The 57,671-nt window shown below is 47.5% G+C and carries 50 protein-coding genes, 1 tRNA gene and 1 pseudogene (2 of these 52 cut by a window edge); 14 read left to right on the top strand and 38 right to left on the bottom strand.

From position 1 onward, the window contains the following. Both C504_RS0100535 and C504_RS16920 read right to left on the bottom strand, forming a co-directional pair. Window positions 1-371, bottom strand: partial view of a DUF6456 domain-containing protein gene (locus tag C504_RS0100535; protein ID WP_018687337.1) — the 5' end (the start) only. 448 nt of this gene lie to the left of the window's left edge; the window shows 371 of its 819 coding nt (coding positions 1-371); the start codon lies at window positions 369-371; its stop codon lies beyond the left edge, outside the window. Beyond that, on the bottom strand, window positions 358-828 hold the full coding sequence (locus C504_RS16920) for a helix-turn-helix domain-containing protein (protein ID WP_018687336.1): 471 nt from the start codon (window positions 826-828) through the stop codon (window positions 358-360). The genes C504_RS0100535 and C504_RS16920 overlap by 14 nt, the downstream gene beginning before the upstream one ends. A gap of 196 nt (window positions 829-1,024) precedes the next feature. Between C504_RS16920 and C504_RS0100525 the strand changes: the two genes are divergently transcribed. Beyond that, window positions 1,025-1,222 (top strand): hypothetical protein, encoded by a 198-nt coding sequence (locus C504_RS0100525; RefSeq protein WP_018687335.1) that lies wholly within the window; start codon window positions 1,025-1,027, stop codon window positions 1,220-1,222. 52 nt (window positions 1,223-1,274) lie between these two features. Here C504_RS0100525 and C504_RS0100520 read toward each other — a convergent pair whose 3' ends face one another. Beyond that, on the bottom strand, window positions 1,275-1,694 hold the full coding sequence (locus C504_RS0100520) for a Ros/MucR family transcriptional regulator (RefSeq protein ID WP_018687334.1): 420 nt from the start codon (window positions 1,692-1,694) through the stop codon (window positions 1,275-1,277). A 316-nt stretch (window positions 1,695-2,010) separates the two neighbouring features. Between C504_RS0100520 and C504_RS0100515 the strand changes: the two genes are divergently transcribed. Further along, on the top strand, window positions 2,011-2,229 hold the full coding sequence (locus C504_RS0100515; protein ID WP_018687333.1) for a DUF6500 family protein: 219 nt from the start codon (window positions 2,011-2,013) through the stop codon (window positions 2,227-2,229). A gap of 13 nt (window positions 2,230-2,242) precedes the next feature. Here C504_RS0100515 and mnhG read toward each other — a convergent pair whose 3' ends face one another. From mnhG to C504_RS0100480, 7 genes and pseudogenes are all read right to left on the bottom strand, one after another. Continuing rightward, window positions 2,243-2,572: a monovalent cation/H(+) antiporter subunit G gene (gene mnhG, locus C504_RS0100510; protein WP_018687332.1), complete on the bottom strand. Its 330-nt coding sequence runs from the start codon at window positions 2,570-2,572 to the stop codon at window positions 2,243-2,245. A 164-nt stretch (window positions 2,573-2,736) separates the two neighbouring features. After that, window positions 2,737-3,054 (bottom strand): annotated as a pseudogene (locus C504_RS18890) (cation:proton antiporter); the annotation flags it as partial. After that, window positions 3,054-3,527, bottom strand: coding sequence for a Na+/H+ antiporter subunit E (locus C504_RS0100500; protein ID WP_018687330.1), 474 nt, complete (start codon window positions 3,525-3,527; stop codon window positions 3,054-3,056). The pseudogene C504_RS18890 and the gene C504_RS0100500, both read right to left, overlap by 1 nt. Next, window positions 3,524-5,101, bottom strand: coding sequence for a Na+/H+ antiporter subunit D (locus C504_RS0100495; RefSeq protein WP_018687329.1), 1,578 nt, complete (start codon window positions 5,099-5,101; stop codon window positions 3,524-3,526). Before C504_RS0100495 ends, C504_RS0100500 begins: the two co-directional genes overlap by 4 nt. Window positions 5,102-5,113: 12 nt before the next feature. Then, window positions 5,114-5,491, bottom strand: coding sequence for a Na+/H+ antiporter subunit C (locus C504_RS0100490; RefSeq protein ID WP_018687328.1), 378 nt, complete (start codon window positions 5,489-5,491; stop codon window positions 5,114-5,116). After that, window positions 5,491-5,910 (bottom strand): Na+/H+ antiporter subunit B, encoded by a 420-nt coding sequence (locus C504_RS0100485; protein ID WP_018687327.1) that lies wholly within the window; start codon window positions 5,908-5,910, stop codon window positions 5,491-5,493. The genes C504_RS0100490 and C504_RS0100485 overlap by 1 nt, the downstream gene beginning before the upstream one ends. Further along, entirely contained in the window at window positions 5,910-8,258 is a 2,349-nt protein-coding gene (locus tag C504_RS0100480) for a putative monovalent cation/H+ antiporter subunit A (RefSeq protein ID WP_018687326.1), read from the bottom strand. Before C504_RS0100480 ends, C504_RS0100485 begins: the two co-directional genes overlap by 1 nt. Before the next feature lie 207 nt (window positions 8,259-8,465). Between C504_RS0100480 and msrB the strand changes: the two genes are divergently transcribed. The 3 genes from msrB to C504_RS0100460 all read left to right on the top strand — a co-directional run bounded on the left by msrB (window position 8,466) and on the right by C504_RS0100460 (window position 11,749). Beyond that, complete coding sequence (gene msrB / locus C504_RS0100470; protein ID WP_018687324.1) at window positions 8,466-8,882, top strand: peptide-methionine (R)-S-oxide reductase MsrB; 417 nt, start codon at window positions 8,466-8,468, stop codon at window positions 8,880-8,882. 29 nt (window positions 8,883-8,911) lie between these two features. Further along, window positions 8,912-11,029 carry a S9 family peptidase gene (locus C504_RS0100465; RefSeq protein ID WP_018687323.1) on the top strand — a complete coding sequence of 706 codons (2,118 nt, stop codon included), beginning with the start codon at window positions 8,912-8,914 and terminating at the stop codon, window positions 11,027-11,029. Window positions 11,030-11,164: 135 nt separating this feature from the next. After that, window positions 11,165-11,749, top strand: a complete 585-nt coding sequence (locus C504_RS0100460; RefSeq protein ID WP_018687322.1) for a YceI family protein — start codon at window positions 11,165-11,167, stop codon at window positions 11,747-11,749. Between the two features lie 94 nt (window positions 11,750-11,843). Here the strand turns inward: C504_RS0100460 and C504_RS0100455 are convergent, their stop codons facing one another. From C504_RS0100455 to C504_RS0100435, 5 genes are all read right to left on the bottom strand, one after another. Then, a complete protein-coding gene (locus tag C504_RS0100455) occupies window positions 11,844-13,085 on the bottom strand; it encodes a cytochrome b/b6 domain-containing protein (protein WP_018687321.1) in 1,242 nt (413 codons plus the stop codon). A 105-nt stretch (window positions 13,086-13,190) separates the two neighbouring features. Further along, window positions 13,191-14,102, bottom strand: coding sequence for a cytochrome c (locus C504_RS0100450; protein WP_018687320.1), 912 nt, complete (start codon window positions 14,100-14,102; stop codon window positions 13,191-13,193). Between the two features lie 14 nt (window positions 14,103-14,116). Next, window positions 14,117-14,560, bottom strand: a complete 444-nt coding sequence (locus tag C504_RS0100445; protein ID WP_018687319.1) for a c-type cytochrome — start codon at window positions 14,558-14,560, stop codon at window positions 14,117-14,119. A gap of 138 nt (window positions 14,561-14,698) precedes the next feature. Beyond that, the gene (locus tag C504_RS0100440) at window positions 14,699-15,301 is read right to left on the bottom strand and encodes a superoxide dismutase (protein WP_026317092.1); all 603 of its coding nucleotides are present in this window, start codon (window positions 15,299-15,301) and stop codon (window positions 14,699-14,701) included. A 122-nt stretch (window positions 15,302-15,423) separates the two neighbouring features. Then, window positions 15,424-16,290 carry a branched-chain amino acid aminotransferase gene (locus tag C504_RS0100435; protein WP_018687317.1) on the bottom strand — a complete coding sequence of 289 codons (867 nt, stop codon included), beginning with the start codon at window positions 16,288-16,290 and terminating at the stop codon, window positions 15,424-15,426. A gap of 176 nt (window positions 16,291-16,466) precedes the next feature. Between C504_RS0100435 and C504_RS0100430 the strand changes: the two genes are divergently transcribed. Next, window positions 16,467-17,123, top strand: coding sequence for a haloacid dehalogenase type II (locus tag C504_RS0100430; protein ID WP_018687316.1), 657 nt, complete (start codon window positions 16,467-16,469; stop codon window positions 17,121-17,123). Window positions 17,124-17,289: 166 nt separating this feature from the next. Beyond that, window positions 17,290-18,021 carry a L,D-transpeptidase gene (locus C504_RS0100425; protein WP_018687315.1) on the top strand — a complete coding sequence of 244 codons (732 nt, stop codon included), beginning with the start codon at window positions 17,290-17,292 and terminating at the stop codon, window positions 18,019-18,021. Between the two features lie 65 nt (window positions 18,022-18,086). Here C504_RS0100425 and C504_RS0100420 read toward each other — a convergent pair whose 3' ends face one another. Then, entirely contained in the window at window positions 18,087-19,712 is a 1,626-nt protein-coding gene (locus tag C504_RS0100420; RefSeq protein ID WP_018687314.1) for a helicase HerA-like C-terminal domain-containing protein, read from the bottom strand. A 169-nt stretch (window positions 19,713-19,881) separates the two neighbouring features. Between C504_RS0100420 and C504_RS0100415 the strand changes: the two genes are divergently transcribed. Continuing rightward, a complete protein-coding gene (locus C504_RS0100415; RefSeq protein ID WP_018687313.1) occupies window positions 19,882-20,244 on the top strand; it encodes a hypothetical protein in 363 nt (120 codons plus the stop codon). Window positions 20,245-20,324: 80 nt separating this feature from the next. Then, window positions 20,325-21,668 carry a TIGR03808 family TAT-translocated repetitive protein gene (locus C504_RS16910; RefSeq protein WP_018687312.1) on the top strand — a complete coding sequence of 448 codons (1,344 nt, stop codon included), beginning with the start codon at window positions 20,325-20,327 and terminating at the stop codon, window positions 21,666-21,668. An 8-nt stretch (window positions 21,669-21,676) separates the two neighbouring features. Here C504_RS16910 and C504_RS0100405 read toward each other — a convergent pair whose 3' ends face one another. Further along, complete coding sequence (locus tag C504_RS0100405) at window positions 21,677-22,687, bottom strand: asparaginase (protein WP_018687311.1); 1,011 nt, start codon at window positions 22,685-22,687, stop codon at window positions 21,677-21,679. A 77-nt stretch (window positions 22,688-22,764) separates the two neighbouring features. Here C504_RS0100405 and C504_RS0100400 point away from each other — a divergent pair, with 77 nt between their 5' ends. Next, the gene (locus C504_RS0100400; protein ID WP_018687310.1) at window positions 22,765-23,520 is read left to right on the top strand and encodes a DUF3750 domain-containing protein; all 756 of its coding nucleotides are present in this window, start codon (window positions 22,765-22,767) and stop codon (window positions 23,518-23,520) included. On the opposite strand, the gene C504_RS0100395 is transcribed toward C504_RS0100400, so the two are convergent. The 12 genes from C504_RS0100395 to C504_RS0100330 all read right to left on the bottom strand — a co-directional run bounded on the left by C504_RS0100395 (window position 23,517) and on the right by C504_RS0100330 (window position 39,911). After that, complete coding sequence (locus C504_RS0100395) at window positions 23,517-25,031, bottom strand: phosphomannomutase/phosphoglucomutase (RefSeq protein WP_018687309.1); 1,515 nt, start codon at window positions 25,029-25,031, stop codon at window positions 23,517-23,519. The genes C504_RS0100400 and C504_RS0100395 overlap by 4 nt on opposite strands. A 107-nt stretch (window positions 25,032-25,138) precedes the next feature. Beyond that, a complete protein-coding gene (gene dxs, locus C504_RS0100390) occupies window positions 25,139-27,058 on the bottom strand; it encodes a 1-deoxy-D-xylulose-5-phosphate synthase (protein WP_026317091.1) in 1,920 nt (639 codons plus the stop codon). Between the two features lie 188 nt (window positions 27,059-27,246). Beyond that, window positions 27,247-28,599 carry an NAD(P)H-dependent oxidoreductase gene (locus tag C504_RS0100385; protein ID WP_018687307.1) on the bottom strand — a complete coding sequence of 451 codons (1,353 nt, stop codon included), beginning with the start codon at window positions 28,597-28,599 and terminating at the stop codon, window positions 27,247-27,249. A 90-nt stretch (window positions 28,600-28,689) separates the two neighbouring features. After that, complete coding sequence (gene galE / locus C504_RS0100380; RefSeq protein ID WP_018687306.1) at window positions 28,690-29,706, bottom strand: UDP-glucose 4-epimerase GalE; 1,017 nt, start codon at window positions 29,704-29,706, stop codon at window positions 28,690-28,692. Next, entirely contained in the window at window positions 29,699-31,618 is a 1,920-nt protein-coding gene (gene cysN / locus C504_RS0100375; RefSeq protein ID WP_018687305.1) for a sulfate adenylyltransferase subunit CysN, read from the bottom strand. The genes galE and cysN overlap by 8 nt, the downstream gene beginning before the upstream one ends. Then, window positions 31,618-32,520: a sulfate adenylyltransferase subunit CysD gene (gene cysD / locus C504_RS0100370; protein ID WP_018687304.1), complete on the bottom strand. Its 903-nt coding sequence runs from the start codon at window positions 32,518-32,520 to the stop codon at window positions 31,618-31,620. The genes cysN and cysD overlap by 1 nt, the downstream gene beginning before the upstream one ends. A 38-nt stretch (window positions 32,521-32,558) precedes the next feature. After that, window positions 32,559-33,332, bottom strand: a complete 774-nt coding sequence (gene cysQ / locus C504_RS0100365; protein WP_026317090.1) for a 3'(2'),5'-bisphosphate nucleotidase CysQ — start codon at window positions 33,330-33,332, stop codon at window positions 32,559-32,561. 197 nt (window positions 33,333-33,529) lie between these two features. Beyond that, window positions 33,530-33,604: transfer RNA gene (locus C504_RS0100360), tRNA-Gln, on the bottom strand. 491 nt (window positions 33,605-34,095) lie between these two features. Continuing rightward, window positions 34,096-35,184, bottom strand: coding sequence for a DUF2793 domain-containing protein (locus tag C504_RS18205; protein ID WP_281167580.1), 1,089 nt, complete (start codon window positions 35,182-35,184; stop codon window positions 34,096-34,098). A gap of 249 nt (window positions 35,185-35,433) precedes the next feature. After that, window positions 35,434-37,734: a xanthine dehydrogenase molybdopterin binding subunit gene (xdhB, locus tag C504_RS0100340; RefSeq protein ID WP_018687299.1), complete on the bottom strand. Its 2,301-nt coding sequence runs from the start codon at window positions 37,732-37,734 to the stop codon at window positions 35,434-35,436. Beyond that, window positions 37,731-39,140: a xanthine dehydrogenase small subunit gene (xdhA, locus tag C504_RS0100335; RefSeq protein WP_018687298.1), complete on the bottom strand. Its 1,410-nt coding sequence runs from the start codon at window positions 39,138-39,140 to the stop codon at window positions 37,731-37,733. The genes xdhB and xdhA overlap by 4 nt, the downstream gene beginning before the upstream one ends. A 192-nt stretch (window positions 39,141-39,332) precedes the next feature. Beyond that, a complete protein-coding gene (locus C504_RS0100330; protein ID WP_026317089.1) occupies window positions 39,333-39,911 on the bottom strand; it encodes a biotin transporter BioY in 579 nt (192 codons plus the stop codon). Between the two features lie 120 nt (window positions 39,912-40,031). On the opposite strand from C504_RS0100330, the gene C504_RS0100325 reads away from it, so the two are divergent. Next, window positions 40,032-40,955, top strand: coding sequence for an MBL fold metallo-hydrolase (locus C504_RS0100325; RefSeq protein WP_156815810.1), 924 nt, complete (start codon window positions 40,032-40,034; stop codon window positions 40,953-40,955). On the opposite strand, the gene C504_RS0100320 is transcribed toward C504_RS0100325, so the two are convergent. The 6 genes from C504_RS0100320 to C504_RS0100295 form a co-directional block, all read right to left on the bottom strand. Next, on the bottom strand, window positions 40,952-41,713 hold the full coding sequence (locus C504_RS0100320; RefSeq protein ID WP_018687295.1) for a DUF1499 domain-containing protein: 762 nt from the start codon (window positions 41,711-41,713) through the stop codon (window positions 40,952-40,954). The genes C504_RS0100325 and C504_RS0100320 overlap by 4 nt on opposite strands. Window positions 41,714-41,848: 135 nt before the next feature. Continuing rightward, window positions 41,849-44,503 (bottom strand): pyruvate, phosphate dikinase, encoded by a 2,655-nt coding sequence (gene ppdK / locus C504_RS0100315; RefSeq protein ID WP_026317088.1) that lies wholly within the window; start codon window positions 44,501-44,503, stop codon window positions 41,849-41,851. A gap of 80 nt (window positions 44,504-44,583) precedes the next feature. Continuing rightward, on the bottom strand, window positions 44,584-48,045 hold the full coding sequence (locus C504_RS0100310; protein WP_018687293.1) for a chromosome segregation SMC family protein: 3,462 nt from the start codon (window positions 48,043-48,045) through the stop codon (window positions 44,584-44,586). 48 nt (window positions 48,046-48,093) lie between these two features. After that, complete coding sequence (locus tag C504_RS0100305; protein WP_018687292.1) at window positions 48,094-48,759, bottom strand: DsbA family protein; 666 nt, start codon at window positions 48,757-48,759, stop codon at window positions 48,094-48,096. 124 nt (window positions 48,760-48,883) lie between these two features. Further along, window positions 48,884-49,228, bottom strand: a complete 345-nt coding sequence (locus tag C504_RS18655; RefSeq protein WP_018687291.1) for a hypothetical protein — start codon at window positions 49,226-49,228, stop codon at window positions 48,884-48,886. 36 nt (window positions 49,229-49,264) lie between these two features. Further along, window positions 49,265-49,693, bottom strand: coding sequence for a secondary thiamine-phosphate synthase enzyme YjbQ (locus C504_RS0100295; RefSeq protein ID WP_018687290.1), 429 nt, complete (start codon window positions 49,691-49,693; stop codon window positions 49,265-49,267). Window positions 49,694-49,756: 63 nt separating this feature from the next. Between C504_RS0100295 and ung the strand changes: the two genes are divergently transcribed. After that, window positions 49,757-50,431 carry a uracil-DNA glycosylase gene (ung, locus tag C504_RS0100290; RefSeq protein ID WP_018687289.1) on the top strand — a complete coding sequence of 225 codons (675 nt, stop codon included), beginning with the start codon at window positions 49,757-49,759 and terminating at the stop codon, window positions 50,429-50,431. Window positions 50,432-50,476: 45 nt separating this feature from the next. Here ung and rpoD read toward each other — a convergent pair whose 3' ends face one another. The 3 genes from rpoD to C504_RS0100275 form a co-directional block, all read right to left on the bottom strand. Further along, window positions 50,477-52,525, bottom strand: a complete 2,049-nt coding sequence (gene rpoD / locus C504_RS0100285) for an RNA polymerase sigma factor RpoD (protein ID WP_018687288.1) — start codon at window positions 52,523-52,525, stop codon at window positions 50,477-50,479. Between the two features lie 301 nt (window positions 52,526-52,826). Next, window positions 52,827-54,773: a DNA primase gene (gene dnaG, locus C504_RS0100280; RefSeq protein WP_018687287.1), complete on the bottom strand. Its 1,947-nt coding sequence runs from the start codon at window positions 54,771-54,773 to the stop codon at window positions 52,827-52,829. Between the two features lie 167 nt (window positions 54,774-54,940). Beyond that, on the bottom strand, window positions 54,941-55,390 hold the full coding sequence (locus tag C504_RS0100275) for a GatB/YqeY domain-containing protein (RefSeq protein ID WP_018687286.1): 450 nt from the start codon (window positions 55,388-55,390) through the stop codon (window positions 54,941-54,943). 274 nt (window positions 55,391-55,664) lie between these two features. Between C504_RS0100275 and carA the strand changes: the two genes are divergently transcribed. Continuing rightward, a complete protein-coding gene (gene carA, locus C504_RS0100270; RefSeq protein ID WP_018687285.1) occupies window positions 55,665-56,888 on the top strand; it encodes a glutamine-hydrolyzing carbamoyl-phosphate synthase small subunit in 1,224 nt (407 codons plus the stop codon). A gap of 68 nt (window positions 56,889-56,956) precedes the next feature. After that, window positions 56,957-57,671, top strand: partial view of a mechanosensitive ion channel family protein gene (locus C504_RS0100265; protein WP_018687284.1) — the 5' portion only. 590 nt of this gene lie beyond the right edge of the window; 715 of the gene's 1,305 nt are visible here — the first part of the coding sequence; the start codon lies at window positions 56,957-56,959; its stop codon lies beyond the right edge, outside the window.

The following is a 57,671-nucleotide window of genomic DNA, read 5'->3' as shown; positions in this document are numbered from 1 at the left end:
AGACCAGAAAGCGGCGATTCTTTTATATTGCGTTTTACAGATTGGATACAGTCGCCCACCGTAATATGATCTGTCTCAATCACTCTATGCTGTGCAGCATGATCATTCTCATCATTACGAATGACATGTTTACGCCCAAGCTCAGTAATCGATATTTTTTGGACATCTGCGGTAAACGCAACTGAGACCAACTCATTTGCGATCCAGTTAGTCAGAATGATTTTATCGCATTTTACACGCCGCACGCCTTCAAAATGTAAGAAACAATAAGCGCCATCAGCACTTGGCTCTAATATCGCCTGATGCTTGGCTACCATCATGAGCAAACGTAAACTGCGTCTATGATTGAGGCATTGCTTATTTGTAATCATTACCACCAACCTTTGCTGATAAAGCGTGCTTGAAAGCTGCGCCAACGACCGCTTCCACACGCGTAATGATTAGATCAAATTCCTCATCATCGCGAAGGTCCTCAATAAGGTGACAAGCATGGGTAACCGTACTTTTGTCACGCGCAAACCCGTCGGCAATCAAGCGAATATTCAGGCAAAGTGTGACACGCGCAATATACATGCCTATTTGCCTCACGCGGGCAACGTCTTTTCTGTCACGCTGCGGTGAACGCAATTGCCGCCCTGAAACATTGAAAAGCGCGGCCATTATATCAATGAGACCGTCACAAATCTCCATATGTAAGTCTGCACTTACAGTGGCGGCACAATCGCACAAAGGGGTATATATCTGATCTTCAGCACGCTGTTTAGAAGCTGCTGATGGCAAAAAATCATTCAGATAATTATTTCGTTTTATTGCTTTGGTCTTAAGCATTCAGTCCTCCGTAGTGAGGACTATATTCCTACATTAATTTCATCCCTATTTAATAGGTATTTATTCCCTCACGCGCAAAAATACTGATTTTCTTTATAAAATTAAAGAAAACCTGCTTGGCAAGGATGAACTTATCCAACCATCAAGAACATTGAATAGCTTTTAGATCGCCACATACTCTAAAAGAGAACTGTCAATGATCTTTTACAAGCACGAGCGAAGCTCATTTTTCATGATCAAGCTGTTTCTTGATATTTCACCCAAGCAACTTGATGCAGCCCTGCCACATCAAATCCGCGATTGGATTAAAACAATCGAAATCAAGCTGAATTTAGAGCGCAATCGTGGTCTGTCACGACATTATCGTTACGACCTAAACAAGCACCTTGCTTAAGCATCAGCAAAGCATTTGTTACGTGCAAAACTAAAATAATATAACTTGTATATTATTTGCTTTTACGCCCTAGCCCCATTTCCTGTGCAAGCTTTGATCTACGTTTCGCATAAGATGGTGCAACCATCGGATAATCAGAAGGCAAATCCCACTTTTCACGGTAGTCTTGCGGCGTTAGCCCATGATGGCTCATAAGATGGCGTTTGAGCGATTTGAACTGCATACCGTCCTCAAGACAAGTAATGCAATCATCAAGAACAGATTTTTTTGGGTTCACAGCAGGCTTAGGTTTCTCAACTTCACTGGCTTGGACGTTTCCAACAGTACTGTTAAGTGCTCCGTGGACATTGCTAATCAGGCTAGGCAGTTCATCAGCCGTGACGCTGTTGTTTCCTACATATGCCGATACCACCTGAGCCGTTAACTCTGCGAGATATTCGTTAAATTCAGTATTTTTTTCGTTCGAATCCATGAACCACCTATTATTGTTATTGTGGTGAGTGTTTTTGTAAAAATACAAAAACTAACCTGCACGCGTATTGAAATTTAAAAAATGAATCGCCTTAAGTTAAGTTAGTATCTAAAATAATAGTATGAACAATAAATTTATTCAATGCATATGCATACATAAAAAATTTATACACATGCAGCATACTTGATTTTCCCTTATAGCAGGATTCAGTATTCTAGCTTTCGATAATTTTCGGTAATTTTCGTTTGTGAATAAAAACGAACCTGCTGACAGCTTTAGACAGCTTATGAACAGATTAGAGGCTCTTGAGGATATTATGCGCGCATCACTAAAACAAAAAATAATTACTGTTTGTGATTTGAAAATTGCGCAAAAAGGAGAACAAGTTGGCCTCTCCTTTTATGCATTTTTTGCCAATAAAAACAACAATCCGGAACTTCTAATGGAAGCGGCGCAGTGGTGGATATCAACCCACCAGTTAGATCACTTTGAAAAAGCGACAAAAATAAAAAAACTTATTGAAACTGAGACCTGAAATTCAAAACAGGTCAGTCTTTCAATTCATCTATAACTGATATGTCTGTTAGCCTATAACCAACAGCATAGGATGCTTTAGCCAATAGATGCGCGGAAATCGGTGCGGTTAGCAAGAAAAACACAACGCCAGCAAGAGCGCGTGTAAAGGTTGAAGTGTCCCCCACATGTGCGGCTAATGCCAAAAGCAACAATCCAGACCCAAGCGTTCCTGCCTTTGAAGCAGCATGCATGCGCGTATAAATATCAGGCAAGCGCCATAAGCCAACGGCTGCTAGAAAAGCAAAAATTGAGCCTGTGATAATCATTACGCCCGCAATTATGTCCGACAAGCCATCAATCATGATTTTGTCTCCGGTTTGGCTGGTGCTTTTCGTGATCGCGCCTTGTTGGTTTTTGTCGTTCTTTGTGCAGTAGTTTTCTTGGCTGCGGACTTTTTCTTAGGTGTTGTTACCTCGCCTGCGGCCTTAGCTTCTGAAACTCCCTGCACTGCTGCGCTTTTTCCGTGTTTTTGGTTGTCTTCATTGCGCTGTCTTTCGCGCCCCTCTTCTGTTTGGCCGCGCGCCAAGATGAAACGTGCAAATGCAACCGTTGCCAAGAAGCCGACTAACCCAAGCGCAATAGCGATATCTACATATAAAGTGTAACCGGTTTTAAGACCGATAACAGCAATGAAACCAATGGCTGCTGCAACCAGCATGTCGAGCGCTAAAATGCGATCGGGCAATGTTGGCCCCATTATCACTTTGAACACGGTGAGTAGAAAGGCTGCGCTCAGTAAAATGAGTGCAAACTGAACAGAGAAATTTAGAAATTCGGATGACATTATCGAAACGCCTCCAGTATTTTGCGCTCGAAACCTTCCGCTATATCTTTGCGAATTTGATCAATGTCTGAGCAATCAAGTGCGTGAATATAAAGCGTCGAGCGATCTTCCGATACATCAACGGACAACGTTCCCGGTGTCAGCGTAATGAGGTTTGCAAGCAGAGTGATTTCATGATCGCGGTCAACCTGCAACTTATAGGCAAAGATGCCAGGCTTTAAGTTCATGTTTGGCTTAACCACCAAAATGGCGACACGTACAGCCGACATCACCAACTCATAAAGAAACAGCATAAGCAGCGATAGAATGCGTCCCAGCTTTGAAAAATATCCGACAGAGCCTACCTGTTCGCGAATGAGCGACAATGCAACAGCAGAAAGCACAAAGCCGAAGATCATATTCCCTAAGCCGAATGAATCAGTCAGCGTCATCCAAGCTATTGCGAGCAATAGGTTTACAACATAGAGGTTCATAGTCCGCTTCCTCCTTGTTTCTCGCCAAACACCGCATCGATGTAAGTTTGAGGATGCGTTAGCTCAAATGCTACCCGATCGCTCACTTGTATAAATGGCTCTGGATAAACGCCAGCAATCACAGTCAATGCCGTTAATCCCAAAGCTGCGTAAAGCTTAATCCGGCCTTCGCGCGAGATTGGTCCTATTTCTACCAATCCTTCAGGCCGACTGCGCCAGAAGGCAAATAGGAACATGCGAACCACCGCTATAGTTGTCAAAAATCCTGACACAATAATCGCGGCGGCAAGCCACCATGCACCAACATCAATGGAACCTTTTACGAGAAGAATTTTAGGCCATAAGCCTGAAAATGGTGGTAGTCCAGAAACAGAAAAAGCAAGAATAAGACAAAGCCCGCCAAGCCAAGGTGAAGCCTGATAAAGGCCCCCTGCTTTGTTGAGGTCAAATGTTCCCATTAAGCGCCCAATAATGCCTGCCAGCAAATAAAGCGCCGTCATAACAATCATCGAGTGGGCGGCATAAAATACAGAGCCAGAAATGCCAATTTCGCTACCAAGTCCCAAGCCAGCCAACATCAGGCCAATACCTGAAATAACCAGATAACCAAGAACACGGCGAATATCTGTTTGAGCTATCGCGCCCAATGCACCTATCAACATTGTCAGCGCCGCAATGACAGCAATGACACCGCCAAGCTCATCGCGGTCAGCGGGAAACAAGGTCAAGAATATGCGCAGCAATGCATAGACACCAACCTTCGTTAGCAAACCAGCAAAGACAGCTGATACGGCAATGCGCGGCGTATGATATGAAGCAGGTAGCCAAGCATTAAGCGGGAAAGCTGCCGCTTTCATGCCGAATGCAAAGAGAAACATAATTGCGATTGTAAAATGCGGCCCAGTATCCTGCAAAGCAGGCGCTTTGCGCGCGATGTCGGCCATGTTCAACGTTCCAAACACGCCATACATATAGGCCACGCCGATTAGGAACAGTGTCGTCGCAATCAAATTCAAGAACGCGTATTTGATCGCGCCATCCAATTGTCTGCGTTCAGAACCCAAAACGAGCAAACCGAAGGATGAGATAAGCAACACTTCAAACCAGACGTAGAGATTGAAAATATCGCCGGTTAAAAACGCTGTTGTCACGCCTGCCAACATCAGCAGCAAGAATGGATAGAAACCATAACGCCGTGATGTGCTATCAACGTCGCTTAGCGCGTAAATACCACCGGCTAATCCGACAATACCGGCCACAAGTGCAAATGTGGCACCAAGCATATCAGCCGCAAAAGTTATGCCAAATGGTGGCAACCAACGCCCCATCGTCATCACGACAGTACCGTTTTGCCAAACATTTATAAAAAGCCCGATATCTGCAATCAGCATCAATAGCAGGCCGAAAAGTGCGATACGCGTTTGCACGATCACGTTTTTGCGCTGCATTAAACACAGCGCACCAAACAAAAAGCCCAAGATCAGCGGAGCCGCAACCAGCCAATCGGCCAGAGCCGGTTCGGTAAGCAGCATAGCACTTTCAAGATTTACATCAGTATTATTCGCAGAAGCCATTACATGTTCTTCCTAATAGCCAAGCGGAGGCGATGCTTCGCCTTTTGGTTCAGCATCACGCATTTCAGCCGTGTCATCTGTGCCAAGCTCTTGATAGGTGCGGAAAACCAGCACGAGCAAAAAAGCAAAGAATGAAAAGGCAATTACGATAGCCGTCAGTACGAGTGCCTGCGGCAATGGATTGGCAATACCCTCAAGCGGTACACTTGCATTATTACCAATAATTGGTGGGATTTCCCGTGTAATTCGTCCCCCTGTGAAAATGGTCAAATTCACACCATTGCCAAGCATGGCCACCCCTAACAACACACGAATAATATGGCGTGAGAGTATCAGGTAGATCGATACGAGAAAAAACACGCCTGTCAGAATAACAATCGCAACTTCCATTAGTCACGCTCCCTTTCTTCCAAGGCTAGTGCTGTAGAGGTAATTGACCCAAGCACGACAAGGTACACGCCAATATCGAAGACAAGTGTTGTCGATAGCTTCAACTCAACACCAAAAATTTCAGGATAAATCCAAAGTCCGGTCAAAAACGGCACATTGACAAAAAGCGAAATAATGCCTGCAATCGCTGCCATAAAAAGACCAAACCCAGCAATCGCCATGGGATGAAACCTGATTGCACGACGCACCGGCGAAACACCGCAAGCAATACCATAAATCGCCAATGCAGACGCAGCGATCAAGCCGCCAATGAACCCGCCGCCTGGTTCGTTATGACCACGCAGTAGAACGAATACCGAATAAATAAGCATCAAGCTTGTGAAGTAAGGAGCAACGGTGCGGAAAATGAGCGTACGCATCAGATAATCTCCTCCGTATTTTCTGACCTTGGTAGGTCAGGGTTCGTTTTCCTTGGCATAATTCGAATGAGCGCAAGAATGGCCAAGCCCGACACCATGACAACAGCAATCTCTCCGAACGTATCCACGCCGCGGAAGTCAACGAGTATGACATTCACGATATTTTTGCCGTGGGCGATGGTGTAAGAATAAGCATTGAAGAATTCGGTTAAAGTAGGGTCAAATTCTGTTTGAACCACGCCAAGCAAAATGAGCGTCAGCGCTGTAGCAACACCCAGAGAAATCAAACCGTCCTGTACAATTTGATAGTTTGATCGATGGTCCTGCGGCAATAGGCGCAGCCGCGTCATAACCAGAGCAAGAATGACAACAGATAATGTCTCCACCATAAATTGTGTGAAGGCCAAATCTGGCGCGCCCATCAGCATAAAGAGCAAAGCCACACCGAAGCCTTGAATACCCAGCGACACGATCGCAGTCAGGCGGTTCTTCGCGATAATGACGGAGAACAGACCGATCACGCAAATGAGTATCACGGCCCATTCATAGACGAACAGTCTTGGAAACTCTGGGATTTGCGGCCACTCATCAGCCTTATAAAGCCCGCCAAACAGGCTTACGAGCAAAGCAACAAACACGATGGTGACATAAGTCTCCATTGAGCCTGTCTGTATTTTGCGCGTTAAAGCTGCTGCGCCTTTGACCAAACTTTGCATGAACTGGTCAAAGCCAATATCTGGCCCCCAGCCAATGGCCTCAAGAAGATTTGCCATACGGCCGCGAAGCCAAGCCATTGCCCAATACATAGCGACACCGAGCGCAACGGTTACCAGTGATAAGGTGAGTGCCAAACCAAGATGCGGCACAACACTTATTTCAATTTTAAGCGGTGTACCTGCAACGGCAGAGGCCATTGGACTAGAGAAGAATTTGTGAAACGCGCCCGATAACAAACCGCCAACCAAGCCCAGCACAGCAAGGACAAGAGGGCCAGCAAACATCAACAGTGGTGCTTCATGGGCAGCTTTAGGCGTTTCAACCTTAGCGCCCAGAAACGGCTTTAGCGCGACAGCAAAACCAATGACAAGCATCAAAGCGTTGCCGACAATAGCCACCGCTGTAATGAACATCGACCAACCGTCTGCAGCAGCAATGCCGTAGTAAATTTCTTCTTTTGCAAGAAAGCCAACAAATGGCGGCAGTCCGCCCATAGATAAAGCAGCAAGGAGAGCTGCTCCAAATGTTATTGGCATAGCTGCCATCAAGCCGCCAAGCTTTGTCACATCGCGCGTACCAGCTTCATGGTCGACGTTGCCCGCCACCATGAACAGGCAGCCTTTGAACAATGAGTGGGCGATCAGATATAAAACAGCGCCTTCGATTGCTTTGTCAGTGCCAAATCCGGTCAACATCACAAGTAAGCCAAGCGAAGCAACCGTTGTATAAGCAAGCATCAATTTTAGGTCAGTTTGGCGCACCGCCAACCATGTTCCAACAAGCAGCGTAACGCCGCCAAACAATGGCAGAACCGTTTCCCATAAAACAGTGTCTCCCATCACTGGGTTCATGCGCATAAGCAGGAAAACACCAGCTTTTACCATCGTTGCCGAATGAAGATAGGCGGACACTGGTGTTGGCGCTTCCATCGCATTTGGTAGCCAGAAATGAAGCGGGAACTGCGCAGATTTAGTAAATGCACCGCCCAAAATCAGCAAGAATGCGGCGAGATAATAAGGGCTTTCTCGCAGCGTATCGCCCGTGCCTAATAGAAGTGAAATTTCAGAAACACCTGTGATGTTCCAAATGACAATCAATCCAGCCAAGAGAGACAAGCCGCCGAGGCCAGTAACCACCAGCGCCTGCATCGCAGCGCGGCGTGATCGCTCTTTATCATGGTTGAAACCGATAAGCAGGAATGACGTTATGGACGTTAATTCCCAGAACACGAAAAACATCAGAAAACTATCTGAAAGTACCAAGCCCTGCATTGCGCCCATAAACATGAGCATAAATGAAAGAAAGCGCCCCTGCTGCGGATGGCCCTTCATATAACCAGCTGCATACAGAATAATAAGCGTGCCTATACCTGTTATCAAAAGCGCGAATGTGAGCGATAAACCGTCGATAAACCAAGAAAAATTGACATTGAACGAAGGTATCCATTCAACGCCGCCGGTGACGCGTCCACCGCCTGCAATTTCAGGCAAAAACCCCGTATAATGAAAGAACAACAGCGCCGGCACCACTGCGAGAATCCAACCTGCATTGTGGTTGAACATTCGAACGAGCATCGGCGCGAACAAAGCTGCGATAAACGGCGCAAAAAGAGCATAGAACGTAAGTTGCATAAGGTCGCTTCTGTCCTGTTTACGTGCGGTCGAATTTAGTGTCGGCTTGTCGTGTTTTTAAAAGGCGAGATTATGTTGAGCAAGGTGCCGCGAGCAGGAAATGTTTTTTTTACAGACATTTCTGCAATTCTGCGATCATGTTTTTGTGACTAAGCTTGCCGCAGATCAAAGCATTGCCTATTTGAGCACGTAATGAGGAGAATGGAAATGACAATTAATTCAGATCCTAAGGTTCACAAGAGTGAAGAAGAATGGCGCGAGCTTTTAACGCCTGAGCAATTTCACGTCTTACGCAAGCACGGCACAGAACGTTCGGGAAGCTCCTCACTCAATGATGAGCACCGCGAAGGCACATTCATTTGTGCGGCATGTGACAATTTGCTCTTTAAGACAAATGCAAAATTTGAAAGTGGCACCGGTTGGCCAAGCTTCTTTCAACCCTATAGCGCGAATGCCATTACCGAGCATAAGGATCGCTCGTTTTTTATGACTCGCATAGAAGTGCGCTGCGCTAATTGCGATGGCCATTTGGGACATGTCTTTAAAGACGGCCCTCAACCAACAGGCCTTCGTTATTGTATGAATGGCGTCGCCATGAATTTTACGCCAGACGAGAATGACTAATTCTGCAACCTTTAATATCCGGATATCAAATGACAGCTTCAGCCTTTAGCACTGATCTTACACCACCTGTTGCCGAAAAACGTGAGAGCAAAGATACGCGTCACGGCATTGAACGGATCGATGAATATGCATGGCTAAGGGCAGATAACTGGCAAGCCGTTTTCAAAGACACTTCTGTTCTCGACCCAGCAATACGCAGCCATTTGGATGCAGAAAACGAATACGCAAAATCATTGATGAGCGATACGGACGCATTGCAGAAGCAATTATTTGCCGAAATGAAGGGCCGCATCAAAGAAGATGATGAAAGTGTTCCTGCCCCACATGGCAACTTTTTCTACGGATCATCTTTTGTAACGGGCGGCCAACAACCGCGGTTTTACCGTATTGAAGGCAGCGATATTAACGACGAACGGTCCATCATTTTAGACGGCGATAAAGAGGCTGAAGGCAAAGACTATTTCCGCCTCGCAAGCGCTGACCACTCGAACGATCATAGCCATATGATCTGGGGCTATGATGACAAGGGCTCAGAATATTTCACGCTTCGTGTTCGGGATTTGAATACACTTAAAGATATCGACGACCAGTTAGAAGATACAGCTGGCGGCGGTGTTTGGGATGCAAAGCGCGAAGGCATTTTCTATGCGAAAATGGATGAGAACCACCGCCCGAGCAAAGTTTTCTATCACAAAATAGGAACCGCTCAGAGCGACGATATTATGATCTATGAAGAGCAGGATTCAGGTTTCTTCATGGGCGTAGGTGGCACACGTCTTGATGATTATATCATCATTGATATTCACGATCACGAAACCTCGGAAATCCGCCTTTTACCTGCAAACGACCCAGCGGCTACGCCGGTTATCGTTGCACCGCGTCAAGTCGGCGTTGAATATTCTTTAGAAGAAGGCGGCGATGTCTGGCTCATATTGACCAATGCTGACGGCGCAAAAGATTTTAAAATCATGACCGCGCCTGTCGACGCTCCGCAAAAAGAAAATTGGCGCGAGCTTGTTGCGCATACACCGGGCCGCCTTATCCTTTCCGTTGATGCTTATAAGGATCACATTGTCTGGTTAGAACGCGATGAAGGTCTGCCCCGCATTGCGATTATGGATCGCAAATCTGGCGACATTCATCACATTGCATTTGATGAAGAAGCCTATTCTTTGGGCATGTCCGGCTCATATGAATATGACACAGATGTTATCCGCTTTTCATATTCGTCCATGTCTACACCAAGCCAAGTCTTTGATTATAATATGGTCACGCGTGAGCGCACTTTGCTCAAAACTCAAGAAGTTCCATCTGGTCACAACAGCGACGACTATAAAACCGAGCGTTTGATGGTGCCATCACATGATGGAGCATTGGTGCCTGTGTCGCTCGTCATGCGCGCCGATACGAAACTGGATGGCACTGCGCCTTGCTTGCTTTACGGGTATGGTTCCTACGGCATGTCAATGCCAGCTTCATTTAGCACCACTTGTCTTTCACTGGTTGATCGCGGTTTTGTTTATGCCATTGCCCATATTCGCGGCGGAAAAGACAAGGGCTTTGCTTGGTATGAAGATGGCAAACGCCAAGCAAAAACGAATACGTTTAAGGACTTCATCGCCGTTGCCAAATATCTAGCAGAACACAAATACACAGCGGCTGAAAAAATCGTTGCGCATGGCGGCTCGGCTGGCGGCATGTTGATGGGTGCCGTGGCCAATATGGCACCGGAAGCCTTTGGAAGCATTATCGCAGAAGTTCCATTTGTTGATGTTTTGAACACGATGCTCGACGACACATTGCCGCTAACCCCGCCTGAGTGGCCAGAATGGGGCAATCCTGTCACCAATAAAGAAGACTATGAGAATATTGCCAGCTATTCGCCTTATGACAATGTTGGTGCTCGGCCTTACCCACCCATTCTCGCAATCTCCGGCCTAACTGATCCACGGGTTACCTATTGGGAGCCGACAAAATGGGTTGCGCGTTTGCGTGATCATTCAACATCGAACAATCCTGTATTGCTCAAAACCAATATGGGCGCAGGCCATGGCGGCGCGTCTGGTCGTTTTTCAAGACTTGAGGAAGTTGCCTATTCTTACGCTTTTGCAGTCAAAACTGCGATAGGGGTAAACAATCAAGGCTAATTGACACGAAATAGTGAACAGTAAGTCAACGCAAAAGCATTTGCAGAAGCGCTGGTGAAATATAGATTAGATCATCAGCGTATATGCGCGATTGCAATACTTCCCGTCAATTAATCATGTTTAGGAACGAACTATATGAAACGTTTTGCCAAAATTGCAGCAGCACTTGCTGTTGCTACAGCTGCCGCAAGTATTACAACTGCACAAGCAGCAGAATGGACACTCGATTCAAGCCACAGCCAGATTGTATTTTCATATAATCACCTTGGCTTTTCGACAACAACTGGCATGTTCTCAGGCTTTACCGGTGACATTTCGTTCGACCCAGAAAACCCTGAAGCATCATCTGTGTCTGTTGAAATTCCAACAGAATCACTCATCACAGGCTGGCCTGACCGCGACAAGCATTTCTTGACTGCTGACTTTTTTGACAAGGACGCAGCGCCGCTTATCACATTCAAATCGACATCAGTTGAAGTAACAGGTGATAACACTGCCAATATCACGGGTGATCTCACACTCAACAGCGTGACAAAGCCGGTTGTACTTGAGACAACTTTTAACGGTTCAAAAGAACACCCAATGATGAAGAAGCCTTGGGCTGGTTTTGATGCGACAGCAAAAATCGTTCGCTCTGAGTTCGATATGGGCAACTTCGCTCCATTCATCTCTGACGAAGTCGACATCAAAATTTCAGTGGAAGCTATGCCTGCTGAATAAGCACACTTATTGTAATAAAAACCGCGCAACCCTGTATGGCTTGCGCGGTTTTTTATGTCTCAAATCGTTTGAGTTGATTAAGCTGAAAGCCCGATCATTGTTTTTCTGCGGCAAGGTCAATCATAATCTCAACGGGAAAACCGACTGAATCCTCATTTGCATATTTCTGTGCACCAACCTCATAATCCATGCGGTTCAGCTCAGTGCGGGTCTGCATTTTCGCACGATTGCCCTCAATGGTAAGTTCGAAATTCAATGTGAACGGTTTAGCAACACCAGCAATCTCTAACGTGCCTTGTGCCTCATAGCTATTTTCACCAGTGCTTTGAAAATCATCTGATGTAAAACGTGCTTCTGCATATTCATCCGCATTCAAAAAGTCAGCACTTTTTGCCTGATCAGAAACACTGCCTAGTTGAAGACTACCAACAGCAATGCGTGCATCAACAAACGATGTCTCCAGATTATCTGGGTCAAAATTTATTACCGCATCCCAATTTTTAAATTCGCCTTCAACAGGAGACCCAAGCTGTTTGATACTTATTTTCAAAGTGCTTTCAGCAGCAATGACTTTCCAAACTGCATCACCCTTCACATCAGCAGGCGCATTAATGACCTGCGTTCGGCTTGCACTATCAGCGGCCTTATTTTTAGCGCTTACGTTCAAGCCAATTGCGCCAAGGCTAAAACCAACAACAATGATTGCCGCAACAGCTGCCAAGCCTTTTGGCAGATGTTTTGCATCAGAATGAGGGAGTTTAAAATCTTCACTTAATTTGCTCGGAACCATGCGATCAATCGTGACATCTTTATCAATGACCAAATGCTTCAAAGCACCGCCAATATGCGCAATCAAAGTCAATGTTATACCAAGCGCTAAAATCCAGTGCATCGACGCAAAGATTTTCGATAGGTTCTCACTTTGAGGCACGAAAGGTAGTTCTTGTCCAAACGGCCACCAGATAGGCGCAAAACCTGTACTGGATGCATGATAGAGAAGACCTGTCACAGGCATCGCAACAATGGCGATATATAAAACCCAATGTGCTGTTTCGGCTGCAAAAGTTTCTAATTTTCGCTCAGGATGAAGCGGTTTAGGTCGTGGATTAGCGAATGCCCAGACAATTCGCATAATAGCGACAAGCAGTACAATTACACCGATCGTTTTATGCATAGAATACATGAAAACTTTTCGCGCGATTTGGTCGGCGGTTCCATCAGGCAAATATGTCATGATCGTACCGGCAATCAAAAGCCCTAGAATCAATAGTGCCGTAAGCCAATGGAAAATTTGTGCTACTTTACCGTAGCGCTCTTTTGTATTTATCAGTGCCATAAATCATTATCCAAATGTCGTTTGGAATTTTCTTACCCCATGCTGTGCGAACTGCAAGCATAACGGGTGTGAACACGCTGTATAGATAATGAAATAGACGGGTTCTTATGGCTGGATAATTTTCAAATAAGCCGCAATGGCTTCGCGATCACTGGCAGGCACGAACGCATAATTAGCAGCAACATCCGCCATGGAGCTGCCGACGGAATCAAAATCCGGTGTGAATCCTGTTTCAAGCATATATGCGATATCGCTCTCAGACCAGCTTTCTAAATTATCAGGTCCGTTCGTAATGCCTGGGATTCGGCCCTCACCTTCCGGTGACGGCGCTCCTTGCAACCAATTGCTGCGCTGCATACCGCCAGCCAGCGAACGCGGCGTATGGCACTCACCGCAATGGCCAGGCCCCTCCACCAAATAACGTCCACGCAGAAGCTGTTCATCATCGCCAAGCGCTGCATCGCTTATGACGGACTTATCATTCAAATAGAGCTTTTTCCAAAGCCCTAATCCGCGCCGCACATTGAAAGGAAAAGCAATATCAGAGGGTTTGTCAGCTTCTTCAGAGACTGGGAGTTGTTTTAAAAATGCGAACAGATCAGATAAATCTTCGATCGTCATGTGAGCGTAAGACGCATAGGGAAATGCTGGATAATAGTGTCTACCCTCAGGTGACACGCCCTTTTTCATCGCGTTCGAAAAGTCTTCGAAAGACCAGTTACCCAATCCATGCTCACGGCTCGGCGATATATTAGGCACGGCAAAGTCGCCAAATTCTGTTGTCAAAACCAATCCGCCTGAAAGAACTTTCTTAGCATCTCCCGACACTTTGGGCGCTGCATGACAGGAGGCGCAGCCCCCTGCCCAAAAAAGCGTTTCGCCATTGCCCAAGTCGGGCTCATGGCCATCAATTGCAGCAAACATGCTCTCATCAAGTTTTTGAGGCGCAGTCAAAAACCAAAAGACAGCGCCTCCGATGAGGCCGTTAGCAACGAGAGCAAGAAGGAGACGTTTCAAACGAAACTCCAAAGTTAGTTTTTAGAAATGCGGTACGCTTTGTGGCAAACACCGCAGTTTGCGGCCACTTTACCAAATGTCGCTTTAAATGCATCTAAATCAGCTGGTGCTGCAGCAATAGCCTCGGCTGTGTCTGTTTCAAATTTTGCAACAGCTGCTTCAAAACCTGCACGGTCTTCCCAAATTTTAGGACTAGCCGTTGTATCGCCGCCAGTCTCAGAACCTTCTGGAAAATAGCTCACGAAATCTTTGGAAACATCGTTCATTGTCTGAAAAGCAGCAAGTGCGGCGGCTGCATCAAACGGTTTTTCACCTTTAATCATCTCGGATGCGCTTTTCGCAGCGCCGCCAACCATCTTCATGGCCTTTTGACGGTCTGAAATAGGATCTTGCGCATAAGCGACACTAGCTGCAACCAATACAGCTGAAAGTGATAGAAATATTTTCTTTGAAGGCATAGCATCTCTCCTGATATTGCATATCTGTAAAGTATTACGGCTATTAAATGCGTTCACGTCAAGTCACAGAAACTTGATCAAGTATATCTAACAAAAACCCGACTTTAAAGCCGGGTTTTAAATATTTATAGAGATGAATTACTTTGTAGCTTCTTCATACATTTTCTCGACATATTCCCAGTTGATCATATTATCAACGAATGCTTCGAGATATTCTGGACGCGCGTTGCGGTAATCAATGTAATAAGAATGTTCCCAAACATCGACACCCAAAATTGGCATCGCACCATGCACCAAAGGATTTTCTCCGTTTGGTGTTTTTGTGATCTCAAGCTTGCCGTCTTTAACAACAACCCAAGCCCAACCTGAACCGAATTGGCCAACACCAGCGGCAACGAAATCAGAACGGAATTTATCAAAACCACCTAGATCGCTATCGATAGAAGCCTGCAATTTACCAGGCAGCTTGTTACCGCCGCCATCTTTCTTCATCCAATTCCAAAAATGGACGTGGTTGTAATGCTGACCAGCATTATTGAAGAGTGGTGCGTTTGAGCCATAAGACTTTTTTACGATCTCTTCCAAAGATAGATCAGCCATGCCTGCAGCTTCTGCAAGCTCATTGCCTTTTGTCACATAAGCATTGTGGTGCTTATCATGGTGAAACTCGAGTGTTTCTGCTGACATATAAGGTGCGAGTGCATCATATGCATATGGAAGTTCTGGAAGTTTGAAGGCCATTTTTCTGTCCTCTTCATAGTTAAAGCGATCTGACACGACACTGCGCATCTGTTCACAAATTACATAGTTGTTCTACACTGATCCGACAACGGGCCGGAGCTGTTTGAATGAAATTAATTGAGTTAGCTATGCGCCCATTCCCAATAAAGTTCACGGGCTTTTTGCCCAACTGGTCCTGCCTGTATTTCTCGGTCTTCTACCTTGATAATAGGTACAACCTTTGAATGGTTCCCTGTTGAGAAAATTTCGTCCGCCTCCATCACGTCTTGCATCGTGATTGTTTGCTCTTTGGTCTTAAAACCATAGCCCAGCAATAAGTCCATAACACGGTGGCGCGTAATACCTGTCAAAAACGAACCGTTACCGGCTGGCGTCATTACCTGCCCATCTTTGACAAGGAAAATGTTTGATGTTCCGGTTTCACAAATATTGCCGAGCATGTCGCGTGTCAGGCAATTATCAAATCCGCGCTTTTTAGCCTCCATAATCGCCCGCCCGTTATTCGGATACAAGCAACCAGCTTTGGCGTCAGTTGGCATACATTCCATAGTTGGGCGTCTGAAAGGTGACAAAGAAACAGAAAAACCTTTTGATTCAATCATCGGAGATTCAAACATGCAAAGTGCAAAGCGTGTCGATTCTGGATCGGCAGGAACAGACATATATCCGCCATGCTCTGCCCAGTACATCGGACGGATATAAACAGCCGTCTTTCCGTCAAATTTTTTCAAACCATCTTTGGCCAGCGCGATGATTTCATCTGCTTCCATTGTTGGCTTAAGACCGAGTGCAATAGCAGACCGATTTACGCGTGCGCAATGTAGATCAAGGTCGGGCGCGACGCCTTCAAACCAGCGCGCTCCATCAAACACAGTAGAGCCGAGCCATACTGCGTGCGTGCGTGCCCCCATAATCGGCACATTACCTTCGTGCCAATCTCCATCCAAATAAGTCCAAGTCTGGCTTTGCGCCGTCGTATCAACCATCATAGATTGTCTCCTTTTAACGGCAGGCTTCGATTATTTTTGCCGAGAGGTCAATCCTCTTGTGACAAATCCAATGCCTATAAAAAACTTCCCAAGCCATCAGTTTTGACGCAAACCTTAATGCAGGGTATTGGTATTTTGAAAATTATTACCGTCGTTTGCTAGAGAAGATTACAGTCATGAGTTCTGAGGCCTACGTGTTTGATGCCTACGGCACCTTATTTGACGTCCATTCAGCTGTACGCAAACATGCTGATGCATTAGGGCCAGCAGGCGCTCGCATGAGCCAAGTTTGGCGCCAGAAGCAGCTCGAATATTCTTGGGTACGCAGCCTAATGGGCTCTTACAGCGACTTTTGGAAGCTCACAGAAGAATCATTGGATTATGCGCTGGCAGCCAACGATCTCGGCGATAAAAACGGGCATTTACGCGAAATCCTATTGGAAGCCTATTGGACGCTCGACTGCTATCCAGAGGTTCCCAAAGTGCTCAAGCGATTGCGCAAGAATGGCGCGCGTATTGGTATTTTATCCAATGGTTCACCTGAAATGCTGAACGCTGCAATCGAATCATCCGATCTTGGGCATTTAATCGATGATGTTTTTTCTGTTGATGCCGTCAAAAAGTTCAAAACCGCGCCGGATGTGTACCGAATGGTCACCGACAGCTGGGACATAAAGGCAAAAAAAGTGTCGTTTCAGTCATCAAATCGCTGGGATATCGCTGGCGCAACGAAATTCGGGTTCAAAACCGTGTGGATTAACCGCACAGAACAGCCTGACGAATACAAATCTTATGCCCCGAACAAAGTGCTTTCTACTCTTGAAGAGCTATAAACATTCTGAACTCTTATAGTTCAAGATCAAAGCAGTTCATCGCTGCGTTGCCAAAGCGACACAGCTGCGCAACTTCGTACGTCTTCCACTGCTCCTTCTTGCAATTGGTCTTTTCAGCGGACTGAGCTTTTCGTACTTAAATACACCAATCGAATCAGGGTGTATTATGCAAAAACTAAACCGACGCAGTATTCTTAAATTCGGTGCTTTAGCACCGCTTGCCTTAACCGGCGCATGTTCGACAGTCGGGGGCGGTCCTAAAGAAGATGGCGCATCTCTGCCACGCATAAAAAACCCACTACCATTTACAAAAGCACCGGAATTCCCTCCATTTGAAGAAATGTATGCGGCAAAATCCGATGGCGGCTTTTCTATCCCTGCTGTTCCTTACCAGAAAATCAATGAGCGCTATCTGCGCCAAGTCGTGAATGACCCAACAGGTGAAAAGCCAGGGACAATCATTGTTGATACAAGGTCGCACCACTTATTCTTAGTTCTACCGGGCGGTAAAGCTGTACGTTATGGCGTTGGCCTAGGTCGCGCAGGTTTTGAATGGTCTGGACGCGCGGAAGTTAAGCGTAAAGCATCATGGCCTAAATGGCACCCACCAGAAGAAATGATTGAGCGCGAACCTAAACTAGAAAAATATCGCACAACGTATGATCGTAAGACCGACACATATGAAGGCGGTATGGATGGCGGCCCATACAACCCATTGGGTGCACGAGCACTTTACCTTTATCAAGGCAATGTAGACACATTGTACCGCTTGCATGGTTCTCCAGAATGGAACTCAATCGGCAAGTCTGTCTCTTCAGGCTGTGTGCGCCTTATGAATCAGGACGCAATTGACCTACACAGTCGTGCAAATATTGGCGCACAGGTTCTTGTTCGCTGATATTTTGCAAAATCCTATAATAAAAAAGCGCCTTTAAGGCGCTTTTTTGTGTTCGTATTTACCGCTTACAAACCACGTTTGATTGAGCCTAATATACCGCGCACTAAAGCTTTACCAAGCGATGTCGATACACTCCGCACAATTGACTTCACCGCAGCTTCAGCAGGCGTTTGTCGGTTACCGTATTTCGAGCGAGAACGAGATGATGTTTTACGCTTTGTTTTGGTGGTGCGGCGGCGGTCACGGTCATAATCGCGATCATCGTCATCATCATCGTCATCGCCAAATCCAGGCAAGCGCCATTTAGAGCGTGCGCTGCTGTCGCGATCATCATCTTCCTCTTCGCGGCGGCGCTCTTCCTCTTCAAGTTCCGCCTCTTTTTTGGCGCGCGCGGCAAGTTTTTCAAACGCGCTTTCACGGTCTAATGTCTCATCATACTGGCCAAAAATAGGGCTTTGTTTAACATATTCTGCGCGTTCAGTATCGTTTAGCGGGCCAAGCCGCGATGATGGCGGGCGAATGAGCGTCCGTTGCACCATGCCGGGCACACCCTTAGCTTGCAGCGTAGAGACCAGTGCCTCGCCCACACCCAATTGTGTAATTGTCTCAAAGCAATCAAAATCAGGATTTGGCCTAAAGGTATCTGCGGCTGTTTTTACGGCCTTTTGCTCGCGCGGTGTGTAGGCACGCAGCGCATGCTGAATGCGATTACCAAGCTGCGATAGAACTCGGTCAGGCACATCAAGCGGGTTTTGCGTAACAAAGAAGACGCTTACTCCCTTTGAACGGATCAGGCGCACGACCTGTTCAACACGCTCGATCAGAATGTCTGGTGCTTCGGAAAACAACAAATGCGCTTCATCAAAGAAAAACACGAGGCGCGGTTTATCTGGGTCACCAATTTCAGGTAGCTCTTCGAACAATTCCGACAGTAACCAGAGCAAGAACACACCATAAAGGCGTGGGTTCATCATCAATTGATCTGCCGCCAAAACACTAATTGCGCCGCGGCCATCGGGTGTTGTGCGCATAATGTCAGATATTTTTAGAGCTGGCTCACCAAAGAACAACTCCGCGTGCTGCTGCTCAAGAACAAGCAATTTACGCTGAATGGCGCCAATGGACTGTTTATTTACCGACCCGTATTCACCTGAAAGCTCTGATGCGTGTTCTGCCATATGAAGCAGTAGCGAGCGCAGATCCTTCATATCGAGAAGCAAAAGTCCCTCCTCGTCGGCAAGTTTGAAAGCAATATTGATAATGCCTTCTTGAGCATCCGTTAGATCCATCATGCGCGAAAGCAGCAATGGTCCCATTTCAGAGATCGTTGCGCGGATCGGATGACCTTTTTTGCCAAATAAATCCCAAAAGAGCACTGGAAACTCTTGGAACACATAATCTTCAAAACCGATTTTTTCTGCGCGTTCGGTCAAAAATTCTTTGCCAACAGCACTGCCCATCGCAGCCACTCCGGAAAGGTCGCCCTTCACATCGGCGCAAAAGACAGGAACGCCGGCATTTGAAAAACCTTCCGCAAGTATCTGCAAAGTAACCGTTTTACCTGTACCGGTTGCGCCCGTAATCAAGCCATGCCGATTCGCATAAGCCAAAGACATAAATTCTTTTTGTTGAATACTATCATCAGGCTTACGGCTGGTGCCTAGGAAAATGCTGTTTGTCGGTTCGGTCATCTGATCGCTTCCGTTAAAATCTTTATCCCTTGGCTATAATCAGCCCTGACGTTGCAAACAATGCCCAAGTAAAGATTTTGCCTCAAGATAAACTATTCAGTTAGTGTCTTGCATTCACGGCAAATTATGAACATATGACGTAAACGTCAAAATTTAACCGGAGATAATCATGGAACAACTAATCGCACGTATCGCAGACAATGTAGGAATTGATGCAGACAAAGCGACAAAAGCAGTCGGCGCTATCCTCGCATTCCTTCAAAAAGAAGGTCCTGCAGATGAAGTTGGACAAATGCTTGCTGCTGTTCCTGGTTCTCAAGAAGCGATTGCGAACGCTGATGGCGGCGGATTTCTTTCCGGTGCAATGCCAGGTGTGATGGGCCTCGGCTCTCAGCTTATGGGTATGGGTCTTGGTATGGGCGAAATTCAGGGCGTTGCAAAAGAAACGATTTCTTTTGCCAAAGAAAATGCAGGCGAAGAAACAGTGGACAACGTTATCGCTGCTATTCCGGGCCTTGGTCAGTTCATCTGATCGCACTCAAATTTTACTATGAATATGATCCCGGCTTTGCGCTGGGATTTTTTTGGCATTCATCTTGCGTTGATATATGCATGAAGAAGAATTTCATCGATAGACGTCAATTTTTGATCCAAGCTGGCACATATGCGGCCGGATTAAGCTTTGCGCGTCCCGCATTGGCACGCGACGCGCGTGAGTACGGCGTATTGCCAAACAGACGTGAAGACCAATCCCGCGCATTTCAAAGAATGATTGATCGTGCTGCCAAGCAGCGCGCTAAAATTTATCTTCCCAACGGAACTTATGCCATTTCTGGCGTGCAGCTTCCTGATTTTGTTGATCTAGCCGGCGATGGTGATCACGTAACGCTCGTCAATACCACAAGAAACCCTCTGCTTAACTCTCGCGGCGGGTCAACCGCCCTGCTTGAGAACATTTTGATCGATGGCGTTCATTTGGGCGGCGAAGACAGCAACTCTGCGCTCATTGACCTTCGCCAAGTAACTAGAGTTGAACTCAAGGGCATTACGATTAGGCGTGCCAGATATGATGCTTTGCGCTTAGAGCGATGCAGTGGCTCGATCATACAATGCAACATCTCTGATAGTGGACGGTTTGGGCTTTATGCGATTGAAAGCAAAGCCTTGAATATCAGCCATAACACGGTTGAAGATTGTGCTGATGGCGGCATCATCATTCATCGTTATGAGCAAGGCTATGATGGTTCGCGCATGCGCAATAACATTGTGCGCCGCATTTCTGCCGTGCGTGGCGGCACGGGACAATGGGGCAACGGCATCAATATATTCAAGACAGATGATGTCGAAATCACTGACAATACGATTGAAGATTGCGCCTTTTCAGCCATGCGCGCCAATACCGCGCGTAATTTCAAAATGAACAACAACACATGTTTACGGTCTGGTGAAATGGCAATTTTTGCCGAGTTCGGTTTTCGTAATGCAGAAATTAAAGACAATATCGTCATTGGCGCTGCAAGCGGCATTTCTGCAACCAATGCCAATGTGGGCGGCGGCGGTGCTATCATCACTGGTAATATAGTAAAAGACATGAATGCTATTGGCCCATATAAGCCGCAAGCCCCCTATTTCGGTCAGGGTATTAGCGCCGAGGCGGACGCATTGGTGGCCCAAAACACAATCGAGAATACAGCTGGTTACGGTATCAATCTTGGCTGGGGACCATATTTGCGCAATGTTGATGTGGTCGGCAACACGATTAAAAACGCCAAAATTGGCATTGGCATTTCCGCGGCGAAAGGCGCAGGTCCAGTCAGCATAAAAGGCAATCAGATCAATGCGCGAGAAGGTAATATCCGCACGCATGAATGGGATAAAATTAGCACAACAGATATTGGCCTAAAACCAGATCAAGCGCCCAAGCATATTACGCTAGAAGGCAATATCATTGGTTGAAGCGTTGTTTACACGCTAACCGAGCGCATTTCACCGGTATTGATACCGTTCCAATTATTGATTGGTCTTGTTGTCAGCGCCGAGATTGCCTCGCCCAGATCAGTGTCTTTGCCAAGCAGCTTATTTAGCACACCCGCAAGCATCATCTCGGCTGCACGTTCTGCCCCGTCATCCGCTTTAAGCGCAATACCAAGCCCTAGCTCTGGAATAGCGCCTGTATAAACGCCCTCCGCGCCAACTTTAGCAAAGATGCGCCCTTTACCTATTTCCATAACACGGGTGCAAAAACGGTTCGTGCCAGCCATATACCAAGGCTCGGCCATACAGGCTTGCATTAAACGATTAGCACTTTTAGCACGGATGGGTTCTAGCCCTGTGCCAGTTCCAAGCTTTGCAAACCCTTGCGCCAAGCCCTTTAAGCTGGCGGCAAGTGTTGGCGCAGAGCAACCATCAACACCGCACTGATCGCCAGGTATCGCTTCACCTGTCACATCTTCCATCGTTGCAACAATATTGCGTTGTAATTCATGGTCTGTATTCAAATAATCTTTTGTTTGCATACCGCTATGTTTAGCGCAGCACAAAAAGCCGGCATGTTTTCCTGAACAGTTATTATGAAGCTGCGATGGATTTTCACCCGCACGGGCCATATCGATTTTGGCTTTTTCAGCAGCAGCACCGATTAAAGGCCAATGTGCGCCGCATTCCATATCAGGTTCACTCAAACCCGCTGCGGCCAGCATTCTACCAGCTGTTTGCGCATGTTCTGGTTCAGATGAATGGGATGCGCACGCAAGTGACAGCTCCACATTGCCAAAACCATAAGCATCAGCTGCCCCGCTTTCGACGAGCGGCAAGGCTTGAATCATCTTCATTGCAGAACGTGGATATACAGGTCTATCCACAGTACCGACGGATAATACTGTGCTTCCATCAGCATCAACCACAGCGATTGAGCCACGGTGAACGCTTTCAACGATAGCGCCTCTAATCAGTTCGACAAGAATTGGATGGTTCAAAAGATGCTCCACAATTGCGTTAATTCAGCCTCATTTAGCCGCTATTCCTATCGCAATTATCCAATAAAGAAAGCCCGATGCGTTTCGTTTTTCGATACAGTTTTATATTCCTGCTGCCGTTCTTGCTTCCAACCATTGGGGCAGCAGCGTGGTGGACGAGTGTTGAAAGACCAGCATCATGGCGCAGTGCAGACTGGGGATCTTCGGGTCTTCTTTCAAAACAGCGCAACAAAGATCAACCTGCAATATATATTATGGCAGCACGTACTGGCGGGTTTAAAGGTGCGTTCGCGGTACATAGCTGGATTGTGTTGAAGCGCGAAGACCAAGATGGCTATGATCGTTATGACAAACTCGGATGGGGCAGTCCTGTGCGCAAAAACAATTATGCAGCTGACGCTTTTTGGTATTCGAACAAACCATCAATCATTGCCAAAATAACGGGCGAAGAAGCCAAGCGTCTTATTCCAAAAGTTGAAAATGCTATTAGTGTCTACAGATATTCAAACGCTGGTGATTATACAATTTGGCCCGGGCCGAACTCCAACACCTTCGTTGCAGATGTTCTTAGAAACGTGCCGGAACTGAATGCCAGCTTGCCGCCCAATGCCGTTGGCAAAGATTATTTGGGTGATGACATTTGGTTTATGCGCACCAGCAATAATAGCGATACTTATGTTAATTTTGGCGGCTATATTGGGTTTGCATTTGGTCGCACCGTCGGTTTTGAACTACAGTTTATGGGGCAAACAATAGGCCTCGACATACAAAAGCCGGCAATAAAATTACCGGCTTTTGGGCGTTTGGAATTAAGCAAAGGTGCAACGCCTTAAATCGACTGGTTGTATTCTCCAACTTCGTCGTTTTCGCGCAATACCGCATCTACTGCTTTGAACATTTCAAGTTTACGCTCTTCTGAGACAGGGCTTTCCACGACCACCACCAATTCAGGCTTGTTCGACGATGCGCGCACAAGCCCCCATGTACCGTCATCGCTAACGACACGGACGCCGTTTACTGTGACAAGATCAATGATATCATGGCCTGCAACTTTTTCGCCCGCTGCTTTCATCGCTTCAAAGCGTGCAACAACCTTGTCCACAATCCCGTATTTTGTTTCATCAGGACAATGAGGCGACATTGTTGGTGAGCCAAAAGTCAGCGGCAAATCACGATATAGATCAGCCATTGTCTTATCTGGGTTACGTTCAAGCATTTCACAAACAGCTATGCCGGTGATAATGCCATCATCATAACCGCGGCCAATCGGCGGGTTGAAGAAGAAGTGACCAGATTTCTCAAAGCCTGCAATTGCACCAAGCTCTGCAACACGGCGTTTAATATAAGAATGGCCCGTCTTATAATAATCTGTTGTAGCGCCTTGCGCCTTTAGAACTGGGTCCGTCATATAAAGACCCGTTGATTTAACATCTGCAACAAAAACTGAGTTTTCATGGTTTGCAGAAATGTCACGTGCGAGCATCACGCCTACTTTGTCGGCAAAAATCTCATTGCCTTCATTGTCGACTACGCCGCAGCGATCACCATCACCGTCAAAGCCAAGGCCGATATCTGCCCCTGTTTCCAACACTTTGTCGCGGATTGCATGGAGCATTTCCATGTCTTCTGGATTTGGGTTGTAACGTGGGAATGTGTGATCAAGTTCAGCATCAAGCGGAATAACCTCAACACCAATGCGCTCCAAAGCTTCAGGCGCAAAGGCACCTGCAGTGCCGTTACCGCAGGCCGCGACAACTTTCAGTTTTCGTTTGATGTTTTTACCTTCAACAAGGTCGGCAATATATTTTTCGCGGAAGCCTTCGATATATTCATAAGAACCGCCGCTACCAGTTACAAAATCACCTTCAAGAACGATGGCTTTAAGTTCGTTCATTTCATCTGGACCAAATGTCAAAGGCCGCTCACAACCCATTTTCACACCAGTCCAACCGTTTTCATTATGTGAAGCAGTGACCATCGCAACAGATGGGACATCCAGCTCAAATTGGCCGAAATAAGCCATCGGTGAAAGCGCAAGACCGATGTCTTTTACTTGCATACCTGCTGCCATAAGCCCTTGAATGAGCGCTAATTTGATTGAAAGAGAATAGCTACGGAAATCATGGCCAACAACAATACCGCGATCAATACCGCGGCGGCCAATCATCGTACCAATGCCCATGCCAAGCGCTTGTATGCCGATCAAGTTCAGTTCAGGCGCTTTATCTGAAGCGGGATGACCAAACCACCAGCGTGCATCATATTCTCTAAAGCCTGTCGGCTTGACCAGTGCAGTTGTTTCAAAGGCATAAGTATTAGGGCTGAGTTCTGAAACCGGCTTCATTCAATTGTCCATTCTATGAAAAATTAGTCTCTGCATACGTCAAAAGTGACATTTAGAACCTTAGTGCGAAAGAACAATGAATAAATTGAACTTACGTTTATCATTTACTATGCGCGAATATTCGGCACGCCAACCTGATCGCGTCCCAATGCAGCAAAGACAGTTTTGACAATGCTTGCCGCATCCAGCCCAGCGAGTTCGTAAAGTCTTTCAGGAGAAGCTTGTTCGAAAAAGCGGTCAGGCATGAACATTGAGCGGAAACGTACAGATCCATCAAGATGGCCGCGACTGCTTAATAGCTGCGCCACATGGCTACCAAACCCGCCGATTGAACCTTCTTCCACGGTGATAATCAATTCATGATTGCGCGCAAGATTTTCAATAAGTTCATCATCAATTGGCTTGGCAAATCGAGCATCTGCAACAGTGGTCGAAAGACCATAGGTTTCCAAATCTTCGGCTGCGAGCAGCGCTTCTTTAAGCCTTGCGCCTAAAGAGACAATCGCAACTTTGCTGCCCTCGCGCATTATGCGCCCCTTACCGATTTGAAGAATTTCTCCGCGTTCCGGCATATCTACGCCTACGCCCTCGCCGCGCGGATATCGGAAAGCCATTGGCCCCTCATCATATTCGGCGGCCGTGCGGACCATATGTTTTAGATCAGCCTCATCACCAGCGGCCATAACAACCATGTTTGGGATACAGCTTAAATATGCAACATCGAATGATCCAGCATGTGTGGAGCCGTCAGCACCAACAAATCCAGCGCGGTCGATTGGAAAACGAACAGGCAGGCTCTGAATAGCACAGTCGTGAACGACCTGATCATATGCGCGTTGCAAAAAAGTGGAATAAATAGCGCAGAATGGCTTCATGCCATCGGCTGCCATTCCCGCAGCAAATGTCACCGCATGCTGCTCGGCTATACCAACATCATAGGTGCGATCAGGGTGAATTTGTTCAAAGATATCAACACCCGTACCGCCAGGCATTGCTGCTGAAATCGCCACGATACGGTCATCAAACGTGCCTTCTTGTGCCAATGACTGACCAAAAACCTTCGTGTAACTTGGCGCATTGGGTTTTGCTTTTGCCTGTGCGCCGGTAACAACATCAAACTTGCTGACACCGTGATACTTGTCGCTTGCAGCTTCTGCAGGCGCATAGCCTTTGCCCTTTTGCGTCACAACATGAATGAGGATCGGGCCAACCTTCGCATCGCGCGCATTGCGTAATACAGGCAGCAAATGCTCCAAATTGTGCCCATCGATTGGACCAACATAGAAGAAACCCAATTCTTCAAACAGTGTGCCGCCAGACCAGAACGCCCGCGCATATTCTTCTGTTTTACGCGCTTTATCTTGAAAAAACTTCGGCAAACGCTTGGATAATTGTTTGGCTGACTCACGCAGCGAAATATATGTCTTGCCGGAAACCAGACGTGCCAAATATGCACTCATCGCGCCTGTCGGCGGTGCAATAGACATGTCGTTGTCATTGAGAATAACGATTTGCTGTGCATCTATCGCGCCAGCATTATTCATTGCTTCATAGGCCATGCCTGCCGACATTGAGCCATCACCAATGACAGATACAACATTGCGCTGTGTACCTTGCAGCCGTGCGGCCTCCACCATACCAAGTCCAGCGGAGATAGAAGTGGACGAATGCGCCGCGCCAAAAGGATCAAATTCGCTTTCTGAGCGTTTCGTAAAGCCTGAAAGACCATCTTCTTTGCGAATGGTCGCCATCTGCGCTCGGCGGCCTGTCAGCATTTTATGCGGGTAACATTGATGCCCAACATCCCACAAAATGCGGTCGTGCGGCGTATCAAAAACATGGTGCAAAGCGACTGTAAGCTCCACAACGCCCAAATTAGAGCCTAGATGACCACCCGACTTTGAGACAGAATGCACCAAATCCGCACGCAATTCATCGGCAACTTGAGGCAGGTCTGTATCTGAAAATTTTCTGAGATCTGAAGGTGAATTGATCTGGTCGAGCAGCGGTGTAGCAGGCTTCGTCATATTTTCGGTCACTCCTGACACCAATACGCTTTTAAAAATCGAAATCGCCATAGGGCATTTACGAACGGTGTTTCTTGTTACACTACTATGTCCGGCTTTAATAAACGCGGCAATGTGGCATTTGTTTGCATTTAAAATCAGGCTTTAACTTAGAAAAGCACTGCGCTGCAAGCTGATACCCTCCGCGCTTAGTGCAAACTGTCTGGAATATGCGTTGAGCCCCAGACCATTATGTCCTGCCGCGCTCGTAATTTGGCAATGTGTGAGCCTAATTTCGGGCGGGCATTTTCAAATGTAATCAGTTCTCCGCGCTTAATGTCTTTCAACGATGTACCATCTTGCAGCAAACCACAAGGCACGGCTGCTTTGGCGCGCGATTCAAGCGCCGTCATTGTCCATGATCGGTAGCAATATTCACCCACAGCATCCAAAACTTCACCTGCTTTAATATCGCGCTTAGCAACAGCGCAAACATCAGCTACAGGCTTTGAAAGCGGCACCATATCGGCTTTGCCATGCAAGACAACACGCGCAGCCGTGAGTGGCACCTCCAGCGAGGTTAAATGATAAGGCCTATGGAAGGTGAAATATGGCCCCTCACCCATTTTCAGATCAGCCATACGTTCATGAACACGCGGATGCTCGGCTTTGATAACAACAAACACACCGGGCGAAACGCCTTTGCCTATTGAATAATCTACGCAGCCTGATTTTGTGAGAACACCGCCATCTTCAACGGGAATAAGCGTCTTTGCCAATTCGCTCACGCCAGCGCTTGGTCCGTGCATGCCCGGCACATCCGGCACGAGGCCCGTTGCATTGGCAATCGCTGCCATTTCAACCATCGTTTTTGAGCCATCAACAAACTCAACCAACATACGCACATTCATATTGCGGCGTTCAGCTTCCGCTCTGTAGTCATCCGGCACGGCATGAAAATCGAGCGGGTTATTCTTCCCTTTACCAGCAGAAACAACCGAATGCCCCATAGCCGTTACAAACTCGATCAGCTCCATACATGATGAAGGTTCATCGCCAGCACCAAGCGTGTAAATGACACCCGCTTTGTCGGCTTCAGACTTTAAATAGGGACCTATACAAACATCACATTCCACATTCATCATGATTAGATGTTTGCCAAAGCCTATGGCGCGCATGCCGATGTCTGCGCCAACTTCCGGAATACCAGTCGCGTCAATGACGACATCAATCATGTCATGGCTGAGCGCCAAATCCATGTCCTGTGTGACAGCGATTTTACCCGCTTCCATCGCGGCAGACATTTCGTCATGCGTCGCAGTATCAACCGTGTGGCCATCTTCGCTATAGGCTAGTCTCGATGCTATATGGGCTTTCCCCTGAGTACGCTCTACGACCGCGCCGACCTTGATGCCCTGCATCATGGCGACCTGCGTAAAGATATCGGTTCCCATTTCGCCTGTACCGACAAGGCCAATACGAATTGGTTTTCCGTTTTCTTCAAGCGCTTTGAGTTCAGCGGCAAGGCCGACAAGCTGCACATTAGGCTTAAATGGAAACAAAAGATCACTCCAAAAACAATGCGCCTTCTTCCACTTTACTTAAGGAAAAAGCAATAACGAGCTTCAAATTATTGACATTATGAGCGGAGTTTAAGGCTTATAGCCGTTGGGATTTTGCGATTGCCAGCGCCAAGTATCAACGCACATATCTTCAAGCGTTTTGGTTGCTTTCCAGCCTATCAGTGCTTCTGCTTTTGACGCATCGGCATAACATGAGGCAATATCACCTGGCCGCCGCGCTGTAATTTCATAAGGCACGTTCTGTCCGCTTGCACTCTCAAACGCACGAACCATATCAAGTACGCTGATACCGTTTCCAGTGCCCAGATTAACCGCCGTACATTGTGGCTTTGCCATAAGCTCAAGAGCCGCAACATGGCCTTTGGCCAGATCAACGACATGAATATAGTCGCGTACACCAGTACCATCAGGCGTATCATAATCATTGCCAAAGACAGATAGTTTTTCACGCCGCCCAACAGCCGTTTGGCTAATGAACGGCATCAAATTATTGGGAATGTCAGACGGGTCTTCACCTATCAGACCAGACAAATGCGCGCCAACAGGATTAAAATATCGAAGAATACAAATCGACCATTCAGGGTCTGATGCATAAAGTGCACGCAGCATTTCCTCGACCATCAGCTTTGTTTGCCCATAAACACTGGCCGTAGAAAGTGGATGATCTTCTGGTATCGGCAATTGCTGTGGATCGCCATAAACGGTTGCAGAAGATGAGAAAATCAACTTTTTAACGTTGGCCTTTCGCATAGCCGAAAGCAAACGTTCGCTTCCACCGACATTTACCTCATAATATTTGAGTGGCTCAGCCATGCTTTCGCCAACAGCTTTATACCCTGCAAAGTGTATGACCGATTCGCATTGATATTCTTTAAGTGTGCGCTCAATCAGATCGGGATCGCGTATATCCCCCTCAACAAAGATTGGTGCCTGCTGAAAAAGTTGGCTTAACCGCTCCAGCACGCCAGAAGAGGAATTGGAGAAATTATCCAATATAACAGGGGTGTAGCCAGCTTCCTTAAGCTCCACATAGGTGTGAGAACCAATATAGCCGGCGCCACCTGTTACAAGGATATTTTTACTCATTATCGAGTTCTGCAATGATGCCGCGTTTGGCCAAATCAGCGATGATAGCATCGGCAGATTGTTCAGCTGTCAAACTTGTCGTGTTAACGGTCATGTCCGCATTTTCCGGTACTTCATAAGCAGAATCAATCCCTGTGAAGTTCTTAATCTCTCCGGCACGCGCCTTCTTGTAAAGCCCTTTGACATCCCGCTCTTCAGCCACGCTCAATGGCGTATCAACAAAAACCTCAATGAACTCGCCCTCTTTGACCATTGCACGCGCCATGCGCCGCTCTGCTTCAAACGGTGAAATAAATGATACCAATGTAATCAATCCAGCATCGACCATGAGCGATGACACTTCAGCCACACGGCGTACATTTTCAACACGGTCAGTATCCGTAAAGCCCAGATCCTTGTTCAAGCCGTGACGCACATTATCGCCGTCCAGCAACATGGTGTGATAACCAGCCGATGTAAGTTTTTTCTCAAGAACATTGGCAATCGTGGATTTACCAGAACCAGAAAGACCGGTGAACCAAAGAACACAAGGCTTTTGACCTTTAAGGCCAGCACGCGCTTCTTTGTTTACCTCTGTTGCTTGCCAATGGACATTGGCTGAACGGCGAAGCGCAAAGTTGAGCATACCCATGCCGACTGTCGCATTGGACATTTTGTCGATCAGGATAAAGCCACCTGTTTCGCGGTTCGCAGAATAAGGATCAAACGCAATATTCCGGTCGAGCGAAACATTGCAAATACCGATTTCATTGAGCATCAAATTACGTGTGGCTTCATGCGCCATTGTATTGACGTCAATCTTGTATTTTGGTGTCGCAAGTGTCGCCTGTGCGTTCGACGTTCCGCACTTCATAATGTAAGTACGGCCCGGGAACATTTTCTCGTCAGACATCCAGATGATCTTGGCTTCGAACTGGCTACCAATCTCGGCTGGCTGCTCTGCCTTACAGATCAAATCGCCACGTGAAATGTCGATCTCATCATTCAGCGTCAGTGTGATGGATTGGCCCGCAACAGCCTCATCAAGTTCGCCATCCATTGTGACAATCGACTTAACGGTGCTTTCTTTTGCAGAAGGCAGAACTTTAATCTTATCGCCGGGCTTGATTGTACCGCTAGCAATTTGTCCGGCAAAACCACGGAAGTCCAAATTAGGACGGTTCACCCATTGGACAGGCAGCCTAAATGGCAAAGCCTGATCGACTTCATCAATGGCGACATCTTCAAGATGCTGCATGAGGGTTGGCCCCGAATACCAACTTAAATTCTCGCCGCGCTCGACAACATTGTCTCCTGCAAGAGCAGACAATGGAATAGTCATAATATTGAAGTCAGCATTTAGTGTTTCGGCAAATGCGCGATACGCAACATCAATGTCGTTGAATGTCTGCTGGTCGTAATCCACCAAATCCATCTTGTTAACAGCAAGCACAACATTACGAATGCCAACACTGGACGCTATAAACGAATGGCGACGTGTTTGGGTCAATATGCCTTTACGCGCATCGATAAGGATAATGGCCAGATCGGCGGTTGAAGCGCCTGTTGCCATATTGCGGGTATATTGCTCGTGGCCCGGTGTATCAGCGACAATGAACTTGCGTTTTTCCGTTGAGAAAAAGCGGTAAGCCACATCAATCGTGATCCCCTGCTCACGCTCAGAAGCCAATCCATCCACAAGCAGGGCAAAATCTATTTGATCGCCCTGTGTGCCCGACTTTTTTGAATCAGCTTCCAATGAGGCAAGCTGATCTTCAAAAATCATTTTCGATTCATAAAGCAATCGGCCAATAAGGGTCGATTTGCCGTCATCCACACTGCCGCATGTAATAAAGCGCAGCAGCGATTTTTCTTCATGGCTTTTAAGATAAGCGTGAATATCGGATGCAATGAGGTCTGATTGATGGGCCATTAGAAGTAGCCCTCCTGCTTTTTCTTCTCCATCGACGCAGACTGATCGTGGTCGATCGCACGTCCCTGTCGCTCGGAGGTGGTTGTTAATAGCATCTCTTGGATGATTTCAGGCAATGTCGCCGCTTCGCTTTCAACGGCGCCCGTTAGTGGGTAACAGCCCAGCGTTCTAAAGCGCACCATTTTTTCTTCAGGCACTTCGCCCTCTTTTAATGGCATTCTATCGTCGTCGACCATGATGAGCATGCCATCGCGCTCCACAACAGGACGTTTCGCTGAATAATAAAGAGGAACGATGTCGATATTCTCAAGATGGATATATTGCCAGATATCCAGCTCGGTCCAGTTCGATAGAGGAAATACGCGGATCGATTCCCCTTGCGCTTTGCGCGCATTATACAGCTTCCAAAGTTCAGGGCGCTGGCTTTTGGGATCCCATCGGTGGTCTGCTGTGCGGAACGAAAAGATGCGTTCTTTTGCACGGGACTTTTCTTCGTCGCGCCGCGCACCGCCAAAAGCCGCATCAAACTTATAATGATCCAAAGCCTGCTTGAGCGCCTGCGTTTTCATAATGTCGGTATGGACCGCCGAGCCATGCGAGAACGGGCCAACGCCCTGCTCTAACCCATCTGGGTTCGTGTGCGTTAAAAGCTCCATGCCTGTCTTTTGAGCGACTTTATCGCGGAACTTATACATTTCCTGAAACTTCCATGTCGTATCAACATGCAGTAGCGGAAATGGCGGGCGTGATGGATAAAAGGCTTTTAGCGCCAAATGTAACATCACCGCCGAATCCTTGCCGATGGAATACATCATGACTGGATTTTCAACCTCAGCCACGACCTCGCGCATAATGTGTATGCTTTCAGCTTCCAGTCGCTGAAGATGCGTTAATGTTTTCATATCGGCCTACTGTTTTGATTTAAATGAGTATCAAGGTGCTAAGACAGGCACCGTTTAAAAGCATGTGGGCTACATGCTATGAAATTGGGATTCCGAAAGTCAGGCTTGCCATATTTAAAGGGCGAGCCGTCAATATTGACCACCTGACCACCAGCGCCAGATAAGACCGCATGTCCAGCGGCAGTGTCCCATTCCATCGTGGGTCCAAAGCGTGGATAAATGTCGGCTTCTCCTGCGGCCAAAACGCAAAACTTCAATGAGGAACCTGCGCTAACACATTCTGAAATCTTGTTTTTATCGAGGAAATCTTGCGTTTCAGGTGTATTATGGGACCGGCTGGCAACTGCAATCACCGCAGAATCATCTGGGCAATCACGCACGCGCAAATCTTTTCGTTGATCATTTTCATCGAGCTCATAACAAGAACCATCTGTATCAGCGATAAACAACCGACCAAGTGCTGGCGCATAGACAATGCCCGCTATCGGCACACCGTTTTCGATCAAGCCAACATTGATCGTGAACTCACCGGTCTTCTTGATAAACTCTTTCGTACCATCAATTGGATCAACAAGAAAAAAGCGGTCAGGACATTCTGCCAAAGAATGATTATGAGAACGCTCTTCACTGATAATCGGAATCTCTGGGAAAGCGGCCTCAAGCGCAGGAATGACAAGCTCATCAACCGCAATATCAGCTTCAGTGACAGGTGAATGGTCAGCTTTATAAGCGACATCTATGTTCAGATCATAGATTTCCATCGCTTTTCGGCCAGCATCTCTTACCGTCGCTATTAAATTTTCTAGGCGCATAATGCAGTGTCTCGCATCTTTATAAATCCCAGTATCACATGCAATTAACATCGACACTTCAAGTCAATGAAGAGCCGCCGGATATCGCAATTATTTTACTAGGTCTACAGCGCCAGAAAAATGAAAACACATTTTCTAAAGTCTCTTGCGAGACCATATGTTTTTTCTACTAAGGAGCAATGGGGAAGAAATAAATTTGGCTGGGGTGGAAGGATTCGAACCTTCGGTACACGCTACCAAAAAGCGTTGCCTTACCGCTTGGCTACACCCCAACTGGAGTTGTGACTATCCAAACCAGCAAGCGATATCAAGTACATTTTTCACTATTTTCACATACAACCCCATACAATTTAATCTTGAACCGCTGCTTGCAAGGAACTTAACAGCTTTCAAGATGCCACAGTGGAGGAAATTTTTCTAAATTTGGTGCAATTTCAAACCTGCAAAGCGTCAATGAGGGTCTTGAATTATCACTGCCAATATTCACCGCACATATGGCATTACGGACATTGAACGCCTTCAAGTCGAATCTTTCAGCTGATCGCTCTTATGTTGGCGATTCTGTCGTTTTCCTTTGCTGTACTGCGAATACTGGCCGGCAAAAAGATAACCGCAATTCAACATGGTAAAAGTACAACTCCCACCTTTCGATGGCTAAACGACATTCAACCCAAAGCCTGTTCTCATAATTGAGGATAAGGCTTTGGGCTATTTTACGTTCTACTCTTGTCAAAAACCATTAAAAGCAGGCAGCTAAATCAGTCTAGTTTCTAAACTCAATCGCAGACCAAGAAAATCCAAAACACTGCAAAGACATTCCAGCGGCATTGCAACGCCCAAGGAATAATGGCTTCCATTCATTTCCATCCTTCATAGCAGGCGTTAATATAAAACTTGCCGGAGAAGCCAGATAAAAAGAATTGGTTGAGGTCGCGGCACTGCCTTGCGTATCAAGCGCACCGATTAAATGGTCTCTGAATGTTTCTGTAATAGTGCCACCTTTCTCATATCCAGGTTTAATCAATGCCAACGCATCATCGCCGCCAGCTGTTGCGCGAATTACCCCAGAAAGAACCATGGTTATAAGTAGCGATGTGTCACTTCTCGTTGCTGTAATTGAAGCGTTATCTGTCACCCTTGCTAGCGTCGTTGTCGTGTTCGTGTAAGCGGTGAGTTCAAGCCCTGCATTAACGTTTAAATCTAACCCAGCTTTGCTGCCACGACTTAAAACCCCTTCAGGAAAATCAACCTCCCCCGACGTTTTATCGATTTGCAAAGCCGTCAGCCAATTGCTGCCATCTTCGGATGTCTTTATCGAAAACTCATCAGAGCCGATCAAACCAAACTCTGCACGCCCGCCCCATGCCGTTTGGAAAAGCACACTTGCAGTCGCGCTGCCAGCAACTTTGTTTATACTCATACGGTGGTCAGAACCATTATGGGTAAAAAGAGAAGCGTTACCACGTACACTCAATGCATTGTTGGGATCTGGTCCCGTATTGACACCCAGATTATTTATCTGCGCGTTTTCAACTGATGTGAGCAATTTATCTGCATAAAGCCCCCATAGGCCGTCTGCATAAATCAAAGATGTTGCTGTTTCTGTATCCCATACGAGCCAGCCTTCTTTGGGCGGAAAAAACAGCCACGCCCCATCGGCATATGCAGCCAGCTTTTGCTCGTGCCCCTGCCAAGCGCCTACTGCATTATCAGCAACAATGTAGCGTGCGCCTTCATCGGGCGCGATTGGCCGTGTGCTTAACGAGGCAGAAACGACGGCCAATTGAACCAAACTATCAAGCATTCTAATAGCTTCGTTGTGCGTAACATGTTTTTGTGCCTGAGAAGGCATAATATACGGTAATTTGATATTCGGCGATATTTCCATAATAATCCATTTCAACAAATGGCTTATTTTAGAATGTCACCACACCGGGTGAATAAGTGCGGTGGCTTTATCTGCAGATTCGTTTGTTATCAGCGCCTTACAAAAATGACGGCCGTCATTAATCCAACTTTTACTGCGCATTTTGAGCAAAGTGCTGATTGCATCAATTGCGCCAAAAGGATGTAAAATACGTGTTGAGCGCAACGCTTGACGCTAATTCACACTGCTGAGAATGTTCTCTGGCGTTGCAGGTGTTTTAAGATCGAAACTACCTTCCTTATTTGAACCGATAGCATCTTTAATTGCCAGATACACCGAAATCGCCAGCATAAGCGGTGGTTCGCCAACAGCTTTCGAGCGGAAAACAGTTTCCTCAATATTGGAAGCATTGTTAAGCAGAGAGACATTAAATTCCGGCGGCACATCACGTGATCCTGGGATTTTATACGTTGACGGCCCTATCGTGCGCAATTTTCCTTTTTTATCCCACCAAAGCTCTTCGCACGTTAGCCAGCCCATACCTTGAACAAACGCTCCTTCAATTTGCCCAAGGTCTATCGCTGGATTAAGCGAAGCACCACAATCTTGCAAAATGTCTGCGCGCAAGCAGCGGCTTTCGCCTGTAATTGTATCAATCGCAACTTCAGCGACTGCTGCACCATAGGTGAAGTAAAAGAACGGCCTGCCTTTTAGTTTTTGAGCATCCCAATGAATTTTTGGTGTCGCATAATGCCCTGCCTCTGACAGCGATACACGTTGCGCCCAACTCAATCTTGCAAGTTCAGCAAAGGTTAGCGACTGCCCCTCAGCATGAACTTCATTATCTTTAAAGAGAATACTGCCTTCATCCGCTTTAAAATGTTCGGTAGCGACTTTCAGCATGCGCGACTTGATCGCAGAAGCAGCGTTAAAAGCAGCCATGCCATTGAGATCTGAGCCTGTCGAAGCGGCAGTCGCGCTTGTGTTCGGCACTTTCCCTGTTTGGGTTTCTGTAATTTTTACGCGGTCCACGTCTATCTGAAAGACTTCAGCGACAACCTGCGCCACTTTCATAAACAGGCCCTGCCCCATTTCAGTGCCGCCATGATTGAGATGAACAGAACCGTCTTGATACACATGGACCAGTGCACCCGCCTGATTAAGCGATGGCAGGTTAAAAGAAATGCCAAACTTGACCGGCATCATGGCCAAACCCTTGCGGATAATTGGATTTTTTGCGTTATGCGCATCGATTTCAGCGCGGCGCCGATCCCATTCAGCAGAGGCCAATAAGGTTTGTGTAACGGGCACGAGCTGGTTTTGCTCAACCTGCTGATCGTAAGGCGTTAGCTCGCCATTATCAGGCGCGTAATAATTGATTGCTCTTACATCATTCGGGTTGAGGCTAAGTTCCCGTGCGATTTGGTCAATAATCGTTTCCGAGGTGATGACACCCTGCGGGCCACCAAAGCCGCGGAATGCTGTATTTGAAGCAGTGTTTGTCTTGCAGGCATGACCGACAATACGGGCATTTGGCACGAAATAAGCATTATCAGTATGAGTGATGGCGCGGGTTATTACCGGCCCTGTCAAGTCAGCGGAGTAACCGGCGCGCGCCAAATATTCGACATCCATGCCAAGAATTTTGCCCTCAGCCGTGACCCCTACACGCCATTTGGAAACCATATCATGGCGTTTACCGGTGGCCGTCATATCAACCGCGCGTTTAAGGCGCAATTTCGCAGGTTTGCCTGTTTTAAGCGATATCAATGCTGCGGCAGAGGCAATAATTGTTGCCTGACTTTCCTTGCCGCCAAACCCGCCGCCCATGCGCCTGACTTTAACATCAACCGAATTTGCCAACGTCCCCAACACATGGGCTACATGGTGCTGCACTTCTGTTGGGTGCTGCGTTGACGAATAGACCAACATGTCATTGTCTTCGCCCGGTATCGTATAAGCGATTTGTGTTTCGAGATAGAAATGGTCCTGACCACCAATCTCTAACCTTCCTTCGAAAACATGCGCTGCATCTTTAAGTGCAGCTTCAACATCGCCTTGAATAAGCTCCTGCGCCGGCAACACATATTCTTTGCGTTGATGCGCGATCTCTACATCTAAAACAGGTTCGAGCTCTTCATAATCAATCACCACCGCATGAGCAGCTTTTATTGCCAGTTCAATGCTATCAGCGGCAATTACCCCAATCGGCTGACCAAGATGCTCAACTTTATCATCTGTAAAAAGCGGCTCTCCAGACATGATCGGCGCAATATCATTATGGCCAGGAATATCTTTGGCTGTGAGAAACAGATGCACACCCTGCATTGCAAGGGCTTCCGTCGCATCGATGGATTTTATAATGCCATGGGCAATGGTTGATACAACCAAAGCAGCGTGAAGCGTACCTGGTAGTTCTGCCATATCATCAATATAGATTGCCTGACCTGCGACATGTTTTTTCGCGCTATCATGGGCAATGCCCTTGCCGACAACTGAGCGTTCCATTGATGTTGTTTGCATGTGCTTATTCATAGTGCCATCACCTCTACCGCTTCGCCGTTCAGATCGTGCATGAAACGCTTAATCAGGCCTGATGCCACTTTCTCTCGGTAATTTGCGCTACCGCGCCAATCGGACAAAGGTGTTAAATCCTCCCCCAATAGCTTGCCTGCTTTTTCAACATTATCAGCTGTCATAGCTTTGCCTCTCAAGGCATCTTCAGCATGTTTAGCGCGTTTAGGGATTGCTGCCATACCGCCAAATGCCAAGCGAACATCCTCAACTGTATCGCCGGACATTTTCACCCAGAAAGCACCGCATACCGTTGAGATATCCTGATCATAGCGTTTAGAAACCTTATAAACGCGGAAATGCTCATCTGATTTTGGCTTAGGTATATGGATTGAAACAATGACCCCGTTCTGCGGTAATTCAGTCTTACGGTAATCAAGAAAGAAGTCTTCGAGCGGCATTGTGGTTTGCGTGCCATCCACGGCCGCAAATGTTATCTGCGCCCCAAGCGCAATCAATGCAGGCGGTCCATCACCAATCGGGCTCGCGGTGCCAATATTACCGCCCATCGTTCCCATGGAGCGAATCTGAGTGGAGCCAAACCTGCGGATCAGCGTGCCAAAACTTGGCAATGCCTGCCCCACATTCTCCAATATTTCTTGCCAAGTGACCGCTGCACCAAATGTCCAACCAGCAGCATCTTCCTTTGTGCTACGCAGCTCTTTGACATTGTTTGTTACAATGATGGATGACCAGTCTTTTTCATAAGCGGCGCGTGCAACACCAAGGTCTGTACCGCCAGCCAGCAATGTCGCATTTGGCAATTCGCGGCGCGCCTCAAGCAATTCAGCAAGCGATGTTGGCCGTTTCGCAATCGAACCATCGAAACTGATTTCTTCATTTGAAACCGTGTTTTGCATTTCTGCAGCCGCTAGAAGGTGGATTTTTCCTGCGGCCTTTTGTGCAGCTTCAACAATTGGGCGATAGCCTGTGCAACGGCAGAGGTTTCCAGCCAAAGCATCATGGATCTGCTCTTCACTCGGTGCGGAATTTCTTGCAAGCAGTCCAGTTAAGGCAACAGCAATTCCGGGTGTACAAAATCCACATTGTGACGCACCATTTTCAGCCATCGCCTCTTGCAGAAGATTAAGCACGCCTTCATGCGCCAACCCTTCAACCGTTGTAATTTCTGCCCCGTCAATTTGTGCGGCAGTCATTATGCAGGCGTTGGCAGCGTTGGCGATGCCTCCATTAATGCCCTTACGTTTAAGCAAAACAGTGCAAGCACCACAATCACCCTCGGCACAGCCCTCTTTGGTTCCAGTTGTGTTTAACGGACCTCGAAGAAGATCAAGTACAGTCGTGTCTGGACGAACAGAAACACGTACAGGTTTACCATTAAGGGTAAAGGATATTGCTTGCGCCATAGGCACTCCTTGTCGTTCTGCTCAAGCGACGAATGGTCATCACGCTACAAGCTAGAATAGTGATATTATGTCCACCATGCTCTTAGACATCAAATTATTCAACGATAAGGTGCTAACAATCAATAGGCCAAACAGCGTTCAACAAAAAGCCGCGCCCAAAAGAGCGCGGCTTCTCAATAATTTTATTTAATATTACTTACGGCGAAAAATTGCTGCAACAGCAGGAATAAGCGCTGACGCCAATACAACCTTTGTTAGTTCACCCAAAGCAAAGGGTGCAACACCAAAGGTCCAAGCTTTTTCAGCGCCAATCAGACCTGAAAGCCAAAGGTAGCCAAGCCCCATAAGAAGCACGGCACCAAGCAGCGTTGCGCCAAACAATTTAAACGCGTTTGCGCCCCAACCGCGATCGACAGCAGAACCAATAACGGCAGCAGCAACAAGAAAACCTGCAAGAAAGCCACCAGTTGGTCCAGCCATATAAGCAAGACCCGCACCGCCGGTGAATACTGGCAGGCCGACAGCGCCTTGCGCTAGGTAGAGAGCAACAGTTGCAACAGCCAAATTTCGGCCATATGCAGCGGCAATCATAAAGACTGCCAAGGTTTGAAGCGTCGCAGGAACGGGATAAAATGGCACTTTAATTTGGCCAGATATTGTAAGCAAAAGTGATCCGGCGATTGCCAACACGACCAAACCTGCAATGCGCGTTACACTTGCCTCGGGCAGCGCACGGTACACCAGTGCCTGCGCAGAAGTTGAAGTTGCCATTTTAATAATCCTGTTTACGTGAATCTGTTTTAAAACATTGCGCGTATCTTCAAGCGTCAATATGCAAGTATATAACTTCCATTGCCATTCACAGCAAGCATAACAGTTAAGCGCAAATTTATGACTACAAATGATATGTTCAGCAAGAACTTTACACCGCAGCATGGAGAAGCTGTTTCGGTAGCTCCTAACGTTATGCGTGTTACTTGCGCCAATACCGGACCGTTTACTTTTCAAGGCACCAACTCCTATATTGTTGGCAGTGACACTCTTGCTGTTATTGATCCTGGTCCGGAAAATGATGCCCATTTACAAGCATTGCTTCAGGCAATTAACGGGCGAACCGTTAGCCATATCATCATTACCCATACGCACATTGATCATTCTCCACTCGCTGCACATTTGAAGAATCATACAGGTGCAAAAATTGTAGGGTCAGCGCCTCATTTTGCAGCACGAGAGCTTCACTTAGGTGAAGTTAATGCACTTGATGCCTCTGCAGATCGCGATTATGCGCCTGATGCCATACTTGCTGATGGTGAATTGGTAGAAGGTTCAGAGTGGGTGTTACAGGCCATTTCAACACCGGGACATACAGCCAATCATTTATCTTTTGCTTTGAATGATACTGGCATTGTCTTCACAGGCGATCACATCATGGCATGGGCAACGTCAATTGTTGCCCCGCCCGATGGCTCTATGAACCAATATATGGAATCGCTCGATAAAATGCTCGCGCGTGATGATCGGTTATATTTTCCCGGACATGGTGGGCCCGTAACGAGCCCGAAAAGATTTATACGCGGGTTAAAAACACATAGAAAAATGCGAGAGGGTGCAATCCTAGAGCGTCTTTCTAAAGGCGATGAGACAATTCCCGAAATGGTGAGCCAGATTTATCGCAGCACCGATCCGCGGTTACATGGCGCAGCAGGGCTATCCGTATTTGCACAGTTAGAGGCCTTGATTGAAAGAGGTCTCGTCACTTGTGACGGTGATGCCTCACTCGAAAACCGTTTCAAGCTCGCTAACGATAAAACTTAATCGCTGACTTGACCAATGAGCGACAAGTCGATCTCGCGCAGAAATTCAGTGATAATGTGCGCGTTGGTTCCGAGGTCGTGAACAAGGCCTGGCATTTGCGACCGTATATCGAGGTAACTTGTGTCCCCCTCGTCTACAATTCGAACCACGGTTTCGATTGGAAAAGCCAGTAATGTTGTGTGGTGCATAAATTCGATAACAAGCTCATCGTCCGCACCAATGCGCCCTGAACGGTCAACGACACGCCAACCGAAGAGAGCTGCTTGTTTCAAAACTGTATCAAGTACCGTTTCTAGCGGCGCTTCATATTGTCTTCCGGTTATTGCAGGATAGCCATCGCGCAATTCACCAGCAACAATGATCGCGGCACGGTTTCCAAATTCGGCGATCTCAGCGCGGAACACGGGCGGGTCAATTAAATCAGTAGATAGATCGGCTTGTAGCGGTCTTGTGAACCAAAGGGTTGCCGAAAACACAAAAGGCGCAAGCACGATCGCGGCTAATATCAATGCCCATGTTGCGCGTCGACCACCACGTTTGCCATGCGTCCAGAGGCTGCGAAATGCCACAACCACAAGGAAAAGCGTAAGGAGCCCCAAAAGTCCAACAACAGCCAGAAGAACAAGAAACGCTTGCGTATCCACGCTTGAGCCGCGATAGGCAAGAACCGACAATGCAGCCAAAACAGGCGTGAAAAGAGCAACACGCATCGCCCATTTTGCCGATTTTGATGGCAAGCGTCTCGGCAATGGCCGCATAATAAAATTCCAACTACCCAATTTTGTTTGCCGTTAAGGCAAAACATTGCATTGGATTTATCAATCAATTTGCCAAGGCGCAATAATCGTCGTCATCAAGCCAAGATTTTATCAATATGCGCCGCACTTAAAGGATTATTGAATCTTCTTAGAAATAGCTGCTTGCGCCGCCGCCAATCGTGCAATTGGCACCCTGTAAGGCGAACAGGATACATAATCGAGACCGAGATTGTCACAGAATGTAATTGAAGTCGGATCGCCGCCATGCTCGCCGGTAATTCCCAAAAGCAATTTTGGTTTTGCTTTGCGGCCACGCTCCGTTGCAATGCGCATGAGCTCGCCAACGCCCTCAACATCCAAATTGATGAACGGATCGAGTTGAATAACGCCTTTTCGAAGATAGGTTGACAGAAATGTCGACGCATCATCGCGCGAAATACCAAGCGTTGTTTGTGTTAAATCATTCGTACCAAAGGAAAAGAAATCAGCGCTTTGAGCGATCAATTCCGCACGAATAGCCGCACGGGGCAACTCAATGATACAGCCAACCAGATATTCGATTTTCTGATCGTGGGCAGCCATCACATCGTCGGCAACTTTATCTATGCGTGCTCGGATATATTCAAGCTCGGCATTGTACGCGACAAGCGGGACTACGATCTCCGGCACCACAAGTTCGCCAGACTTTCTGCCAGCCAAAATGGCAGCTTCAAAAATCGCACGGGTTTGCATTTCAGCAATTTCAGGGAAGCAAATTGCAAGCCGAACGCCGCGATTACCCAGCATAGGGTTGATCTCGCGTAATTCTTCAACGCGGCGCATCATTTTTGCGCCATCAATACCCAGTGCCTTGGCCGATTTGAGAATGCTGTCTTCATCTTTCGGCAAAAACTCATGAAGCGGCGGATCGAAAAGACGAATAGCGACCGGTTGCCCCTGCATTATTTCAAACAGTTCAATAAAATCACTGCGCTGCATTGGCATTAGGCGGTCCAAGACCGCACGGCGCTCTTCTTCGCTTTCAGCAACAATCATCTCGCGCATGATGTTTGAACGCTCACCCTCGGTGAACATATGTTCTGTGCGGCAAAGGCCAATGCCATCGGCCTGAAAATTACGTGCAACTTTCGCCTCGGTTGGCGTATCAGCATTTGTGCGTACTTTTAAGCGCCGTTCCGCATCGCTCCAAGCCATCAAGGTTGCAAAATCGCCCGACAACTCGCTGTCGACCATTGGCAGCTTACCTTCCAGCACCTGCCCTTTATTACCATCTAGCGTCAGATAATCACCGCCGCGCAGCATAACACCGCCAGCAACCAGCGCTTTGTTATGCTTGTCGATACGCATGCCGCCTGCACCAGTAATGCAGGGCTTACCCATACCACGTGCGACAACGGCAGCGTGGCTGGTCATCCCGCCCCGCGATGTCAAAATACCAACGGCAGCTTCCATGCCATGAATGTCATCGGGACTTGTTTCTGGACGCACGAGAATAACGCTTCGCCCTTCTGCTTTAGCTGCAACAGCATCGGCAGATGAAAAAACGATCTCACCGCAAGCAGCACCGGGGGAAGCAGGCAAGCCGGATGCAATAATTTTGCGCTGCGCTTTGGGGTCAATTGAAGGGTGCAGCAATTGGTCCAGCGAAGACGCATCAACACGCATTAAAGCTGTTTGCCTAGTAATCACGTTATTATTGGCCATTTCAATTGCAATGCGAATAGCCGCTTTAGCGGTTCGCTTGCCTGCCCGCGTTTGCAAAAGCCACAATCTTCCTGCTTCAACCGTAAACTCGATATCCTGCATATCGCCAAAATGCTGCTCAAGATCATTGGCTAAGCTGATCAAGGTTTTGTAAGATTCTGGCAGGCGCTCCTGCATGGATGCGCCGGGCTTATCGCTAACAATACTAAGCGGATCAGGCGTTCTAAAACCAGCAACAACATCTTCGCCCTGAGCATCGACGAGAAACTCACCAAAGAGGATATTTTCTCCCGTTGAAGGGTTACGCGTGAAAGCAACGCCCGTTGCAGAATTGGGGCCAGAATTACCAAAAACCATCGCCTGTACGGTTACGGCTGTGCCCCATTCAACAGGGATATTGTGCAAAGCGCGATAGGTAACTGCACGTGGATTGTTCCAGCTTTTGAAAACAGCTTCGACTGTGCGCCACAATTGCTCTTTTGGATCTTGGGGAAATGTTTCGTCCAGATCATCTTGAATGGCATGTTTGTAAGCTTTTACAACTTTGCGCAAATCATCAACGCCAAGCTCATTGTCTCTTAGCGCGCCTGCACTTTCACGTGCTTCGTCAAGAATATCTTCAAATAATCCATGATCGCAGCCCATTACAACAGTTGCGTACATCTGAATAAAACGGCGATAGGTGTCATAAGCAAAGCGTTCATCGCCGCTTTGCTCGCTTAATGCCTCAACAGTTTCATCATTAAGACCAAGGTTGAGGACTGTATCCATCATACCGGGCATAGAAACACGCGCACCGGAGCGAACCGACACGACCAACGGATTGCTGGTTGCGCCGAATTTTTTGCCGCTCATAATTTCGCAATGACGCAGCGCCGCATCGACTTGGTCACGCACGCGCTTTGAAATTTCACCGTCTTGAAGCGCACGATTGCAAGCATCCGTTGTGATTGTAAATCCTGGCGGAACAGGCAGCCCAATACGGCTCATTTCAGCAAGATTTGCGCCTTTACCGCCAAGTAGCGCTACATCAGCAGCTGAACCCTCGGCCATACCGTCGGCAAATGTGTAGACCCATTTTCTCATTTAGCACAATTCTTCGTTCGGGTTACAGCTTCAACGGCATCCAACAGCACTATAAGTCTGGATAGTTCAACATACTAGGTCTAGCTTGCCTCACGAAGTTCTTCTGCTTCTTGAAGGTCAACCGAAACTAGCTGAGATACGCCCTGCTCTTTCATGGTAACACCGAACAAACGGTCCATACGGGCCATCGTGATCGGGTTATGCGTAATAATCACAAAGCGTGTATCTGTTTCTGCGCTCATCTTATCCATCAGATCGCAGAAGCGCTCCACATTGTGATCATCCAGCGGTGCATCAACCTCATCCAGCACGCAAATCGGTGCGGGATTGGTCAAGAATACCGCGAAAATCAAAGCCATCGCTGTCAATGCCTGCTCACCACCGGAAAGCAGTGTCATGGTTTGCGGCTTTTTGCCCGGAGGTCGCGCTATGATTTCAAGTCCAGCTTCCAGCGGATCATCGCTCTCAATAAGCTGTAGTTCTGCCGTTCCACCATTGAACAAATGCGTGAAAAGACGTTTGAAATGATCCTGTACAGCTTCGAACGCAACGAGAAGACGTTCACGGCCCTCTTTGTTGAGCGACGAAATAGCCGAACGCAATTCTGCAATAGCCTGAACAACATCTTCACGTTCAGAGGTAATTAGACCAAAGCGCTCAGATAGTTCGTTCTGCTCTTCTTCAGCACGCAAGTTGACAGCACCGAGACGCTCACGCTCAATTTTTAGACGTTCGAGGCGTTTCTCGGTCGGGTCCATGTCCGGCATTGCGTCATCGACAGCTAAGCCCGTTTGTTCAAATGCTTTATGCGGCTCGCAGTTCAATGCTTCATGAATTCTAGCTTCAATATCACTGCGGCGCTCAGATGCTGCAGCAGCACGTTCTTCTGCACGCGCACGCGCTTCGCGTGATGTTGATAAATCTTGGATTGTAGCTGTTGCCGCTCGATCAGCTTCAGCAGCAGACGTTTCCGCTTTTGCCAGCTTGTCGGCAGCTTCATTGCGTTTTGCTTCAGCGGCCTCAATCTGACGCAGTAGCTCACGCTGGCGGGCTTCAAACTCGCCGGGGCTGTCTGCCAACTCTTCCAAAAGCTTCTGCGTTTCTGTTTCGCGGGCACGTAGGATCGCAATCTGACTGTCAGCATTCGCGCGGCGGTCTGTCCAGCTTTTGGTTTCGCGCTCAATCGCTTTGAGCCTTTGGCGCCTTGCTTCAACCTCACGCGAAAGACCTTGATGCTCGGCGCGCAGTTCTGCCAAAACAGCACGATCTTTTGCAACATCTGTCTGCAAACTTTGAAGGCGTGCATCAAAAGCTGTGACTTCTGGCTCTGAGGCCAATGCAGCTTCCGCTTCGGCCAAAACGCCAACAGCTTCATTTAAATCAATACGAATACGCCCGAATGATTCATCCAACACAGCACGGCGGCGCGAAAGTTCACCAGAGGAACGCTCTGCAGCGGCGAGTTCATCGCGGGCTTTGCGCGCATCATTTTGCCGATCTTTTAATGATTGGCGGGCCGAATTTTCTGCCGCTACAGTATTACGCGTTGCCGTTTCTGCAGCTTGCATTGATGCTTCAATCGCAGCTTTGGCTTTGGTTGCCTCGACAATTTCGGCATCAAGTTCGCTCAAGCGGTTCTTCTGTGCAAGGCGCTGCGCTGCCATAGTTGGCGCATCAGCTGCGGCACGATATCCATCCCAGCGCCATAGAGCGCCTTGCCTCGTGACAAGACGTTGCCCTGTTTTAAGGGATGGTGCCAAAGCGGCACCTGCCGCATCATCGGCAACGATACCAATTTGGTTTAAACGACGTCCAATCGCATCACCGCCGCGCACATGTTCACCAAGCGGTGTCGCGCCTGCAGGTAATTGCGGGTCATCGCTGGCAATTTCTACGCCCGCAAAATGCACGGCAGAATTTGCGTCTGTTGGCACGTCCAAATCATCGCCCAAGGCAGCGCCCAATGCGGTTTCAAATCCCTTATCGACTTTGAGGCTTTCGATGATTGCTGGAAATAGATCATTGCCACCAGCATTGAGCAATTTTGCGATCGTGCGTGCTTCGGCTTCAAGCGTGTTTAGCGCCTCACGTGCCGTTGCTAGATCAGGCCGCAGCTGTGCTTCGGCAGCACGTGCTTTGGCAACATCGCTTTCGCTTTGCGTAACGGTTTTTTCCGCATCAATAATCGAGGCTTCTGCCTTTTCAACAAGCGCTTGCTTCTCGGCAGGATCATCCAATTGGCTGATCTTATCGTTGAGCGTTGTTAGTTCCGCATCAACATTGCGCTCTTGTGTCTCAAGGCGCGTGCGACGGTCTGTCAGCTCACCGATACGGCGCTGTAATTGTGTGCGAAGCGCTTGTGCTTCTGCGCGTTCAGCTGTGATTTTTGACAGTTCTGCTTCTGAGCTTTCTAATTCAGCCTTAGCAGTCTCTACTTTCGCGGCCAGCTCTGCTTCGCGCTCGTCTGCGCCTTCGTCTTGCGCTTTAAGAGTTTTTTCTTCTTCTCGTAACTGACTAAGAATATCAGCATTCTCAACCAGCATGCGTTCTTCACGCTCTATATCGGTGGATAGCTGCGTAATACGTTGCTCATATTCTCGTTTACGCGCACGCAAACGTTCAGCTTCCGTGTCCAGTTGATCACGCGCAATTGTCAGGCGTTGCAGGGCTGCTGCTGCAGCCGCTTCTGCCTCACGCAGAGGCGGCAATGCTTTTTGAGCAATGCCTTGCAAGCGTGCTGCATCCATTTGCAATTGCGCACGTTCAGCAACTTCATTCGTCGCTTTAGAAAGCGTCGATTGGCTTTCACCTTCAGCCGTCTTTGCTTGCATCCATTTTAGATGCAGCAATGTCGCCTCAGCTTGGCGGATATCGCGCGATAATGTGCGGAAACGGTTTGCTTGACGCGCTTGACGTTTCAAGCTTTCGATCTGGCTTTCGAGTTCGGATGTTACATCATCCAATCGCTCCAGATTGGTCTCTGCGCCGCGCAAGCGCAATTCGGCTTCATGCCGCCGCGAATGGAGGCCTGAAATACCCGCAGCTTCTTCTAAAAGTGCGCGCCTTGCCTGCGGTTTTGCTTGAATAAGCTCACCAATTCGCCCCTGTCCGACCATTGAAGGAGAACGGGCACCGGTGGACTGATCGGCAAACAAAAGCTGCACATCTTTTGCACGGGCATCCTTACCGTTGATACGGTAAGCAGAACCGTTTTCGCGTTCGATCCTGCGCGTTACCTGCAGCAACTCGCTATCATTGAAAGCGGCAGGTGCAGTGCGATCATCATTATCGAGAAAAAGCGCAACTTCTGCCGAGTTACGTGATGGACGGGTTCCGGAACCGGAAAAGATGACATCATCCATGCCCGAAGCGCGCATGTTTTTGTATGAGCTTTCGCCCATCACCCAGCGCAACGCTTCGACCAAATTGGATTTGCCGCAACCGTTCGGGCCGACCACACCGGTCAGGCCACGTTCAATAGCAAACTCTGTTGGCTCAACAAATGATTTGAAACCAAGAAGGCGTAATTTATTAAACTTCATACGCCACCACCTTCGCGCAAAGCCAAGCTTTGCGCGATATATTTCTGCTTAGAGCAGATCGTCAATGATGGCAGACAGTTGATCAATTGTCAGCGCTCCGGCGTATTTTTCGCCATTGATAAAAAATGTTGGGGTCGCGTTTACTTCAAACTCAGTCTGACCACGTTCCCGTACTTTATTCACATCATTCAAAAGCTGCTGGTCGGTCAAGCATTTCTCGAATGACTCCTGTGTAAAACCAGCTAATTTGGCAATGTTTTCCAACGGAGCACGTGCATTTTCTGCTCGCGCCCATGTTGCTTGCTGTTTGAATAACACATCAACCATCGGAAAATAAGCACCATTTGGCGCGCAGCGTGCAAGCATGAAGGCTGCTGCAGCGCGTGGATCAAATGGAAATTCGCGCATGATCAAGCGCACTTTTCCGGTATCGATATATTTTTCTTTTAGCTCAGGGTAAGTGTTTTTATGGAAATTCGCACAATGTCCACATGTCATTGAAGCATATTCAACAATAGTGACAGGAGCATCTTCTTCGCCTTCAAACATTTCTGGCAAAGCACCTTCAGACATTAGTTTTTCTACATCCACGCTGCCTTCGGACCTTGGCGCACTTTGTGCAAAAGCAGGCAGAGTAGTAACACTCAACGCAGCAGGAATTGCGGCCATGGATAAAAGGGCATTACGACGGGAAATCAGCGTTGACTGAGACATTAAAAGCTCCAAATTACTAAGTTTTGCGATCTTATAGCGTTTTGAATCGGGCAGTACCAAGGCAAATATTGCCCCATCTACAGTGAACTCTTCACGAAGTTGTTATGAAGCCAGCCATTTATTTCTAGTTCGTACAGAAATATTCGCCATTTGCGTCGCGCAACGCCTGCGAATAAGAGCCATCGGAATTTAAGCAACTGGGCGCGCTATCAACATCACCCTGATAGGCTTGGCTATCATAGCTATAGTCTGAGTTGCTATTGCCACCTGTAACCGCATTACCAACGGCCTTACCGCCGCGGTAAACAAGTTTTCCTGCACCCACAGTGCCTTTAACAGCTGTTTTGGCGACAAACACGGTGGAGCCAACGACTGTGTCAGCAACAGCTATTGCCGCGCATCCCTGAAGCAGGAATGGCAATAGGATTACAGCAGAAATCTTGGCGTTTTTTTCGATCCATCTTCTCATAATCGATAAAATGCATCGGAAAGCCTTAACGTTTGATTAGGCTTCACTGGTCAGATGTAGCACGACCTGCCGATTATGCGGCCTGTCACGATGTTCAAACAAATATATGCCCTGCCATGTGCCGAGCATCATTTGCCCGCTGATGACAGGAATTCCGATTGATGTTTGCGTCAACGCCGCTTTGATATGCGCAGGCATATCATCAGGCCCTTCATAGGTATGCCGAAGATATGACATTGAAGGATCACTCGTTGGTGGCACCAATCGGGCAAAAAACGCCTTCATATCCGATTGAACTTCACTATCTGCATTTTCTTGCACCAAAAGTGAGCAAGAAGTGTGGCGCACAAAGAGCGTTAAAAGAGCATCGCTTGGCGCGTATTCTTCAACAAAATGCTTCACATCGTGTGTAAATTCATACAGTCCCTGCCCGTGCGTGTTTAGCTTAACAATATGATGTGGCATGGTTTTCACTTTCGGCAATAATTAGAACGCAACGCATTTGACTTACACGAGATATGCAAACGGATGAATATGGTCGAGATACATGAAAGCTGGCTAAACCATTTAAGCCAAGAGTTTGACAGTCCCTATATGGCGAAACTTAAAGCTTTTTTGCAGTCAGAGCGTGATGCTGGAAAGCAAATATTCCCAACATCTAAGCTTTGGTTCAAAGCGCTGGATATGACACCGCTCGACCAAGTGAAAATCGTCATTCTGGGGCAAGACCCTTATCATGGGCCTGGCCAAGCGCATGGTTTGAGTTTTTCTGTTCCCAAAGGCGTGCGCACGCCGCCTTCACTCGTCAACATATTTAAAGAACTCAACAGTGATCTTGGTATCGAACCCGCCAGCCACGGAAATCTGGAAGCATGGGCAAAGCAAGGCGTGCTTCTTCTCAATTCAGTTTTAACCGTCGAAGCGCATAAGGCTGGCTCGCACCAAAAGAAGGGCTGGGAAACATTTACGGATGCCGTGATCAGGCTCGTTAATGAACAACCGCTCCCAATCGTTTTTATATTATGGGGCGCATATGCGCAGGAAAAAGCATCTTTTGTTAATGAAAGCAGGCATTTAGTTATCCGCTCGGTGCACCCTTCGCCGCTCTCTGCTCATAAGGGATTTTTTGGCACGAAACCATTTTCCAAAGCCAATGCCTTCTTGGAGAAAAACGATGTCACGCCAATAGATTGGGCCTTATAAAAAACCCGGCTCAATGGCCGGGTTTTGTATTCTTTTTAGCTGTTCTTACTGATCCAAGAAAGAGCGCAACTTGCGGCTTCGGCTTGGGTGCTTCAGCTTGCGGAGCGCTTTTGCCTCAATCTGACGAATACGTTCACGCGTAACAGAGAACTGCTGACCCACTTCTTCAAGTGTGTGGTCGGTGTTCATGCCGATACCAAAGCGCATACGAAGAACACGTTCCTCACGCGGTGTCAGTGAAGCCAATACGCGTGTTGTTGTTTCGCGTAGGTTCGCTTGAATAGCCGCATCAATTGGCAAGATTGCCTGCTTGTCCTCAATGAAATCGCCCAGATGTGAATCGTCCTCATCGCCAACTGGCGTTTCGAGCGAAATCGGTTCTTTTGCGATCTTGAGAACTTTGCGAACTTTTTCCAATGGCATTGCCAGTTTTTCTGACAATTCTTCTGGCGTTGGTTCGCGGCCAATCTCATGCAACATCTGACGTGATGTACGCACAATTTTGTTGATCGTTTCAATCATGTGGACCGGAATACGGATCGTGCGTGCTTGGTCAGCGATAGAACGCGTAATAGCCTGACGTATCCACCATGTCGCATAGGTCGAGAATTTGTAACCACGGCGATATTCGAACTTATCCACGGCCTTCATCAGACCAATGTTGCCCTCTTGAATGAGATCAAGAAACTGTAGGCCACGGTTCGTGTATTTTTTCGCAATAGAAATCACGAGACGAAGGTTCGCTTCGACCATTTCTTTCTTGGCTATGCGTGCTTCGCGCTCACCTTTTTGAACCTGATTCACAATACGGCGGAACTCAGGAATAGCGATACCAGTTTCAGTGGCAAGCTCTTGAATTTCCGCACGCAATTCTTCAATCGTGTGCGGTTCTTTTTCTGCAAATGTTTTCCACGCTTTGGAATCAAGCTGCGAAATTGTCTCAACCCAATTTGGATCAAGCTCAGAACCTTGGTAATGCTTCAAAAATGCTTCACGGCTTACGCCATAGGTTTCTGCAAGTCGTAGCAAACGGCCTTCGTTTTGAACGAAACCACGGTTAATCGAGTAAAGCTGTTCAACAAGCGCATCAATACGCTGATTGTTAAGCGATAGAGACTTAACCAGAGTAACCAGTTCATCCTGAAGTTGCTTGTAACGGCGCTTCTGGCTTGATGACAATTCGCCCTCATCGGCCAAGGCGCTTTCAACTTGCTGATCCTGTAGTTTACGCAACTTGCTATAAACATTAGCAATGTTGTCGAAAATTTCCATGACCTGCGGACGTAGTTCGCCCTCCATCGCCGCTAGCGATAGGTTCACTTCGTCTTCTTCGTCATCATCATCGTCGATCTGACCTTCACCACCAACATTGGTGATGTCATCATCACGGCGACGCGGCTGACGCAGCAGACGTTCTTTTTCTTCACGCTCTTTGCGTGCCTGATCAATTTCTTCAGGCGTTGGCACCTTTGGTGTCGCCTTAGCCTCAGGACCAGCATAGGTTGTTTCAAGGTCAATAATATCGCGCAGGAGGATGTTTTCCTCCATCAGCTCATCACGCCAGATAATAATCGCTTGGAATGACAACGGGCTTTCACAAAGACCAGCGATCATCGTTTCACGGCCGGCCTCAATGCGCTTGGCAATTGCGATTTCGCCTTCGCGTGAAAGCAGTTCAACCTGCCCCATTTCACGCAAATACATGCGAACCGGATCATCGGTACGATCGGTTGGTTCTTTTTTCTTAACCGTTGTTGTAACGGCGCTGCCACTTGCTGTTGCAACTTCCTTAGAACCGGCCGTAGCATCAGCGTCGTTCGTATCAGCATCGCTGTCTTCGTCGTCTTCCACGACATTAATGCCCATTTCTGACAGCGCGGACATAACGTCCTCAATCTTGTCAGGATCGGTCTGATCGGAAGGTAAGACAGAGTTCAGCTCGTCGACAGTAACAAAGCCGCGCTTTTTTGCAGCGCGTATCATTTTTTTGACGGAATCAGCCGTTAGATCGAGCAATGGCCCATCTGCGGTCTGCGTCTCTGTACTCGGGGCCCCAGCTTCGGGATTTTTTTTTGTTTTAGTCGTTGTCGCCATAGACGTTTGTTCTCCGGCGTATTAAGGCAATTAAGCCGTCGCCTTGTTCACTTTGTTTATTCGGTAATTACCGAATCAGTCGCATGTAGCCAAAAGCTAACAACCGCGTCTTAAACATTGATTAAGTGTGTTTATCTGAAAGCCATTTCTATGTTGCTTCTCTCATGGAAATAGTGCTGCCCACTGCAGATTTCCACCTTCACGTATAATTATAACTCTGATTCCCGTGATTCGGCCTCACGTCAAGCGTTTCTGTGAATTAATTGACATGATTCTTTTGCCAAAAAGCGCAAAACTCAGCTTAAAAGTTACGACTCGGACGTCCTGAGGAGACACCAAAGCCCTCAACAAGCGCATCAAGCCCTTGTGTACGGCGCACCTGTAATTGGATATCTTGGAACCTTGCCCAGTTCGCTTCTGACCCATCAAGAGCCAATGCATCTTCTGCCGCTTTAAGGTCTTTATTGAGGCCGCGCGCACGTTGGTACAATTGCACAGCCTGTTCAAATGCGGACAAAGCGTCTTCAAAAGCCGCCTCTTCGGTAAAGACCCAAAGCCGCGAACGGCTAATAACTTTATCGACCTGATCGATAACATGCGCGTAAGCAACAAGCGCTGGATGTTGCACCAAATCAGCACGCAATCGCGCAGCAGTTTCGCCATGCGCTTCGATGACTGCGCTTCGCAAATCACGCAAACTTTTATTATCGAACTCAAACGACATGAATGTGTCAAAAGAATCGACCAAAATATCTGGATGGCAAATAATTGCGCTCATGAGCGCGGCTTCACGCACCGACATGTCTGACACATTGACAATGCCTGTCTTGGTCATGCGAGAATTTGCCAATTGTGACGATACCGCAATGCGTCCCTTTACGCCGCCGCCTTTTGAACGATTATAACTATTATTGCCGTAATTATTTTTATTGCCACCAGACCTGTTATTGCTAGCCGGTGCCGTGCCGAAAAACATCGCCACGCGCTCACGCATGTCTTGGCCATAATGACGCCGCACGCTTTCGTCTGAAATCTGGTTGGTGACTTCGCGCATCGTCTGTTCAAGTTTAGCGCGCCGTTCAGGTGTATCGAATGTCTGGCCACCAGTTTCTCGCAGCCAAAGCATATCAGCGGCTGACTTTGCAGCAGCAATCACATCTTTAAAGGCCTCTGGGCCTTGCTTTTTAACAAGATCATCAGGATCAAGGCCATCGGGAAGCATTGCAAAACGGACTGATTTTCCAGGCTTTAATTCACTAAGTGCCATTTCCAGCCCGCGAAATGCAGCGCGAAGGCCGGCTTTATCGCCATCAAAGCAAAGGACTGGCTCATCTGTGGCGCGCCATAATTTTGCCAGTTGGTTTTCTGTCAGAGCCGTACCAAGCGGCGCGACTGCATTTGCAAAGCCAGCCTGATCTAGCGCGATCACATCCATATAGCCTTCAACAGCAATTAATGTTCCTCCTTGTTTGGCCTGAACGGAACGCGCACGTTTAAAGTTGAAAAGAATATCGCCCTTATGGAAAAGCTCTGTTTCTGGTGAGTTCAAATATTTGGCGGGAACATCGGCGCTCATTGCGCGGCCGCCAAAAGCGATGACGCGGCCCTGTTGATCCTCAATAGGGAACATAATCCGGTCACGGAAACGATCATAGGAAACGGCAATATCTTCGCCAAAGACAACCATTCCCGTCGCTTCGATTTGCTCTTTGGTCGCACCTTTAGAAGCAAGGAACTCTTTAACGCCACTGCGATTATTGGGTGCAAATCCTAAGCGGAATTTATTGACGGTTGAAGCGTTTAAACCACGGTCGCGAAGATAGGCCCGCGCGACTGCACCGCCCTGCAGTTGCAATTGTTCCTCATAGTAGGACGCAGCCATATCCATATATTCATAGAGCGTTTTGCGTTTTTCTTCGCGCTTCTCAGCCTCTGGATCAGGTGACGGCATCGCAATGCCCGCCATGCCAGCAACGCGTTCAACGGCTTCGGGAAAGCTAATGCCTTCCACCTCCGTCAAAAAGCGGAAATGATCGCCTGATGCACCGCAGCCAAAACAATAGTAGCGGCCTTTTTTATCTTCGCAGTGGAAGCTCGGTGTGTTTTCGCCATGGATGGGACAGCATGCCCAATAATCACCACGATTCGCATTGGTTTTCTTTTTATCCCAAGTCACATGGCGCTGTATGACATCCGAAACCGGGACACGGTCTCTAATCTCATCCAAAAATGACTGGCCAAAACGCATCTTATTTATCCGTGGGTAATATCAAGCACTCTCATATGGCCTAAAATTGAAACCAGCGGGGCGGTTTTTCAATGCATCGCACAGCTAAATCTCAAATTTGTGCATAAGTTGTGGGTACTCATAGAGATTTAACACCATCAGGCCACAACAACAAATCGGTACGCGTATTAACGCAGCATGTTTTTCACAATGCCAGAAGCTTTGGTAAAATCCATTTGGCCAGGATATTGGGTTTTAAGTGCATTCATGCACTTTCCCATGTCCCGCAAGCCTTCGGCGCCGGTATTTTCAACGACTTCAGCGCAAACCTGTTTGACACTGTCTTCGCATAGTTGTTCCGGCAAAAACTCTGCAATAACAGCGCTTTCAATACGTTCCAACTCGGCAAATTCCAACCGACCAGCTTCTTCGTAGCTTTTGGCTGATTCTTCGCGTTGCTTGATCATTTTCGTCAAGATTTCAGAAATTTCAGCTTCTGAGACAGGATCTTTGCCAGCGCTGCGTGCAGCACTGTCACGGTCTTTTACCGCTGCCTTTATAAGGCGCAGCGTACAGACTCGCGTTTTATCCTGTGATTTCTCAGCTTCTTTAAGCGCCGTGTGAATTGCTTCGCGCATATTTGAACCCTATTTCGATCGTCGGAACATACTGATACCCAGCAGCAATGGCAAGCCATGCGCCCGACCCTAAACCATTGAAATAAAACAACAATAAAATAACTTCAAATCTAAAACTTAAACTTACCCAAGGAAAGCAAGGTTACATAACTCTCTGTGCGGTTTCAAAAATCATTGATTTTTGATTACCTCTTACCAGTTGCGTTTATACTCGATATGGTGTTTGCACTCAATTGCGGCAACCGCACATCCATTATAAAAACGAAGGTCAGTTATGACACAACTGCATGATACAGGAAACACACCTGCGCCTTGGACTGAGCATAAAGCGACGGCGGTCTTGGTTTTAGCAGACGGCACAGTGTTCAAAGGCAAGGGTTTTGGTGCAACTGGTGCGATTGAAGCTGAGGTTTGCTTCAACACCGCGCTCACCGGTTATCAGGAAATTATGACAGACCCGTCCTATGCGGGACAAATCGTAACCTTCACATTCCCGCACATTGGTAATGTCGGCACCAATATTGAAGATATTGAAGATTTAACACCAGCCAGCCGCCACGGCGCTGTTGGCGCGATATTTAAAGCAGCCATTACTGATCCGTCGAACTATCGCTCAGCTGAACATCTCGACACATGGCTAAAAGCGCGCGGCATTATTGGCCTTTCAGGCATTGATACACGTGCCTTGACCGCTCACATTCGTAACAATGGTGTTCCTAATGCTGTGATTGCCCATGACGAAAACGGCGTGTTCGATATTCCAGCTTTGAAAAAACGTGCTACTGATTGGTCAGGTCTCGTCGATCTTGATTTGGCGAAAGACGTAACCGTTGGCCAGACAACCTCATGGTCCGAAAAGCCATGGGTGTGGGACCAAGGGCACAGCGAAAATTCAGACACAGCCATTCACATCGTCGCTCTCGATTATGGTGTGAAACGCAATATTCTGCGCTTGATCGCAGGTCTTGGCGCTAAAATTACAATACTACCTGCAAAATCGACAGCAGAAGATGTGCTTGCGCTTAATCCAGATGGCATTTTCCTTTCCAATGGTCCGGGCGATCCTGCAGCAACTGGCGAATATGCAGTACCAACGATTAAAACGCTGATTGATAGCGGCATTCCGCTTTTCGGCATTTGTCTTGGCCATCAATTGTTGGCACTGGCTGTTGGCGCCAATACCGTTAAAATGCACCAAGGCCACCACGGTGCGAACCATCCGGTGAAAGACTACACAACCAACAAGGTTGAGATTGTTTCCATGAATCACGGCTTTGCTGTTGATTCCAAATCACTTCCAGCAGGCATCACTGAAACGCATGTCTCGCTATTTGATGGATCAAACTGCGGCCTTTCAGTGGATGGAAAACCTGTCTTTTCCGTACAGCATCACCCAGAGGCCTCACCTGGCCCACAAGATAGCCACTACCTTTTCCGCCGGTTCTTTAATTTGATCCGCGAAAAGCAAGGCAAGGAAAAGCTTGCGGAGCGCGCTTAGTATAAAGCTCTTATAAGAGGTAGAATTCAAAGACTTCCAATGTGTGCAGTTTCGTTTATTCTGCATATATGGACCCGAACTTGAACACCGCTTGGAATTCTTTTCTCCTCTTCTTTCATCAGGCAAAAAATTACCTGACTGAGCCTTGGGCTGCCTATCAATTGGCTATAATTGGTGGTTGTTACGCCATTGCTTGGTTGTTGTCTTTTAAGCTTGAACCGATTGTTGAAGCGCGTGCGCGAACGATCAAAGGGAACCCCGGCCTGCTGCGCATCATCGTCGCTTTCATGCGGCGCTTAGAGTGGGTTTTCTTTCTTATCTTCGTCTACATATCGCGCGAAATTGTTCTTTTGAACACTTGGCCAAGCCGAACTTTCGTGCTCACAGCAGCTCTTGTCTTAGCATCTGCTTGGCTCGCATTGGTTGTTCTCACGCGGATTATTCAAAACAGAACCATCGCCCGCGTTGTTGCCATTGGTGCCTTTGCTTACATAGCGCTTGGCGTGTTGGATATACGTGGTCCCGTTTCAGAAGCACTTGATAATGCAGCCATTAATCTGGGTGATTTCAAACTCTCGATACTGTTTGTCCTACGCATCGTTTTTCTAACATCGCTATTTTTGTGGCTGGCAACGCTATTCGGCACATTTTTTGACAATCGAATCAATGCTATTTCGGACCTCTCGCCGTCCTTCAAAGTCCTTTCAGGCAAAATAGTAAAAGTTGGTCTTATCGTCATAGCCCTCGTTGTTGCGCTGACAGCTGCGGGGCTTGATCTTACCA

Origin of the sequence: Ahrensia kielensis DSM 5890, from assembly GCF_000374465.1 — a bacterium.
Classification (GTDB): Bacteria; Pseudomonadota; Alphaproteobacteria; order Rhizobiales; family Rhizobiaceae; genus Ahrensia; species Ahrensia kielensis.
Note: the sequence above shows the minus strand (reverse complement) of the source record. Positions and strands in the feature narration are given on the sequence as shown.

Coding starts and splice junctions, on each gene's coding strand:
- C504_RS16920 (WP_018687336.1), bottom strand. CDS start 828: ATGCTTAAGACCAAAGCAATAAAACGAAATAATTATCTGAATGATTTT.
- C504_RS0100525 (WP_018687335.1), top strand. CDS start 1,025: ATGATCTTTTACAAGCACGAGCGAAGCTCATTTTTCATGATCAAGCTG.
- C504_RS0100520 (WP_018687334.1), bottom strand. CDS start 1,694: ATGGATTCGAACGAAAAAAATACTGAATTTAACGAATATCTCGCAGAG.
- C504_RS0100515 (WP_018687333.1), top strand. CDS start 2,011: ATGCGCGCATCACTAAAACAAAAAATAATTACTGTTTGTGATTTGAAA.
- mnhG (WP_018687332.1), bottom strand. CDS start 2,572: ATGATTGATGGCTTGTCGGACATAATTGCGGGCGTAATGATTATCACA.
- C504_RS0100500 (WP_018687330.1), bottom strand. CDS start 3,527: ATGAACCTCTATGTTGTAAACCTATTGCTCGCAATAGCTTGGATGACG.
- C504_RS0100495 (WP_018687329.1), bottom strand. CDS start 5,101: ATGGCTTCTGCGAATAATACTGATGTAAATCTTGAAAGTGCTATGCTG.
- C504_RS0100490 (WP_018687328.1), bottom strand. CDS start 5,491: ATGGAAGTTGCGATTGTTATTCTGACAGGCGTGTTTTTTCTCGTATCG.
- C504_RS0100485 (WP_018687327.1), bottom strand. CDS start 5,910: ATGCGTACGCTCATTTTCCGCACCGTTGCTCCTTACTTCACAAGCTTG.
- C504_RS0100480 (WP_018687326.1), bottom strand. CDS start 8,258: ATGCAACTTACGTTCTATGCTCTTTTTGCGCCGTTTATCGCAGCTTTG.
- msrB (WP_018687324.1), top strand. CDS start 8,466: ATGACAATTAATTCAGATCCTAAGGTTCACAAGAGTGAAGAAGAATGG.
- C504_RS0100465 (WP_018687323.1), top strand. CDS start 8,912: ATGACAGCTTCAGCCTTTAGCACTGATCTTACACCACCTGTTGCCGAA.
- C504_RS0100460 (WP_018687322.1), top strand. CDS start 11,165: ATGAAACGTTTTGCCAAAATTGCAGCAGCACTTGCTGTTGCTACAGCT.
- C504_RS0100455 (WP_018687321.1), bottom strand. CDS start 13,085: ATGGCACTGATAAATACAAAAGAGCGCTACGGTAAAGTAGCACAAATT.
- C504_RS0100445 (WP_018687319.1), bottom strand. CDS start 14,560: ATGCCTTCAAAGAAAATATTTCTATCACTTTCAGCTGTATTGGTTGCA.
- C504_RS0100440 (WP_026317092.1), bottom strand. CDS start 15,301: ATGGCCTTCAAACTTCCAGAACTTCCATATGCATATGATGCACTCGCA.
- C504_RS0100435 (WP_018687317.1), bottom strand. CDS start 16,290: ATGATGGTTGATACGACGGCGCAAAGCCAGACTTGGACTTATTTGGAT.
- C504_RS0100430 (WP_018687316.1), top strand. CDS start 16,467: ATGAGTTCTGAGGCCTACGTGTTTGATGCCTACGGCACCTTATTTGAC.
- C504_RS0100425 (WP_018687315.1), top strand. CDS start 17,290: ATGCAAAAACTAAACCGACGCAGTATTCTTAAATTCGGTGCTTTAGCA.
- C504_RS0100420 (WP_018687314.1), bottom strand. CDS start 19,712: ATGACCGAACCGACAAACAGCATTTTCCTAGGCACCAGCCGTAAGCCT.
- C504_RS0100415 (WP_018687313.1), top strand. CDS start 19,882: ATGGAACAACTAATCGCACGTATCGCAGACAATGTAGGAATTGATGCA.
- C504_RS16910 (WP_018687312.1), top strand. CDS start 20,325: ATGAAGAAGAATTTCATCGATAGACGTCAATTTTTGATCCAAGCTGGC.
- C504_RS0100400 (WP_018687310.1), top strand. CDS start 22,765: ATGCGTTTCGTTTTTCGATACAGTTTTATATTCCTGCTGCCGTTCTTG.
- C504_RS0100395 (WP_018687309.1), bottom strand. CDS start 25,031: ATGAAGCCGGTTTCAGAACTCAGCCCTAATACTTATGCCTTTGAAACA.
- dxs (WP_026317091.1), bottom strand. CDS start 27,058: ATGACGAAGCCTGCTACACCGCTGCTCGACCAGATCAATTCACCTTCA.
- galE (WP_018687306.1), bottom strand. CDS start 29,706: ATGAGTAAAAATATCCTTGTAACAGGTGGCGCCGGCTATATTGGTTCT.
- cysN (WP_018687305.1), bottom strand. CDS start 31,618: ATGGCCCATCAATCAGACCTCATTGCATCCGATATTCACGCTTATCTT.
- cysD (WP_018687304.1), bottom strand. CDS start 32,520: ATGAAAACATTAACGCATCTTCAGCGACTGGAAGCTGAAAGCATACAC.
- cysQ (WP_026317090.1), bottom strand. CDS start 33,332: ATGCGCCTAGAAAATTTAATAGCGACGGTAAGAGATGCTGGCCGAAAA.
- C504_RS18205 (WP_281167580.1), bottom strand. CDS start 35,184: ATGCCTTCTCAGGCACAAAAACATGTTACGCACAACGAAGCTATTAGA.
- xdhB (WP_018687299.1), bottom strand. CDS start 37,734: ATGAATAAGCACATGCAAACAACATCAATGGAACGCTCAGTTGTCGGC.
- xdhA (WP_018687298.1), bottom strand. CDS start 39,140: ATGGCGCAAGCAATATCCTTTACCCTTAATGGTAAACCTGTACGTGTT.
- C504_RS0100330 (WP_026317089.1), bottom strand. CDS start 39,911: ATGGCAACTTCAACTTCTGCGCAGGCACTGGTGTACCGTGCGCTGCCC.
- C504_RS0100325 (WP_156815810.1), top strand. CDS start 40,032: ATGACTACAAATGATATGTTCAGCAAGAACTTTACACCGCAGCATGGA.
- C504_RS0100320 (WP_018687295.1), bottom strand. CDS start 41,713: ATGCGGCCATTGCCGAGACGCTTGCCATCAAAATCGGCAAAATGGGCG.
- ppdK (WP_026317088.1), bottom strand. CDS start 44,503: ATGAGAAAATGGGTCTACACATTTGCCGACGGTATGGCCGAGGGTTCA.
- C504_RS0100310 (WP_018687293.1), bottom strand. CDS start 48,045: ATGAAGTTTAATAAATTACGCCTTCTTGGTTTCAAATCATTTGTTGAG.
- C504_RS0100305 (WP_018687292.1), bottom strand. CDS start 48,759: ATGTCTCAGTCAACGCTGATTTCCCGTCGTAATGCCCTTTTATCCATG.
- C504_RS18655 (WP_018687291.1), bottom strand. CDS start 49,228: ATGAGAAGATGGATCGAAAAAAACGCCAAGATTTCTGCTGTAATCCTA.
- C504_RS0100295 (WP_018687290.1), bottom strand. CDS start 49,693: ATGCCACATCATATTGTTAAGCTAAACACGCACGGGCAGGGACTGTAT.
- ung (WP_018687289.1), top strand. CDS start 49,757: ATGAATATGGTCGAGATACATGAAAGCTGGCTAAACCATTTAAGCCAA.
- rpoD (WP_018687288.1), bottom strand. CDS start 52,525: ATGGCGACAACGACTAAAACAAAAAAAAATCCCGAAGCTGGGGCCCCG.
- dnaG (WP_018687287.1), bottom strand. CDS start 54,773: ATGCGTTTTGGCCAGTCATTTTTGGATGAGATTAGAGACCGTGTCCCG.
- C504_RS0100275 (WP_018687286.1), bottom strand. CDS start 55,390: ATGCGCGAAGCAATTCACACGGCGCTTAAAGAAGCTGAGAAATCACAG.
- carA (WP_018687285.1), top strand. CDS start 55,665: ATGACACAACTGCATGATACAGGAAACACACCTGCGCCTTGGACTGAG.